Origin of the sequence: Pseudomonas sp. NFACC13-1 (genome assembly GCF_900104425.1) — a bacterium.
In the GTDB taxonomy this organism is placed as follows: Bacteria; Pseudomonadota; Gammaproteobacteria; order Pseudomonadales; family Pseudomonadaceae; genus Aquipseudomonas; species Aquipseudomonas fluorescens_AA.
In genome coordinates, this window is record NZ_FMXV01000012.1 from 1 (window position 1) to 57671 (window position 57671).

The 57671-nt window shown below is 62.2% G+C and carries 47 protein-coding genes (1 of these 47 running past the window's edge); 19 read left to right on the plus strand and 28 right to left on the minus strand.

Going from position 1 to position 57671, the window contains the following annotated elements; translation table 11 throughout:
- Nucleotides 1-474: 474 nt before the first annotated feature.
- The gene (locus tag BLQ55_RS15990; protein WP_092255087.1) at nt 475-1143 is read right to left on the minus strand and encodes a polysaccharide lyase family 7 protein; all 669 of its coding nucleotides are present in this window, start codon (nt 1141-1143) and stop codon (nt 475-477) included.
- Nucleotides 1144-1471: 328 nt separating this feature from the next.
- On the minus strand, nt 1472-2140 hold the full coding sequence (locus BLQ55_RS15995) for a polysaccharide lyase family 7 protein (protein ID WP_092202848.1): 669 nt from the start codon (nt 2138-2140) through the stop codon (nt 1472-1474).
- 322 nt (nt 2141-2462) lie between these two features.
- Here BLQ55_RS15995 and BLQ55_RS16000 point away from each other — a divergent pair, with 322 nt between their 5' ends.
- From BLQ55_RS16000 to BLQ55_RS16010, 3 genes are read left to right on the plus strand one after another with little or no spacing between them, the layout of a single operon-like run.
- The gene (locus tag BLQ55_RS16000) at nt 2463-4586 is read left to right on the plus strand and encodes a putative bifunctional diguanylate cyclase/phosphodiesterase (RefSeq protein ID WP_092255090.1); all 2124 of its coding nucleotides are present in this window, start codon (nt 2463-2465) and stop codon (nt 4584-4586) included.
- Between the two features lie 41 nt (nt 4587-4627).
- Nucleotides 4628-5131 (plus strand): M48 metallopeptidase family protein, encoded by a 504-nt coding sequence (locus tag BLQ55_RS16005; protein ID WP_092202844.1) that lies wholly within the window; start codon nt 4628-4630, stop codon nt 5129-5131.
- 4 nt (nt 5132-5135) lie between these two features.
- The gene (locus tag BLQ55_RS16010; RefSeq protein WP_092202842.1) at nt 5136-5432 is read left to right on the plus strand and encodes a winged helix-turn-helix domain-containing protein; all 297 of its coding nucleotides are present in this window, start codon (nt 5136-5138) and stop codon (nt 5430-5432) included.
- Nucleotides 5433-5537: 105 nt separating this feature from the next.
- Here the strand turns inward: BLQ55_RS16010 and BLQ55_RS16015 are convergent, their stop codons facing one another.
- Complete coding sequence (locus BLQ55_RS16015; protein ID WP_092255093.1) at nt 5538-5990, minus strand: GNAT family N-acetyltransferase; 453 nt, start codon at nt 5988-5990, stop codon at nt 5538-5540.
- Nucleotides 5991-6250: 260 nt separating this feature from the next.
- Between BLQ55_RS16015 and BLQ55_RS16020 the strand changes: the two genes are divergently transcribed.
- Complete coding sequence (locus BLQ55_RS16020; RefSeq protein ID WP_092202838.1) at nt 6251-6988, plus strand: substrate-binding periplasmic protein; 738 nt, start codon at nt 6251-6253, stop codon at nt 6986-6988.
- Nucleotides 6989-7136: 148 nt separating this feature from the next.
- Here the strand turns inward: BLQ55_RS16020 and yccS are convergent, their stop codons facing one another.
- The 12 genes from yccS to BLQ55_RS16085 form a co-directional block, all read right to left on the minus strand.
- Nucleotides 7137-9320 (minus strand): YccS family putative transporter, encoded by a 2184-nt coding sequence (gene yccS / locus BLQ55_RS16025; RefSeq protein ID WP_092255096.1) that lies wholly within the window; start codon nt 9318-9320, stop codon nt 7137-7139.
- 253 nt (nt 9321-9573) lie between these two features.
- A complete protein-coding gene (locus tag BLQ55_RS16035; protein ID WP_092202832.1) occupies nt 9574-10752 on the minus strand; it encodes a BaiN/RdsA family NAD(P)/FAD-dependent oxidoreductase in 1179 nt (392 codons plus the stop codon).
- Nucleotides 10753-10903: 151 nt separating this feature from the next.
- On the minus strand, nt 10904-12241 hold the full coding sequence (gene dbpA, locus BLQ55_RS16040; protein WP_237140825.1) for an ATP-dependent RNA helicase DbpA: 1338 nt from the start codon (nt 12239-12241) through the stop codon (nt 10904-10906).
- Nucleotides 12242-12431: 190 nt separating this feature from the next.
- The gene (gene mdtD, locus BLQ55_RS16045; protein WP_092202830.1) at nt 12432-13859 is read right to left on the minus strand and encodes a multidrug transporter subunit MdtD; all 1428 of its coding nucleotides are present in this window, start codon (nt 13857-13859) and stop codon (nt 12432-12434) included.
- 92 nt (nt 13860-13951) lie between these two features.
- Complete coding sequence (locus BLQ55_RS16050) at nt 13952-15289, minus strand: TldD/PmbA family protein (RefSeq protein WP_092255099.1); 1338 nt, start codon at nt 15287-15289, stop codon at nt 13952-13954.
- Nucleotides 15289-16731 carry a TldD/PmbA family protein gene (locus BLQ55_RS16055; RefSeq protein WP_092202826.1) on the minus strand — a complete coding sequence of 481 codons (1443 nt, stop codon included), beginning with the start codon at nt 16729-16731 and terminating at the stop codon, nt 15289-15291. The genes BLQ55_RS16050 and BLQ55_RS16055 overlap by 1 nt, the downstream gene beginning before the upstream one ends.
- A gap of 234 nt (nt 16732-16965) precedes the next feature.
- Nucleotides 16966-18669 carry a choline dehydrogenase gene (betA, locus tag BLQ55_RS16060; protein WP_092255102.1) on the minus strand — a complete coding sequence of 568 codons (1704 nt, stop codon included), beginning with the start codon at nt 18667-18669 and terminating at the stop codon, nt 16966-16968.
- A gap of 218 nt (nt 18670-18887) precedes the next feature.
- Entirely contained in the window at nt 18888-20360 is a 1473-nt protein-coding gene (gene betB, locus BLQ55_RS16065; protein WP_092175129.1) for a betaine-aldehyde dehydrogenase, read from the minus strand.
- Nucleotides 20361-20439: 79 nt separating this feature from the next.
- Nucleotides 20440-21060, minus strand: coding sequence for a transcriptional regulator BetI (betI, locus tag BLQ55_RS16070; protein ID WP_014340607.1), 621 nt, complete (start codon nt 21058-21060; stop codon nt 20440-20442).
- A 444-nt stretch (nt 21061-21504) separates the two neighbouring features.
- Complete coding sequence (choV, locus tag BLQ55_RS16075) at nt 21505-22683, minus strand: choline ABC transporter ATP-binding protein (RefSeq protein ID WP_060740268.1); 1179 nt, start codon at nt 22681-22683, stop codon at nt 21505-21507.
- Nucleotides 22680-23525 carry a choline ABC transporter permease subunit gene (choW, locus tag BLQ55_RS16080; RefSeq protein WP_092202822.1) on the minus strand — a complete coding sequence of 282 codons (846 nt, stop codon included), beginning with the start codon at nt 23523-23525 and terminating at the stop codon, nt 22680-22682. The genes choV and choW overlap by 4 nt, the downstream gene beginning before the upstream one ends.
- 71 nt (nt 23526-23596) lie before the next feature.
- The gene (locus BLQ55_RS16085; protein WP_092202820.1) at nt 23597-24544 is read right to left on the minus strand and encodes a choline ABC transporter substrate-binding protein; all 948 of its coding nucleotides are present in this window, start codon (nt 24542-24544) and stop codon (nt 23597-23599) included.
- A gap of 425 nt (nt 24545-24969) precedes the next feature.
- Between BLQ55_RS16085 and BLQ55_RS16090 the strand changes: the two genes are divergently transcribed.
- A complete protein-coding gene (locus tag BLQ55_RS16090) occupies nt 24970-26346 on the plus strand; it encodes an L-serine ammonia-lyase (protein ID WP_092255105.1) in 1377 nt (458 codons plus the stop codon).
- 566 nt (nt 26347-26912) lie between these two features.
- Nucleotides 26913-28016 carry a choline metabolism transcriptional regulator GbdR gene (locus BLQ55_RS16095; RefSeq protein ID WP_060740272.1) on the plus strand — a complete coding sequence of 368 codons (1104 nt, stop codon included), beginning with the start codon at nt 26913-26915 and terminating at the stop codon, nt 28014-28016.
- Nucleotides 28017-28159: 143 nt separating this feature from the next.
- On the opposite strand, the gene BLQ55_RS16100 is transcribed toward BLQ55_RS16095, so the two are convergent.
- The 6 genes from BLQ55_RS16100 to choX form a co-directional block, all read right to left on the minus strand.
- The gene (locus tag BLQ55_RS16100; RefSeq protein ID WP_092202816.1) at nt 28160-28420 is read right to left on the minus strand and encodes a hypothetical protein; all 261 of its coding nucleotides are present in this window, start codon (nt 28418-28420) and stop codon (nt 28160-28162) included.
- A 380-nt stretch (nt 28421-28800) separates the two neighbouring features.
- Nucleotides 28801-29964 carry a gamma-butyrobetaine dioxygenase gene (locus BLQ55_RS16105; RefSeq protein WP_092202814.1) on the minus strand — a complete coding sequence of 388 codons (1164 nt, stop codon included), beginning with the start codon at nt 29962-29964 and terminating at the stop codon, nt 28801-28803.
- Between the two features lie 19 nt (nt 29965-29983).
- On the minus strand, nt 29984-30460 hold the full coding sequence (locus BLQ55_RS16110; RefSeq protein ID WP_092202812.1) for a thioesterase family protein: 477 nt from the start codon (nt 30458-30460) through the stop codon (nt 29984-29986).
- A 161-nt stretch (nt 30461-30621) separates the two neighbouring features.
- Nucleotides 30622-31587 (minus strand): L-carnitine dehydrogenase, encoded by a 966-nt coding sequence (locus BLQ55_RS16115; protein ID WP_092202810.1) that lies wholly within the window; start codon nt 31585-31587, stop codon nt 30622-30624.
- Nucleotides 31588-31729: 142 nt separating this feature from the next.
- A complete protein-coding gene (locus tag BLQ55_RS16120) occupies nt 31730-32617 on the minus strand; it encodes a 3-dehydrocarnitine:acetyl-CoA trimethylamine transferase CdhC (RefSeq protein WP_060740277.1) in 888 nt (295 codons plus the stop codon).
- Nucleotides 32618-32688: 71 nt separating this feature from the next.
- Nucleotides 32689-33633 (minus strand): choline ABC transporter substrate-binding protein, encoded by a 945-nt coding sequence (gene choX / locus BLQ55_RS16125; RefSeq protein ID WP_092255107.1) that lies wholly within the window; start codon nt 33631-33633, stop codon nt 32689-32691.
- A gap of 193 nt (nt 33634-33826) precedes the next feature.
- Between choX and BLQ55_RS16130 the strand changes: the two genes are divergently transcribed.
- The gene (locus tag BLQ55_RS16130) at nt 33827-34786 is read left to right on the plus strand and encodes a GlxA family transcriptional regulator (RefSeq protein ID WP_060740279.1); all 960 of its coding nucleotides are present in this window, start codon (nt 33827-33829) and stop codon (nt 34784-34786) included.
- Between the two features lie 68 nt (nt 34787-34854).
- A complete protein-coding gene (locus BLQ55_RS16135) occupies nt 34855-36030 on the plus strand; it encodes an AAA family ATPase (RefSeq protein WP_092255110.1) in 1176 nt (391 codons plus the stop codon).
- Between the two features lie 204 nt (nt 36031-36234).
- Here BLQ55_RS16135 and BLQ55_RS16140 read toward each other — a convergent pair whose 3' ends face one another.
- The 4 genes from BLQ55_RS16140 to BLQ55_RS16155 all read right to left on the minus strand — a co-directional run bounded on the left by BLQ55_RS16140 (nt 36235) and on the right by BLQ55_RS16155 (nt 37748).
- Nucleotides 36235-36651 (minus strand): DUF3010 family protein, encoded by a 417-nt coding sequence (locus tag BLQ55_RS16140; RefSeq protein ID WP_092202804.1) that lies wholly within the window; start codon nt 36649-36651, stop codon nt 36235-36237.
- Between the two features lie 32 nt (nt 36652-36683).
- Nucleotides 36684-37007: a helix-turn-helix domain-containing protein gene (locus BLQ55_RS16145; RefSeq protein ID WP_092202802.1), complete on the minus strand. Its 324-nt coding sequence runs from the start codon at nt 37005-37007 to the stop codon at nt 36684-36686.
- Entirely contained in the window at nt 36991-37245 is a 255-nt protein-coding gene (locus BLQ55_RS16150; RefSeq protein WP_092255113.1) for a type II toxin-antitoxin system RelE family toxin, read from the minus strand. Before BLQ55_RS16150 ends, BLQ55_RS16145 begins: the two co-directional genes overlap by 17 nt.
- Before the next feature lie 101 nt (nt 37246-37346).
- Nucleotides 37347-37748 carry a lysozyme inhibitor LprI family protein gene (locus BLQ55_RS16155; RefSeq protein WP_092202800.1) on the minus strand — a complete coding sequence of 134 codons (402 nt, stop codon included), beginning with the start codon at nt 37746-37748 and terminating at the stop codon, nt 37347-37349.
- A gap of 235 nt (nt 37749-37983) precedes the next feature.
- Between BLQ55_RS16155 and BLQ55_RS16165 the strand changes: the two genes are divergently transcribed.
- The 8 genes from BLQ55_RS16165 to BLQ55_RS16200 all read left to right on the plus strand — a co-directional run bounded on the left by BLQ55_RS16165 (nt 37984) and on the right by BLQ55_RS16200 (nt 51236).
- Nucleotides 37984-38961, plus strand: coding sequence for a dipeptidase (locus tag BLQ55_RS16165; protein ID WP_030139307.1), 978 nt, complete (start codon nt 37984-37986; stop codon nt 38959-38961).
- Between the two features lie 79 nt (nt 38962-39040).
- Nucleotides 39041-39571, plus strand: coding sequence for a DUF5943 domain-containing protein (locus BLQ55_RS16170; protein ID WP_030139308.1), 531 nt, complete (start codon nt 39041-39043; stop codon nt 39569-39571).
- A gap of 15 nt (nt 39572-39586) precedes the next feature.
- Complete coding sequence (dgcA, locus tag BLQ55_RS16175; RefSeq protein WP_060740286.1) at nt 39587-41647, plus strand: dimethylglycine demethylation protein DgcA; 2061 nt, start codon at nt 39587-39589, stop codon at nt 41645-41647.
- A 169-nt stretch (nt 41648-41816) separates the two neighbouring features.
- On the plus strand, nt 41817-43766 hold the full coding sequence (gene dgcB, locus BLQ55_RS16180) for a dimethylglycine demethylation protein DgcB (protein WP_092202796.1): 1950 nt from the start codon (nt 41817-41819) through the stop codon (nt 43764-43766).
- Nucleotides 43766-44986 carry an electron transfer flavoprotein subunit alpha gene (locus BLQ55_RS16185; RefSeq protein ID WP_092255118.1) on the plus strand — a complete coding sequence of 407 codons (1221 nt, stop codon included), beginning with the start codon at nt 43766-43768 and terminating at the stop codon, nt 44984-44986. Before dgcB ends, BLQ55_RS16185 begins: the two co-directional genes overlap by 1 nt.
- A gap of 13 nt (nt 44987-44999) precedes the next feature.
- Nucleotides 45000-45770, plus strand: coding sequence for an electron transfer flavoprotein subunit beta (locus BLQ55_RS16190; RefSeq protein WP_092202792.1), 771 nt, complete (start codon nt 45000-45002; stop codon nt 45768-45770).
- 319 nt (nt 45771-46089) lie between these two features.
- Nucleotides 46090-46656, plus strand: a complete 567-nt coding sequence (locus BLQ55_RS16195; RefSeq protein WP_092202790.1) for a GNAT family N-acetyltransferase — start codon at nt 46090-46092, stop codon at nt 46654-46656.
- A 1127-nt stretch (nt 46657-47783) separates the two neighbouring features.
- Complete coding sequence (locus BLQ55_RS16200; RefSeq protein ID WP_092255121.1) at nt 47784-51236, plus strand: GMC oxidoreductase; 3453 nt, start codon at nt 47784-47786, stop codon at nt 51234-51236.
- 802 nt (nt 51237-52038) lie between these two features.
- Here the strand turns inward: BLQ55_RS16200 and BLQ55_RS32900 are convergent.
- Nucleotides 52039-53130 carry an effector-associated constant component EACC1 gene (locus BLQ55_RS32900; RefSeq protein ID WP_371128538.1) on the minus strand — a complete coding sequence of 364 codons (1092 nt, stop codon included), beginning with the start codon at nt 53128-53130 and terminating at the stop codon, nt 52039-52041.
- On the opposite strand from BLQ55_RS32900, the gene BLQ55_RS32905 reads away from it, so the two are divergent.
- On the plus strand, nt 53011-53268 hold the full coding sequence (locus BLQ55_RS32905) for a c-type cytochrome (protein ID WP_371128539.1): 258 nt from the start codon (nt 53011-53013) through the stop codon (nt 53266-53268). The genes BLQ55_RS32900 and BLQ55_RS32905 overlap by 120 nt on opposite strands.
- A 27-nt stretch (nt 53269-53295) precedes the next feature.
- The gene (locus BLQ55_RS16210; protein ID WP_092255127.1) at nt 53296-54540 is read left to right on the plus strand and encodes a metallophosphoesterase; all 1245 of its coding nucleotides are present in this window, start codon (nt 53296-53298) and stop codon (nt 54538-54540) included.
- Between the two features lie 102 nt (nt 54541-54642).
- On the opposite strand, the gene gbcA is transcribed toward BLQ55_RS16210, so the two are convergent.
- Nucleotides 54643-55935, minus strand: coding sequence for a glycine-betaine demethylase subunit GbcA (gbcA, locus tag BLQ55_RS16215; RefSeq protein ID WP_072405825.1), 1293 nt, complete (start codon nt 55933-55935; stop codon nt 54643-54645).
- Nucleotides 55936-56219: 284 nt separating this feature from the next.
- On the opposite strand from gbcA, the gene gbcB reads away from it, so the two are divergent.
- A complete protein-coding gene (gene gbcB, locus BLQ55_RS16225) occupies nt 56220-57320 on the plus strand; it encodes a glycine-betaine demethylase subunit GbcB (RefSeq protein WP_060743118.1) in 1101 nt (366 codons plus the stop codon).
- A 184-nt stretch (nt 57321-57504) separates the two neighbouring features.
- On the opposite strand, the gene BLQ55_RS16230 is transcribed toward gbcB, so the two are convergent.
- Nucleotides 57505-57671, minus strand: partial view of a threonine aldolase family protein gene (locus BLQ55_RS16230; protein WP_092255130.1) — the end only. 874 nt of this gene lie beyond the right edge of the window; the window shows 167 of its 1041 coding nt (coding positions 875-1041); its start codon lies off the right edge, out of view; its stop codon occupies nt 57505-57507.

Genomic DNA, 57671 nt, shown 5'->3' on the forward strand with positions numbered 1-57671 from the left:
CGCCTCGCGGTGGACGTTGATCTCCCACAGTTGGGGTCGGGTGCAACCGGTAGAGATTGGTCGGCTGTCAGGCCGCCATCGCGAGCAAGCTCGCTCCCACAATTGGATCGGAGTACGACCGTGGGAGCCAGGCCGGCTGGCAGGCCGCCTCGCGGTGGACGTTGATCTCGGCGCCCCGTTAACCACGCTGGCCGAACGCAGGCATTGTGGAGTGGGCATCCCGGCATGGATGCCGGGATAGCCGCGCTGGGCCATGGATGGCCCTTCGCGGCGGGCCCACGGAGCAATGCCGGAGTGAGGGCACACCGAGCCTAGGCGAGGTGCCGAGTGGTGGGGCATAAAGCGTTTTGGTTACTTTTGCGCTTCTCAAAAGTGACCCGCCGTAAGGGCGGAACCATAAGCCGCCGTGACCGCAGCAATGGATATGCACACGGCCCCTAGGTAAATCCCCACGAGATTTCCGAAAGCACCGGCTCAAGTGTTGTGATCGATATCCAACTTGCTGAACGTCACCTTCCCACCTTCGCTGGTATAGCCACTGTTATCCTGCACGTACACGCCAGCCTTGAAGTACAACGGCTTGACCTTCCATTTGGAACTGATGGTGGTGTACCAGCTACGACCCGCCGCAGTAATACCCAGGTCACCCGTACGATCGAGGTGGAGCCGATAACTGAAGGACTGAGCCAGCTTCACGCCGGTCGCGACGGTGATAACCCGACCCTCATCGTCATCGGGGCGCATGCGGACCTTGGCAACGATGTTGCCAGTCTTGCCGTCATCCTTGTACTGGTATTCCAGTTTCACCAAGGGCTTGCTGCTGTCCTTGGCATGAATCTGCCCGATCACGATCTTGCCGCTGCTGGGCACCTGGTTGACCACCAGGGTCGCGCTCAATTTATTGTCGGCGTCAGGGTAGACCCAGTTGCGCAAGGTGCCGTCCTTGTAGGTTTCCCGTAATTCACTGCGCGGGTAGATCGCGTTTTCGGTCTTGGTGCCGGTGACAGGCGACCAGAAGTACACCGTGCTGCCTTCTGAGTTGAAGTACTTATCCTTGAACCCATCCACCAGTCGAGGCGTTTCGATGGTTTTCGGTGGGCTGCCCTCGGGGATGCTCAAGTTCCAGGTTGCAAGATCGACCATGTTCGGATCCTTTCTGTGCAAGAAATGATTTACGCCACAGCCGGAGGCTCTAGGACGCGCTTTTTAAAGACGCCAGGCGTGAGCGCGGTAGAACGCTCGTGCGTTTTTCCGGCGGGGGGTTGGCGTCAACAGTCCGTCAGAGTTGCGTTTGCCGGTTTGGTGCCCGAAACAGATGACCGTTAGTCGGCTAATAGGAATTTTCCGGGAACATGGCGATATGGCATCTGTCTATGGCGCCCTGTTGTGGGGCGTCAAGTAGTGGATAGGGAGGTTTTTGTCGCACGAGGCAAGCAGCGTCCCTGCTGCTATGGCGCCACGAGAGGCGCAATCACAGGTTGTGATCGATATCCAGCATGCTGAAGGTCACTTTCCCGCCTTCGGTGACGTAGCCGGTGTTGTCTTGCACATACACACCGGCCTTGAAATAGAGCGGTTTGACTTTCCAGCTCGGATCAATGGTGGTCCGCCAGTTGTAACCGGCCGCAGTAATGCCCAACGCGCCCTTCGGGCTCAAGTGGATCATGTAGGAAAAGCTACGGTTAAGCGTGACACCCGTGGCGATGGTGATGACCTGGCCCGTTTCGTCGTCCGGACGCATGCGCACCTTGGCGACAATATTGCCGGTGGAACTGTAGGTTTTGTATTGGTATTCCAGTTTCACCATCGGGTTGGTGCTGTCTTTGGTGTGGATCTGGCCGATCACGATCTTGCCGGTGCTGGGCACCTGGTTGACGGTCACGGTAGCGCGCAAGGTGTTATCCGCCGCCGGGTAAAGCCAATTGCGCAGGGTGCCGTCGGGATAGGTTTCGCGCAGTTCGCTGCGCGGATAAATCGCGTTGGCCGTCTTGGTACCGGTCACGGGCGCCCAGAAGAACACGGTGCCGGTTTCGGCGTTGAAGTATTGGTCCTTGAAGCCTTGTACCAATCGAGGGGTTTCGATGGTCATTGCGGGGCTGCCCTCGGGAATGCTCAAGTTCCAGGTTGCGAGATCGATCATGTCCAGGTCCTGCGTGTCGAGATGTAAAGGTGGATGCCGTAGCGGGAGGCTTTAAACCGCCCTTTTGAAGCGTTTCGGAACGCTGGACTGGGCTTTTTTTTGTTGACCGTTCGGCAAATGTTTGACGTCAATTGTTCGTCGGTGAGGTCTTTGCAGGTTCTGTGCCTGAAGAGGGTGACCGTTAGTCGGCTATTTCGGGCTTTGTCTGGGTGATGGCGTGATGACACCTACTGCTTTTCAAAATCCCGGTCTAGAGTGAGGGGACAGTATTTGTCCGCTTTGCTACGTAAAAACGGACGTGGCGCCCGATAAGAGAAGCAGCATGGAATGCGCGCAACCAACGCCCGGCGAAGACACCTCTGTCCTTTTGATTGTTGATGATTACCCTGAAAACCTGCTCAGCATGAGTGCTCTGTTGCAGCGGCAGGATTGGCGGGTGATGACTGCGTCCTCGGGGGTCGAGGCGCTTAACCTGCTGCTCGAACACGACATCGATCTGGTTCTGCTGGATGTGCAGATGCCTGACATGAACGGTTTCGAAGTCGCGCGGCTGATGCGTGGCAGCCAGCGCACGCGGCTCACGCCGATCATTTTCCTGACCGCCAACGAGCAATCCCAGGACGCGGTCATCAAGGGCTACGCCAGTGGCGCGGTGGACTACCTGTTCAAGCCCTTCGATCCGCAAATCCTCAAGCCCAAGGTCCAGGCATTGCTCGAGCACCAGCGCAATCGCCGGGCCTTGCAGCGCCTGAGCCAGGATCTCGAAGCGGCCAGGGCCTTCAACGCCTCGGTGCTGGACAACGCCGCCGAAGGCATCCTGGTGGTGGATGAGAATGGGTGTATCCGCTTCGCCAACCCGTCGACCTGCCGTTTGCTCAATGCCACCGCCGACCAGTTGCAGGGGATGCCGTTCCTGGATTTCCTGCAGAAACCCCATATTCCCGAGTGGGCCGATTCCGATATCCATAACGCCTATCGGCGCGGTGAAACCTGGCGACTGCATGACGCGGTGCTGCGCACGGCGCCCGGCCAGCAGGTGTCGGTGGCCTTGTCCTGCGCGCCGCTGCCCGCGGAGCAGAAGGCGATGGTGGTGACGCTGCAGGACATGTCCGTGGTTCGCCACTTGCACCAGCAGCTCGAATACCAGGCCGTCACGGACCCGCTGACTGGCTTGCTCAACCGTCGGGGCTTCTACCAGACCGCGGAAAACCTGTTGATGCGCAGCGAGCGGCTGGAAAGCAACTGGGTGTTGCTGTACCTGGACCTCGACGGCTTCAAGCGGGTCAATGATTCGCTGGGGCACGACGCTGGTGACCGGGTCTTGCGCTGGGTGTCGGAGCAGTTGAAGGCATGCCTGCGCCCCTTCGATATCCTGGCGCGGCTGGGCGGTGACGAGTTCACGGCCTTGCTGGACCTGGAGTTTCCCGAACAGGCGGCCAAGATCGCGGAGAAACTCATCGAGCGTGTCGCGATCTGCCAGCAGATCGAAGGCATGGACGTGGCGCTCGGCGCCAGCATCGGCATCGCGACGTACCCGGACTGTGGCGCCAACCTCGATGGCTTGCTACGGGCCTCCGACATCGCCATGTACGAAGCCAAGCGTGCCGGTCGCCAGCAATACCGTTTTTACGACCATGAAATGAACGGTCGAGCCCGTTCACGGCTGATGCTGGAAGAGAGCGTGCGCTCGGCCATCGAGAACCGCGATTTCAATTTGGTCTACCAGCCGCAGGTGAGCATCGTCGACGGGCGGATCCGTGGGTTCGAGGCGCTGTTGCGCTGGCAGCATCCAAGTGTTGGCGATGTGCCGCCGGGCCTGTTCCTGCCGTTGCTGGAAGAGGCGCGATTGATCAGTCGGCTGGGCAGTTGGATTTATCATCGCAGCGCGGCCCAGCGCAAAGTCTGGGAGCGCTTGTTCGCTGACGACCTGGTGTTGGGGGTGAGCCTGAGCAGCACTCAGTTCGGCATGCCGAACCTGGTGACCGAGTTGCGCCAGGTCCTGGAACGCCACGCCTTGAAGCCTCGGCAGTTGGAGGTCGAGGTGACCGAGGATGCGTTGATGCGCAATCCCGATGAAACCCAAAAGCAATTGCGGCTGCTGCGCCAGCTCGGGGTGCGCGTGGCGTTGGATGACTTCGGTTCGGGCCCGTGTTCGCTGACGCATCTGCGTGACCTTGAACTCGATACCCTCAAGCTGGATCGACACTTGATCGCCCGTCTGCCAGGGTCGCCCCGGGACGCCGCGTTGGCCGCCTCGGTCATCGACCTGTGTACGCAGTTGGGCTTGCGGGTCATCGCCGAAGGGGTGGAAACCCGCGAGCAGTATTTGTGGCTACACGCCCACGGCTGTGAGTTCGTGCAGGGGTTCCTGGTGGCGCGTCCGCTGATGGCCGAAGACACCGCTACCTTCGCCACGCCCTTCGACTGGAGCGCAGTGCAGACCTGAATTCGCTACACTGGCGGCCTCTTGTGACTGTGTTGCCACCGATGACTGCACTCAAATACCTCCAGGCCTACCCCGCCGCCCTGCAAGCCCAAGTGCAGCAATTGATCGCCCAGGATCGCCTGGGCGATTACCTGCAACAGCGCTACCCGGGTCGGCATCCGATCCAGAGCGACAAGGCCCTGTACGGTTATGCGCTGGACCTCAAGCAGCAATACCTGCGTAACGCGCCGGCCATCGACAAGGTGTTGTTCGACAATCGCCTGGACCTGACCCACCGCGCCCTCGGCCTGCACACCGCGGTGTCGCGGGTGCAGGGCGGCAAGCTCAAGGCCAAGAAGGAAATCCGCATTGCGGCGCTGTTCAAGGACGCGGCGCCCGAGTTCCTGAAGATGATCGTGGTGCACGAGTTGGCCCACTTCAAGGAGTCGGACCACAACAAGGCCTTCTACCAACTCTGCGAACACATGCTGCCGGGCTATCACCAACTGGAATTCGACCTGCGGGTGTACCTGACCTGGCGTGACCTGCAACCTCACAAGGACTGACCGGATGGACGTGAGCAAGACCAAGACCAGTTTCTACCGTCGCCTGTACGTGGCCTACCTGATCGACAGCGGCGCGGCCAGCAACGTCCCGGCGCTCACTGACGTCACCGGCATGCCGCGACGCACTGCCCAGGACACGGTCGCGGCGCTGGCGGACCTGGATATCGTGTGTGAGTTCGAACAAGAGGAGGGCGCTCGCAACCACGCCGGGCGTTATCGGATTCGCGACTGGGGGGCGATTGACCGGGGGTGGATCGAGGCGAATCTGCCGCGGATCAAGGCAGTGTTGGAATACCCGTAGGCGCTGCGTAGGAGCTGTCGAGCGAAGCGAGGCTGCGATCTTGCCCCAGACAATTGAGTCCTGAGCGAAAGATCAAGATCAAAAGATCGCAGCCTTCGGCAGCTCCTACGGCCGATGCATACCGATGTGTGGAATCCCGTCCTCCAGGTATTCCACCCCCACCGCTTCGAACCCGTACCGCCCGTAGTACCCCTGCAAATGCGCCTGGGCCGACAATGAGATCGATGTGCCGGGCCAATGTTTCTCGGCCTGCTTGAGCGCTTGTTCCATCAGCGTGTGGCCCAGCCCCTGGCCGCGTGCCTGGGGGGCGATGATCACACGCCCGATCACTACGTCGCTGTTCTGCGAGTGCGGGTCGAGCAAGCGCAGGTAGGCCACCAGATGGTTGTCGTGCCAGGCCATCAGGTGGCAGGTGTCGCCCTCCAGGTCCAGTCCGTCGACGTCCGGGTAGGCGCAGTTCTGCTCGACGACGAACACGTCGGAGCGCAATTTGAGGATGGCATACAGCTGTTCCTTGCTCAGGTCACTGTGATGTTTGCAGACCCACTCGATAACCATTTTTTGAATTTCCTGAAGAACCTGCTGCCGATATTAAGCGTGGTTGGCTCGGAAGTCTCTTGCTCGCGCGACAGGAAAATCTGTGACAAAGACCAAAATGCCATCATTCCTTTGTCGCGGTGCTGTCGTCTTTGTGTAATCTTCGTGACAGCCCTGCGCTGCGGTTCCAATGAGCTAATGTTAGGACCGGGTGTCCGAGGATGCCTGTTGAGTTTCGGCTAAAAACAAACCGGGCTTTGAACCCGTCAAGGACGTTTGGCATGCCGCGATTGCATCGAACTCTTGCATTGATCGGGTTGCTGTTGCTGAGCTACGAGGCTTGTGCGCAGAAGTTGCGCCTGGTCGCCGATGCCTGGCCGCCCTTTACCGATTCCACCTTGATCAATGGCGGCCTGGCGACCGATATCGTTAGCACCGCCCTGGCGCGGGCCGGCTATGCCACGGACTTCGAACAGGTGCCCTGGGCCCGGGCGATGCTGGGCATCGGCGAGGGCCGCTATGACGTGCTGATCAACGCCTGGTACAGCGAGGAGCGTACCCATATAGGCCGGTTCTCGGCGGAATACCTGATCAACCGCGTGCTCTTCATCAAGCGCAAGGACGAGGCGATCCAGTTCGACAGCCTGCAACAGCTGCGTGCCTATCCCATCGCTGTCGTGCGCGGTTATGCCTATTCCAAAGACTTCGATGAAGACCCGCAAATGCAGAAAATCCCGGTGCATAACTTCGCCATGGCGGTGCGCATGCTGGCTGCCGACCGCGTGAAGTTGACCCTGGAAGACGAGTTCGTCGCCCGCTATTACCTGACCCGCGAATCGCCCAAGGTGCGCAGCGCCGTGGAGTTCCTGCCCAAGCCCTTGAGCGAAAACAGCCTGCACATCCTGGTCAGCCTGAAGAACCCGGAGCATGAGCAGATTGTGGCCGGGTTCGATCGGGAGATCGCGGCGATGAAGGCGGATGGGAGTTATGAGCGGTTATTGAAGGCGCATGGGATGTAAGGTGTCTGGGCTGGCCCCATCGCGAGCTCGCCCCCACATTTGGAATGCCTCCCCCTGTGGATAGACGACATCCCCCTGTGGGTGGACGACATTCCCCTGTGGGAGCCGAGCTTGCTCGCGATGGGGTCAGCCCAGACACCACAACCGCTCAAGCCTCGCCAGTGTCCTTGATCAAATGCGCCGCCAACGTGCGCAACGGCCCCAACTGTCGGCAGATCAACCCCAGTTGCGTCTGCACCAGACGCTGTCCTTCGTCGATTTCATCGGGCATCTGCTCAAGCTCGCTGGCCAAGGCTTCCTCTTCGTCGCTCTGGATCGCGATCGGCTGTTTACTCGCCAGGCCCTGGGCGATTTCGTCGATGCTCGCTGCCAGTTTCACCCCGGCACCGTCGATCAACTGTTCGCGCACTTGCGCCGGCAGTTCGGTGCCCCGGTGGGCGCCCAGGCCGGACAAGTAACTGAGCAGGGTGTGGGACAGCACCAGGAAGCGGAACCCCACATCGGCTTCCTTGCGGAAGTGCCCCGGCTCCATCAGCATGTTGGCCAGCGTGGTGGACAGCGCGGCATCGGCGTTGTGGGCGTTGCGCCGGGCCAGGCGGTAGGCCAGGTCGTCACTTTTGCCGGCGGCGTATTGCTGCATGATCTGGCGCAGGTAAATGCTGTTGCAGGTCAGCGTGTTGGCCAGCACTTTGTTCAGCCGCCGGCCTTGCCAGTCGGGCAGGAACAGGAACACCGCCAGCCCGGCGATCAGGCTGCCGAGCAAGGTGTCGAACAGCCGCGGCAGCAGCAAACCGTAACCGTCGCCCACCTGGTTGAAGCAGAACAGCACCATGACGGTGATCGCCGCCGTCGCCAGGGTGTAGCGGGTGGTGCGGTTGGTAAAGAACACCACCCCGGCGGCAATGGCGAAGCACGACTGCACCAGTGGATTGGGAAACAGGTCGAACAACGCCCAGGCCACCGTCAGGCCGATGGCGGTGCCGATGATCCGCTGGCCGAGCTTGCGCCGGGTGGCGCCGTAGCTGGGTTGGCACACGAACAGCGTGGTGAGGATGATCCAATAGCCCTGGGACGGGTGGATCATGTGCACCACGGCGTAACCCACGCTCAACGCCAGGGGCAGGCGCAGGGCATGGCGGAACAGCAGCGAAGTGGGCGTGAGCTGAGTGCGCAAGCGCAGCCAGACATCCTTGAGGTTGCGCGGCGAGCGGTCCAGCAGGCTGCTGTCGGTGGCGTCGGCCAGGGCGTCGGGGTTGCTCGCGTCGCTGAGCAGGCGGTCCATGGTGCCCAGGTTCGCCGCCAGCGCCCGTAACGAGCGCAGCAAGCCACGCCAGGCCGGGTTGCTCTGGATGCGCAAGTGCTCAAGGGACGCGTGCAGGTCGTTGAGGGCCTCGGCGAAGGTGTCGTCGTAGACGAACGGCTGGCGCAGTTGGATCGACTCGGCCAGTGCCTGGCAGGCCTTGCCTTGCTGGCGCAGCAGGCGCTGGCAGCGGAACAGCACGTCGCTGTGGAAGAAGGCCTCGGCCAGCGCGTTGTAGGGGTAGTGGGAGGAGCTGGCGCGTTCGTGGATGTCCTGGGCCAGGAAGTACAGCTTCAGGTAGCGACTGACCTTCGAGCCCGGCCGGCCGTTGCCCACGCGGTGCAGGATGATTTCCTTCGCGCTGTTGAGCGCGGCGACCACCCGGCCATTCTGCTGGGCCAGTTCCAGGCGACGGGCTTCGACGTCGAGTTGGCGGATCGGCTCCAGGAGCGACGATTTGAGTTTGAGGTAGCGTCCCAATTCGCGGAACAGCCGCGCCAGGCTTTGCTGCACCGGCTGGTTGGAAAACAGCGCGTGCCACAGCACCGAGAGCAGGCCGTACCACGCGGCGCCGGCTACCAACAGCAAGGGTTCGTGCCAGAAGTCCGTGACCGCGCCGCCGCGCTGGTCCACGCCGATCATGGTGTAGACCGAAAGGATCAGGGTGGCCGAGGCAATCGCGCCATAACGTTCACCCAGGGCCCCGAGCATGGTCAGGCCGAAGCTCGCCAGGGCCAGGGCGATGATGAACAGTACGGGATACGGGAACAGCAACTCCACCGACAACGCCGCAATGGTGAAGCACACCAGCGTTACGGCCAGCGCATTGAGGCGGCCCTGCCAACTGTCGTCGGTCTCGGCCAGGGCGCTGGAGATGATGCCCAGGAAGAGGGGAATCAGCAGCGCCATTTCGTCCAAGTACCAGCACAGCCCCATGCTGCCGGTCAGGGCGATGAACACCCGCACGCTATAACTGAACTTATCCAACGCCCAAAGGCGACGCAAAGACTGGCTAAACGAGTTCGATGACATGAAGTGCAAGGGCCTGACGGGCAATGACGCTAAATTGAGGCAGTAATGACGCCGACGCAATGGCGGCGATCACATCTGGCAGCAAAAAGTGTTCCGGCGCGTGTGAGTGCGATCCAGAAAACACCACTGGCCCCCTGTGGGAGCGAGCTTGCTCGCGATAGCGGCAGTCCTGTCACATTGATGTTGACTGAACCACCACAATCGCGAGCAAGCTCGCTCCCACAGGGTACTGCCACATTCAAATCGTGCCGGATCAGACGTACTGCGCCGCCGCATACCCCGAAGCCCACGCCCACTGGAAGTTGAACCCGCCCAGGTGCCCGGTGACGTCCAGCACTTCGCCGATGAAATACAGGCCGGGGCTTTTCAACGATTCCATGGTCTTGGACGAGACTTCCCGGGTGTCGACGCCGCCCAGGGTGACTTCGGCGGTGCGGTAGCCTTCGGTACCGGCGGGGACGACGTTCCAGCTCGCCAGTTTCTCGGCGATGTCCGCCAGCTCCCCGTGGGTGTACTGCTTCATGGGTTTGGACACGAACCAGGTGTCGGCCAGCAGGTTGGCCATCTTCTTGGTGAACAGCTCGCCCAACAGGGTCTTGAGTTCGCTGTTGGGGCGTTCGGCCTGTTGCTGTTGCAGCCATTGCGGCACGTCGTGATCGGGCAGCAGGTTGATCTGCACCGTGTCCCCCGGCTCCCAGAACGAGGAAATCTGCAGGATCGCCGGCCCGCTCAGGCCGCGATGGGTGAACAGGATGTTCTCGCGAAAACTCTGGTCGTTGCAGCTCACCAGGCAATCCACCGAGGTGCCCGACAGCTCGGTGCACAGCGCCTTGAGCTGATCGGTGATGGTGAACGGCACCAGCCCGGCACGGGTCGGCAGCAGTGCATGGCCAAACTGCTTCGCCACCTGATAACCGAAGCCGGTCGCCCCCAGGGTCGGGATCGACAGCCCGCCCGTGGCGATCACCAGGGATTGGCAGGCGAGGGCGCCGAGGGTGGTTTGCAGCAGGTAGCCGCCGTCGGTTTTTTCGATCTGGGTGATCGACGTGTCGAGGTGCAGGCTGACGCCGGCCTGGTCGCATTCATCCAGCAGCAGGCCGAGGATGTCGCTGGACTTGTTATCGCAGAACAACTGGCCGAGCTTTTTCTCGTGATAGGGCACGCCGTGCTTGGCCACCAGCGCGATGAAGTCCCACTGGGTGTAGCGGGCCAGGGCCGACTTGCAGAAGTGCGGGTTCTGCGACAGGAAGTTGCCCGGCTCGGTGTACATGTTGGTGAAATTGCAGCGCCCACCGCCGGACATGAGGATCTTCTTGCCGGCCTTGTTGGCGTGGTCCAGCAGCATCACCTGCCGTCCGCGCGCGGCCGCGGTCAACGCACACATCAACCCCGCGGCGCCAGCGCCAATGATCACGACTTCGGTAGAGCGCAAAACGGTGTCCTCTCGACTTTCTCGCATACTGAATGTGGGAGCGAGCTTGCTCGCGATGGCGGCGTGTCAGGCAGCATCAATGCCGCTGATCCACCGCTATCGCGAGCAAGCTCGCTCCCACAGTTTGATCTCTGTTGGGTTGCAGATCGCTTTACAGGATCCGCACCCGCAACGAGCGGCCCTTGATCTTGCCATCGTTCAGGCGTTGCAGCGCCTGTTTGGCGATGCCGCGTTCCACGGCCACATAGGCCTGGAAATCGAAGATCGCGATCTTGCCGACCTGGGCGCCGGGGATGCCGGCCTCGCCGGTCAGGGCACCGAGGATGTCGCCAGGGCGGACCTTGTCCTTGCGCCCGGCGCCGATGCACAGGGTGCTCATGGCCGGTAGCAGCGGGCCGCCACCCTGGGGCTTGAGGTTGTCCAGTTGATCCCAGCTCAGGGGCGACTTCTGCAGTTGCTCGATGGCCTGGGCGCGGTGGGCTTCGGACGGCGCCACCAGGCTGATGGCGATGCCTTTCTCACCGGCGCGACCGGTGCGGCCGACGCGGTGGATATGAATTTCCGAGTCCCGGGCCAGTTCGACGTTGATCACCATGTCCAGGGCATCGATGTCCAGGCCGCGGGCCGCCACGTCAGTCGCCACCAGCACCGAGGTGCTGCGGTTGGCGAACATCGCCAGCACCTGGTCGCGGTCGCGCTGTTCCAGGTCGCCGTGCAGGCCAACGGCGGAAATGCCCTTGGCGCTCAGGTGGTCGACGGTTTCCTGGACCTGCTGCTTGGTGAAGCAGAACGCCACGCACGAGGCCGGGCGGAAATGCGCCAGCACCTTGACCACCGCGTCCATGCGCTCCTCGGGGGAGATTTCATAGAAGCGCTGCTCGATCTGCGCGTCGGAGTGAAACGCCTCGGCTTTCACTTGCTGGGGGTTGCGCATGAACTTGGACGACAGTTGCTTGATGCCCACCGGGTAGGTGGCGGAGAACAGCAGCGTCTGGCGGCGTTCCGGGGTCTGCTGGATGATGTCTTCGATGGCGTCGTAGAAGCCCATGTCGAGCATGCGGTCGGCTTCGTCGAGGATCAGCGTGTTGAGCCCGTCGAGCACCAGCGAACCCTTGCGCAGGTGCTGTTGGATGCGTCCCGGCGTGCCGACGATGATGTGGGCGCCGTGTTCGAGGGAAGCGATCTGCGGGCCGAAGGACACGCCGCCGCACAGGGTCAGGACCTTGATGTTGTCTTCGGCGCGGGCCAGGCGACGGATTTCCTTGGCGACCTGGTCAGCCAGCTCGCGGGTCGGGCACATCACCAGCGCCTGGCAGCCGAAGAAACGTGGGTTGATCGGGTTCAGCAGACCGATGCCGAAGGCGGCGGTCTTGCCGCTGCCAGTCTTGGCCTGGGCGATCAGGTCCATGCCCTTGAGGATCACCGGCAAGCTTTGCGCCTGGATCGGCGTCATCTGGGCATAACCGAGTGATTCGAGGTTAGCCAGCATGGCGGCGGACAGCGGCAAAGTATTAAAAGCGGTGGCAATGGTGGTCACGGGACTGGCCTGCAAAACAAAATGTCGCGCAGTGTAGCAGCCTCGTGCCACTTTCTTCGAAAGTTCTGGACGAGCGTGGTGTGGTCCCTCGCCACAAAAGCCAACATGTCCCCCGGTTCAGACAGCGCTCCAAGCGCCTGGGTTAATGCTCGATATGCTCATCGGGACGCTTCTGCCGCCGGCCATCCTGCTTGGACAACTGGGAAAAAATCGTCGCCGCCAGCATCGCCATGATCCCCACCGTCACGAATGTCAGCTGGAACGCGCCCAGCACCGTCTCCACCCCGTCGTTGCCCACCTGGGCGGTAAAGCCGCCGAGCAGGGCGCCGGCGCAGGCCACGCCGAGGCTCAGGGACAGTTGCGCCACCACCGACAACAGGCTGTTGCCGCTGCTGGCGCTGGCGTCGTCCAAGTCGATCAGGGTCACGGTGTTCATCGCAGTGAATTGCAGCGAGTTGATCGCCCCCAGCACCGCCAGTTGCGCCAGCAGCAGCCAGTACGGCGTCTGTTCGCTGACCAGGCCCATGCTCGCCAGCATCACGCCCAAGGCCACGGTGTTGCCGGTCAGGACGATGCGATAGCCCAGGCGTTCGATCAGCGGTCGGGCCACGGACTTGGCGACCATGGCTGCCGCCGCCAGGGGCAGCATGCTCATGCCGGCCTGGGACGGTGAATAGCCGAGGGCGACTTGCAGCAGCAACGGCACCAGGAACGGCAAGGCGCCGCTGCCCAGGCGCGCGAACAGGTTGCCGAGGATGCCCACCGCGAAGGTGCGGGTCTTGAACAACGACGGCGGGAACAGCGCGTTCTCGACATGCCCGGCCCGCAGCCAGTAGGCCGCCAGGCAGGCCATGCCGCCGAACAGCAGCAACATCACCCGCAGGTGCGGCAGGTGCAGCTCACCCAGGCCTTCCATGGCAATGGTGATCAGCACCATCGCCGCGCCGAACAGCAGGAACCCCAGGCCATCGAACCGGGTGCGCTCGCTGCCACGCAGGTCGGGAATGAACTTCCACACGGCATAACAACCGATCACGCCCACCGGCAGGTTGATGATGAAGATCCAGTGCCACGTCAGGTACTCGACCATCCAGCCGCCCATGGTCGGCCCGATCAGTGGGCCGAGCAGGCCGGGAATGGTGATGAAGCCCATGATCCGCACCAGTTCCGAGCGCGGATACGCCCGCAGCACCACCAGCCTGCCCACCGGCAGCATCAGCGCACCGCCCAGGCCCTGGATGACCCGGGCGCCGATCAGCATGCTCAATGAATTGGACAGGGCGCACAGCAGCGAGCCGAAGCTGAACAGCAGGATCGCCCCGAAGAAGATCTTCTTGGTGCCGAAACGGTCGGCGATCCAGCCTGAGGCCGGGATCAGCAACGCCACGGTGAGCATGTAGGCAATGATCACGCCCTGCATGCGCAGCGGGTTTTCCGCCAGGTCGCTGGCCATGGCGGGCAGGGCGGTGTTGAGGATGGTCCCGTCCAGGGATTGCATGAAGAAGGCAATCGCCACCACCCATGGAAGCCAGCGGGCGGTGACGGCGTCGAGCGGTGCGCGGTTGGGCATGGGACCTCTTGTATGGCGTGTTGATCAGGAACAGGTGCCGCTGTTGTGGCGAAGGGATTTATCCCCTCGCCACAGGTCCTGTGTTTGGTTGGTTACAGCGTCAAGGTCAACCGCTTGACCAGCGCCCCCGGCAACAACATCGAGGCCGTGGCCCGCTGGCTGTAGGTGCTGGCCGAGAGCAGAAGTTCCCGCTCTCGGGTCAGGCCTTCGAGTTGCGAGCCGAGCAGGCTGTAGACGCTGTCGTCGAAACGCATGGTACTGACCGGCGCCACGATCTGGCCGTTCTCGACCCAGAAGGTGGCGAAGCGGGTCATGCCGGTCAGGCGCGCCGCCGGTTGGTCCGAGTAGTTCAGGTACCAGAGGTTGCTGATGTACAGCCCGGTGCCGAGTGCTTCGAGGATGTGCCTTTGCTCCAGTTGTCCGCCCCGCATGTCCAGCGCCGTAGGGTATTCGTAGCTGCTGGCGCCGTTGGCCGCGAGGCCATATTCGGCGGCGCTGCGGGAGTTGACCAGTCGCGCGTTGGCCGTGCCCTTGGCGATCAGGCCCATGTCATCGCGAGGATAACCTTCGTCGGAAAACGCCGGGCTCAAGGAGCCGCTGACCTGCTCCGCCAGCCACACGTTGGGGCTGAAGTGGGCTTCGCCAGCGTAGAACTTCTGCAGCGGGCTTTGCTTGCTGGCGATTGCACGGGCCGAGAACCCGCCCCAACTGAGCATGCCCATGATCTCTTCCAGAGCGGCCGGTGCCAGGTAGGCGCGATATTCGCCGGGCGGTAACGTGCGCAGCGGGCGGCCGAGGAATGCCAGTTGCTCGCGGGCCTGTTCGAAGCGCCGGGCAAATCCGTCACTGCTCCATTCATGCCCGGCGTAGCTGGCTTTCACCGCCTGGCCATTGTCATGGAACAGGCTGAAATCGAAGTTGAAGCTGTTGGCCTGATGCCAGCCGAACGCCCCCGAAGAACTGGCGAAACCACGGCTGATGGGCCCGGCGGCGTAGAACCCCACCAGGTCCAGGCCTTCGGCGGCGCGGGTGATTTCGGTAATGGCCTGTTCCGTCTCGGGCAATGGATGGGCCTGCACATTGTTGCTCTGCCAGTGGCCGGGATTGAGCAGCAGGTAGGGATCGCGGGGCAGCAACGGCAAGGTTTCGCGCAGTTGTCGCAGGCCTTCGGCCAGGCGTTGCAAGTCGGTCTCGGGGTCGCCGGACAAGGTGATCTGCAAATCGGCGTGGCGTCCGTCGTCGATCAGTTTGAAACTGACATTGGCTTGCTGCACCTGGCCGGCCTGACGGACCTTGCCATGGTTGAAACGGACGAAGGCCGAAGACTCGGCGGCGTAGCCGAGGGTGAACTGTTCAGGCGTATGCAGGGCATCGCGCAGCCAGTCGACCAACGCCTTGAATGCCCCGGCCTGATTATTGACGGTGCTCATCAGGCATCTCCCCCGAACACATCGACGTTAGTGAACACGCAGGCTGGCGACGCATGGCCGACGCGGATGACCTGGTTCGGTTCGCCCTTGCCACAGTTCGGCGTGCCCAGGACCTGGAAGGTACTCGCATCGCCCACCGCGCGCAGGCTCTTCCAGAATTGCGCGGAAATGCCCCGGTAGTTGGGGTTCTTCACCACGCCCTTGAGCTCGCCGTTCTCGATCAACTGGCCCCACTCGCAGCCGAACTGGAATTTGTTGCGGGCGTCGTCGATGGACCAGGAGCGGTTGGTGCGCATCAGCACGCCATGTTCGGTGCCCTGGATCAGTTGCGCCAGGGACTGGTCGCCGGGTTCGATATTCAGGTTCGCCATGCGGTCGATGGGTGGCCGATTCCAGCCGCAGGCGCGGCTGTTGGCGACACCGTCGAGGCCGGCGCGGAACTGCGACAGCGCGCCGCCCAGTGGACGCAGCAACAGGCCTTCGCGAATCAGGAATTGTTTGCTGGCGGCGCTGCCGTCGTCGTCGTGGCTGTAGCTGGCCAGTTCTTCGGGAATGTTCGGGTCGAAGGTCACGTTCAACAGGCGGGAGCCGTATTGCAGATGGCCGAAATCGCTGGTCTTGACGAAGCTGGTGCCGGCGTAATTGCGCTCGTCTCCCAGGATGCGGTCCAGTTCCAGCGGATGGCCGATGGACTCGTGGATCTGCAGCATCATCTGGTCGGGCATCAGCAGCAGGTCGCGGGGGCCTTGCGGGGTGTTCGGCGCCATCAGCAACTGCAGGGCCTGGTCGGCGATTTTCGGCCCGGCCCCGATCAGGCCGCAGCGGCTGATCACATCGAAGCCGCCCTGCTGGCCGAAGTTTTCCCGGCCCAGGGTGCGGGTCTGGCTGTCGTGGCCGTCGAAGGCGGTGACTTCCAGGGCCGGGTAGATGAAGCGTTGGGCCTGGCGCAGTTCAGCGCCGGCACTGTTGAGGTAGATCTGTTCGACCTGGGTCAGGCCGATACTGGCCTGCCAGTTCACCAGGCGCTCGTCCTGGGGCACCGCAGCCGATTCGTCGCCGAGCACCTGGTAGCAATCGCTCAGGGAGGGGAAAGCCTGGTCGAAATGCGGCGAGAAGTAATCGGCGCGGTCACTGGATACGGCTTGTCCGCGCAGGTCGAGCAAGGCATGGGGCTTGAGCTGGCGAGCATGCTGTTCGGCGCGTTCCAGTGCCGCTTGCAGACCGGCCTGGGACAGGTCGTTGGTGGCGGCATACGCCTCGACACCGTTGACCCGCGCGGTGAGCATCGCACCTTCATCACGGTTCAGGCTGGGCGGTTCGGCGACATTCTTGCGCACCGACAAATGCTGGCCGGATTCGCGCACGTAACGCAGGGAAAAGAATTCAGCGCCCGTGCGCAAGGCAGCGAAACGCTGCTTGAGCTGGGGGTGGAAGTCGAACATGGAACCTCCTTGTCTGGAGCGAGGGTGCGGCGCATTGCGGTGATTTGACGCGGCGGCTCTAGATTAGGCCTGGGGTGGGGGTGGGATCAAGGTAGATGGGAATACTGATGTGTCAGGGCGGATGCTATCGCGAGCAAGCTCGCTCCCACAGGGGGGATCTTCAATGGTCACAAAAGGTGTGTCCGCTGCGGATCCCTGTGGGAGCGAGCTTGCTCGCGATGGCGGTCCTGAGTCTTACTGAGCCATTGGCCCCACTTCGCGCAGGGGCTTGCCGCGCACCGGCGCGTCGCCAGCCACGTAGTACGGGGCGGTGCTGCGTGGCAGGGGCTTGCGACCACGGATCTTGTCGGCGATTTTCTCGGCGATCATGATCGTCGGCGCGTTCAGGTTGCCGGTGGTGATGATCGGCATGATCGAGGCATCCACCACGCGCAGCCCTTGCATGCCATGCACGCGACCTTCGCCGTCCACCACGGCCATGTCGTCGGTGCCCATCTTGCACGAGCAGGACGGGTGGAACGCGGTTTCGGCGTGTTCGCGGATGAACTGGTCCAGTTGCGCGTCCGTCTGCACCTCGATGCCCGGACTGATCTCGCGACCCCGGAACGGATCGAGTGCCGGTTGCTGCATGATCTCGCGGGTCAGGCGGATGCCGTCGCGAAACTCCTGCCAGTCCTGCTCGGTCGCCATGTAGTTGAACAGAATGCTCGGGTGCTGGCGCGGGTCCTTGGACTTGGCCTGGATCCGGCCGCGGCTCGGCGAGCGCATGGAGCCCATGTGCGCCTGGAAGCCGTGTTCCTTCACCCCGTTGCTGCCGTTGTAGTTAATCGCCACCGGCAGGAAGTGGTACTGGATGTTGGGCCAATCGAATTCCGGGCGGGTGCGGATGAAGCCGCCGGCCTCGAACTGGTTGCTGGCGCCGATACCGGTGCCGTTGAACAGCCATTCGGCACCGATGGCCGGCTGGTTGTACCAGAGCAGCGACGGGTACAGCGAGACCGGTTGAGTGCAGGCGTATTGCAGGTACAGCTCCAGGTGATCCTGCAGGTTCTCACCGACCCCCGGCAGGTCATGCACCACCGGAATGTCGAGGCTTTCCAGCAATTGCGCCGGGCCGACGCCGGAGCGTTGCAGGATCTGTGGCGAGGCGATGGCGCCGGAGCACAGCAGCACTTCCTTGCGTGCCCGGGCTTCGACACGCTCTTCAGCGGCGCCCACCAGGTAACGCACGCCGACCGCACGCTTGCCTTCGAAGATGATCTTGTCGGTCAGGGCGTGGGTGACGATGGTCAGGGTCGAGCGCTTCTTGGCGATGTCCAGGTAGCCGCGCGCGGTGCTGGCCCGACGGCCGTTGGGCGTGACGGTACGGTCCATCGGGCCGAAACCTTCCTGCTGGTAGCCGTTGAGGTCTTCGGTACGCGGGTAACCGGCCTGCACGCCGGCTTCGACCATGGCGTGGAACAACGGGTTGTTGCCGGCCTTGGGCGTGGTCACGCTGACCGGCCCGTCGCCGCCGTGGTAGTCGTTCGGGCCGATGTCCCGGGTCTCGGCTTTTCTGAAGTAGGGCAGGCAGTCCAGGTACGTCCAGTCCTCGAGGCCAGGCAGTTTTGCCCAGTTGTCATAGTCCAGGGCGTTGCCGCGGATGTAGCACATGCCGTTGATCAGCGAAGAACCGCCCAGGCCCTTGCCGCGACCGCATTCCATGCGGCGGCCGTTCATGTGCGGCTCCGGGTCGGTCTCGTAGGCCCAGTTGTAGCGCCGGCCTTGCAGCGGGAATGCCAGGGCGGCAGGCATTTGCGTGCGAAAGTCCAGGCGATAGTCCGGGCCGCCGGCTTCGAGCAGCAGGACGGTGACGCCCTCGTCTTCGGTCAGGCGGGTGGCCAGGGTGTTACCGGCCGAGCCGGCACCGATGATGATGTAATCGAATTCTTGGGACATGAAATGCACCCTCTTTTTGAATTGGGTTCAGGTCGCGGTTGCCTTGACGCCGCAGAACCTGTGGCGAGGGGATTTATCCCCGTTCGGCTGCGCAGCAGTCGTAAATCAGCGACTGGGTTTGTCTGAAGAATGGGGGGCCTTGGGGAGGGGCTGCTACGCAGCCCCACGGGGATAAATCCCCTCGCCACAACAGCGTTCACTCAAGGCCTCATGTCCAATCAGAACACCGACGCGTAATCGCCCAGTTCGACCTGTACCGATTTGATGCGGGTGAAGTTGTTCAGCGAACTGATGCCGTTCTCACGGCCCACGCCCGATTGCTTGTAGCCGCCCACCGGCATTTCAGCCGCCGATTCGCCCCAGGCGTTGATCCAGCAGATGCCGGCTTCGAGCTGGTGGATCACGCGGTGGGCGCGGTTCAGGTCGCGGGTCACGACGCCGGCGGCCAGGCCGAAATCGGTGTCGTTGGCGCGGCGGATCACTTCTTCTTCGGTGTCATAGGTGAGGATGCTCATCACCGGGCCGAAGATTTCCTCGCGCACGATGGTCATCTCATCGGTGCAGTCGGTGAACACGGTCGGGGCGACGAACGCGCCCTTGGCGAATTCGCCTTCAGTCAGGCGACCGCCGCCGCATAGCAGGCGCGCGCCTTCGGCTTTGCCTTTCTCGATGTAGCCCAGCACGCTTTCCATGTGGGCGAAGCTCACCAGCGGGCCGAAATTGGTGTTTTCATCCTCTGGGTTGCCAACGCGGATGCGCGCCACACGCTCGGCGATCTTGGCTTCGAAGGCGGCCTTGAGGTGGCTCGGTACGAACACGCGAGTGCCGTTGGTGCAGACCTGGCCGGAGCTGTAGAAGTTGGCCATCATCGCGGTGTCGGCGGCGCGATCCAGGTCAGCGTCGTCGAAGATGATCAGCGGCGACTTGCCGCCCAGTTCCATGGTCACGTCCTTGAGCGAAGAACTCGAGGCGCTGGCCATGACTTTCTTGCCGGTGTCGGTGCCGCCGGTGAAGGAGATTTTCTCGATGCGCGGGTGCTCGGTCAGCCAGGTGCCGACTTCACGGCCGCTGCCGGTCAAGACGTTGAACACACCCGCTGGAACGCCGGCTTCGGTGTAGATCTCGGCCAGTTTCAGGGTGGTGAGCGAGGTGACTTCGCTCGGCTTGAAGATCATTGCGTTGCCAGCCGCCAGGGCCGGGGCGGATTTCCACAGGGCGATCTGGATCGGGTAGTTCCACGCGCCGATACCGGCCACCACGCCCAGGGGCTCGCGACGGGTGTAGACGAATGAAGTGGTGCGCAGCGGAACCTGCTCGCCTTCGATGGCAGGCACCAGGCCAGCGTAGTATTCCAGCACGTCGGCGCCGGTGACGATGTCGACGTAGCGGGTTTCGGAGTAGGCCTTGCCGGTGTCCAGGGTTTCCAGGGCGGCCAGTTCATCGTTGCGCTCGCGCAGGATGTCCACGGCGCGGCGCAGGATGCGCGAACGCTGCATGGCGGTCATGGCCGCCCAGACTTTCTGGCCCTTTTCGGCGCTGACCACGGCGCGCTCCACGTCCTCGAACGTTGCGCGCTGCACCAGGGCGAGTACTTCACCGTTGGCCGGGTTGATGGCTTCGAAAGTGGCGTCGCCGCTGGCATCGCTGTACGCGCCATCGATGTAAAGTTTTTGCAGTTCGAAACGGGCCATAAAGTCCTCGCAAGTGCATGAGTGGTTGGCTGGCCACCGAGCGTGTCGTTCATAGCTGACTACGCGCTGCGGTGACGGTTCAGGAGTCGAGCGGTTCTGTGTGCTCTGGCGCCCCCGCCTTGGCCAGTTGGAAATCCATGTATTCGTAAGCGATCTGGTGCGCCTGGGCGGTATCGAACGCGTCTCCCGACAGCGCTCCGCGCAGCCACAAACCGTCAATCAACGCGGCCAGGCCCCGTGCCGCGCTGCGCGCCTGATCGACGGGCAACACGCGGCGGAACTGGCAGCACAGGTTGGAATACAGACGGTGATCGTTGATCCGCTGCAACCTGTGCAAAGACGGGTGGTGCATGCTGGTGGCCCAGAAGGCCAGCCAGGTTTTCATTGCCGGGCCATTGACCTGGCTGGCGTCGAAGTTGCCTTCGATGATCACCTTGAGGTGAGCCCGCGGGCTGGTGTCCTCCAGTGCCTGGCGGCGTGCGGTGACGTTTTCGCTCAGGACAGTCATCAGGTACTGGGCCGTGGCCGCGATCAGGCCGTTCTTGTCCTGAAAGTAGTGACTGATGATGCCGTTGGAGACACCAGCCAGACGGGCGATCAGCGCAATGCTGGCGTCCCCCATCCCGACCTGATCGACCGCTTGCAACGTGGCTTCGATCAATTGTTGGCGGCGGATGGGTTGCATACCGACCTTGGGCATCTAGCACATCTCCTTAGGCCTGCAGGCGGACGAATGCAGTCCGTCATGGCGAGGGCCAGTCTATTTTGTTTTTATTGAACGTTCAATCAACAAAAACAAAGTTCTATGACAAGTCGTCGCTGTTTGTCGGATTTCCACGTGTAAAGGGCGCTTGAAGGCACATGGAAAACCGCCGCGCAGGGGCGAGGACTTTTTCGGGATGTCTTTATAACACTCGTCGGTCGGTTGCCGAGCAAACGGCTGTGTCGCTGGGCTGCGGTGTAGGAGCTGTCGAGTGCAACGAGGCTGCGATCTTTCCCCAGACACTTGAATCTCAAGCGAAAGATCAAAAGATCGCAGCCTTCGGCAGCTCCTACACGGCAACCCGGCGGGAGCAAGAGGCAGGCTGAATCTCTGCACAAACAAAAACGCCGCGATCATCTCGCGGCGTTTGTGTGCGTGGGCTCAGCCCAGGTTCTTGCCGAGCAGTGCGTGGTACAGCTCGCTGTCGCCCAGGATCCCGACGACTTTCTGGTTATCGTGGAGCACCAGTTTGTTGCCGGTCTGGTAGCGGATCTGCAACGCGTCGCGCATGCCGATGTTGGAATCCACCAGGGTCGGACGCCGGCCCAGCTCTTCCACCGACTGGCCCGGTGCCCAGTTTTGCAGGTCCAGGACCGCGCCGTTCTGCCGGGCGCCCTTGATGGTGTTGCCTTCGGCCAGGTCGAGCCAGGAGTCGCCGCCCGGATCCAGGCAGACCGAACCGTTGATGCGTTTGCAGTTGTCCAGGGTGCGCATCAGGCTGCGACCGCACAGGACGTTGAGCGGGTTGGTGTGGGCGACGAACGTACGCACATAGTCGTCCGCCGGGTTGAGCACGATCTCTTCGGGCTTGCTGTACTGGATGATCTTGCCGTCTTTCATGATGGCGATCCGCGTGCCCAGCTTCAGGGCTTCGTCCAGGTCATGGCTGACGAACACGATGGTCTTTTGCAGTTTGCGCTGCAGTTCCAGCAGTTCGTCCTGCAGGCCTTGGCGGATCAGCGGGTCGAGGGCCGAAAACGGTTCGTCCATCAGCAGGATGTCGGCGTCCATCGCCAGGGCGCGGGCCAGGCCGACCCGTTGCTGCATGCCGCCGGACAGCTCGTCGGGTTTCTTGTTGCGCCACTGGGTCAGGCCCACCAGCTCGAGTTTTTCATCCACCAGCTTGCGCCGTTCCTTCTCGGGACGGCCCTGCATTTCCAGGCCGAAGCTGATGTTCTCGCGCACCGTCAGCCAGGGCATCAGGGCGAACTTCTGGAACACCATGGCGATGCGCTTGGTGCGCATCATCTTCAGTTCGGCGGGGGAGCAGGAGGCGATGTCGATCTGCCGTCCTTCATGCTCGACGAACAACTTGCCACGACTGACGGTGTTCAAGCCGTTGATGCAGCGCAGCAGGCTGGATTTGCCTGAGCCGGAAAGGCCCATCAAGACGCAGATCTCCCCCTTCTCGATGGACAGGCTGGCTTTTTCCACGCCGACGATCAGGCCGGTCTGCTGCAGGATCTCGGGGCGCGAAAAACCCTTGTCCAGCAGGTCCAGCGCGGCCTTGGGGCGGTTGGAGAAAATAACATCGACGTCTTCGAAACGAATGATGCTCATGCGTCACCCCCTACTTTAGCGTCGGGTTGTTTGCAGATTCGGTCGAGCATGATCGCCAGCAATACGATCGCCAGGCCGGCTTCGAAGCCCAGGGCGATATCGGCGGTGTTCAGTGCGTTGACCACGGGTTTGCCCAGGCCATCGGCACCCACCAGCGCGGCGATCACCACCATCGACAACGACAGCATGATGCACTGGGTGATACCGGCCGCGATGCTTGGCATCGCATGGGGCAGTTCGATACGCGACAGGAGTTGGCGGCGGGAGCAGCCGAAGGCTTTGCCGGCGTCCATCAGTTCGTCCGGAACGTCGCGGATGCCCAGGTAGGTCAGGCGGATGGGCGCGGCAATCGCGAACACCACCGTGGAGATCAGGCCCGGGACCACACCCAGACCGAAAAGGGTCAGGGTAGGAATGAGGTAGACGAAGGTCGGTACGGTCTGCATCAGATCGAGTACCGGCCGCATCAGGGTATAGAACATCGGCTTGTGCGCGGCAACAATGCCCAGCGGCACACCGATCAGCACACAGACCAGGGTCGCGAACAGCACCTGGGCCAGGGTTTCCATGGTCTCTTGCCAGTAACCCAGGTTGAGAATCAGCAGGAAGGACGCGATGACGAATACGGTCAGGCCCCATTTGCGCTGGATGAAGTGCGCCAATAGCGCGATGAGGCCGATCAGGGCCAGGGGGTTGAACCAGGTCAGCGCAAACGTCACGCCGTGAATCATCGTTTCCAGAAACAGCGCGATTGCGTCGAATGTGCTGGCGCCGTTTTGCGTCAACCATTCGACAAAGCCCGCGATGTACTGGCCCAAAGGTATTTTCTGATCAATAAGCATGGTAGTGAACGTCCGCATGCAAGGGAATAAACAGCCCGGGCGAGCGAACTCGCCCGGCATAACATAGGCAGTTATTGCACAAGCTTGGCTTTCACGGCTTCCAGGCCAGGTTTACCGTCAATGGTGGTCACGCCAGCGAGCCAGGTATCGAGTACCTGTGGGTTTTTCTTCAGCCAGGCCTTGGCCGCGGCCTCAGGTTTCATCTTGTCGTCGAGCACGTTGCCCATCAGCTGGCTTTCCATGTCGACGGTGAACTCCAGGTTTTTCAACAGTTGTCCAACGTTGCTGCATTCCTGGCTGTAGCCCTTGCGGGTGTTGGTCGCCACGGTAGCGGCACCGAAGTCGGGGCCGAAGAAGTCGTCGCCGCCGGTCAGGTACTGGATCTTGAAACGCGTGTTCATCGGGTGTGGCGCCCAGCCGAGGAACACCACGTCGGTGCCACGCTTGGAGGCGCGGTCGACCTGCGAGAGCATGCCCGCTTCACTCGACTCGACGACTTTGAAGCCGGCGTCCTTCAGGCCGAAGGCGTTCTTTTCGATCATGCTCTGGATCAGGCGGTTGCCGTCGTTGCCCGGCTCGATGCCGTAGATCTTGCCGTCCAGCTCTTTCTTGAATTTGGGAATGTCGGCGAAGTCATGCAGACCTTTGTCATACAGGGCCTGGGGTACGGCGAGGGTGTATTTGGCGCCCTTGAGGTTGGTGCGCACGGTTTCCACGGTGCCGGCTTCGCGGTAGGCCTTGATGTCGTTTTCCATGGTCGGCATCCAGTTGCCGAGGAATACATCCATGTTCTTGCCATCGGCCAGGGACTTGTAGGTCACCGGCACGGAAATCATGGTGGTCTTGGTCTTGTAGCCCAGCGCGTCCAGCACCACGCTGGTGGTCGCCGTGGTCACGGTAATGTCGGTCCAGCCGACATCGGAGAAGTTGACGGTGCTGCACTTTTCGGGTTCTGCAGCGTTGGCCAGCATCGGAAGACTCAGCATGGCGGCCAACAACAACGGCTTGGAACCTTTCATGGGTGGACTCCTGGTGTTTTATCGGCGGTGTCCGGTCAGGACAACCACGCTTAATTGGATGTTGCGGTTGGTGGCGCGTGGGCACTCTCTGACACGCGGCCTTGCAAACGAGCCGTAACCGATCATGTACCAGTGCAAATCTGACGCCTACAGGGTGAGTCGTATCCAGTACAGGGATGGTCGCATCCAGTGTCGGTGACGTCGTTTACAGATTTTTTCCGCCCCTGACGGGCCTCTGACACGCAGAAAAACGCCGCAGAACCGGGGTCAGGGACGGGCGGCGCTGGTGGGCATGATTGCGTCGGTGTCAGACGTCGGGCGCCAAGGCAAAAACCGGATGATGCGGCCATCCCGGCGTTGAGCGTAGCAGCTCCGTCACCGGACGCTCCTGCGCCCGGATGTGCCTGTTCTGGAGGTTATCGGCAATGGCAATCAGCGTTTTCGACTTGTTCAAAATCGGTATCGGCCCGTCCAGTTCCCACACCGTGGGCCCCATGCGTGCCGCGGCGCTGTTCGTTGAAGCGCTCAAGGCAAAGGCCCTGCTCAATGATGTGCGCCGGGTCGAGGTGCAATTGTTTGGTTCGCTGTCGGCCACCGGCATCGGCCACGGCAGCGACAACGCCGTGATCATGGGCCTGATGGGGGAGTGGCCGGACGCAATCGACCCGTCGCAGATCGGCCCGCGCATCGAGCTGCTGCGTGAAACCCAGACCCTGCTGCTCGACGGTCGCCTGCCGGTGCCGTTCGTATGGTCCCGGGACATGCGCCTGATCGACGAGAACCTGCCGTTCCATCCCAATGCGATGACGCTGGTGGCCGAGGGCGCCGACGGTGAGCTGCACCGTGACACTTATTACTCGGTCGGCGGTGGCTTTGTCGTCGATCAGGCCCAGGCCTCCAGTGGTGTGGTGGATCTGGACAGCACTGAGCTGCCTTACGATTTCTCCAGCGCCGAAGAATTGCTTGAGCTGTGCCGTACCCACAACTTGCGGGTAGCCGAGTTGATGCTGGCCAACGAAAAGGTCTGGCGGTCCGAAGACGAGATCCGCAGTGGCCTGATGAAACTGTGGCGGGCCATGCAGGATTGCGTCGAGCAGGGCCTCAAGCACGAAGGCATCCTGCCGGGCGGTTTGAATGTGCGCCGGCGGGCGGCCAAGTTGCACCGCAGCCTGCAAGAGCTGAACAAGCCCAATGTCATCGGCTCGACCCTCAGCGCCATGGAGTGGGTCAACCTGTTCGCCCTGGCGGTCAACGAGGAGAACGCGGCCGGCGGCCGCATGGTCACGGCGCCGACCAACGGTGCGGCGGGAATCATCCCGGCGGTGCTGCACTACTTCATGAAATTCAGCGAAGCGGTCACCGACGCCAACGTCGTGGATTATTTCCTAGCCGCGGCGGCCATCGGGATCCTGTGCAAAAAGAACGCATCGATCTCCGGCGCCGAAGTCGGTTGCCAGGGCGAGGTAGGATCGGCCTGCGCCATGGCGGCGGCGGGCCTGGCGGAAATCCTCGGGGCCACGCCGGAGCAACTGTGCAACGCGGCGGAAATCGGCCTGGAACACAACCTCGGCCTGACCTGCGACCCGGTGGGCGGCCTGGTGCAGGTGCCGTGCATCGAGCGCAACGCGATCGCCGCAGTCAAGGCCATCAATGCCGCACAAATGGCCCTGCGCGGGGATGGCCAGCATTTCATCTCCCTGGACCGGGTGATCCGCACCATGCGTGATACCGGTGCCGACATGCATGACAAGTATAAAGAGACCTCGCGCGGTGGTTTGGCGGTCAGTGCGGTGGAGTGCTGACCTGAGGTTGCAGATTTATTGTGGCGAGGGGATTTATCCCCGCTGGGCCGCGCAGCGGCCCCCTACGTTCTTTCTGATACACCGAGGTGTTTGAGGTTAGGGCTGCTTCGCAGCCCAGCGGGATAAATCCCCTCGCCACAAGGACCTCAAGTTGCTCACAAAATGCACACCCATCCTGAAACACGCCACCTTTTAGCGCGTCGCAAACAGACAAGGCGCCTGTTGCCGGGCCAACCGCTGAATCGCGCTCGACCGTCCGTCACCCGCACCTGTGGTGCTACTCCTTGCGCAAGCCGCGCAGCCCAGTTCCCACAAGTGCTACCGAACTGCTCACAGCCTTCTGTAAGCGGTACCTGCAGCCATTGACGGCACCTAAAACCCGGACGCGATGCACGCCTTATATAGACGGGCCGCGATGTCGTTTTCAGGATTTATTGAACACACATTCAATTTTAGGCATGGCAATTGCTCTATCCCGATAAAGCCCTGTCTCGCGCAAGAGAACGTGGCAATAACAAGAGCCTCCGCCTGAGGCCATCACCCGCTTTGTGTGAGGAGATACCGCGATGACGACGTCCAACTCCGGGGCCCAACCCCAGAACCGTGCGCCTCAATCCATCGGCTTTTTGCTGCTGGACAATTTCACGCTGATTTCCCTGGCGTCCGCGGTGGAACCGCTACGCATGGCCAACCAGCTATCCGGTCGCGAGCTGTATCGCTGGACCACCCTCACGGTCGATGGCGGCCAGGTCTGGGCCAGCGACGGTTTGCAGATCACCCCCGACGCCTCCATGCACAAGGCGCCGCCCCTGGACACCGTCATTGTCTGTGGTGGCATTGGCATCCAGCGCACCGTGACCCGTGAACACGTGTCGTGGTTGCAGAGCCAGGCCCGCCAGTCCCGTCGCCTCGGCGCGGTCTGCACCGGCAGTTGGGCCCTGGCCTGCGCCGGCCTGTTGGACGGTTTCGATTGCAGCGTGCACTGGGAATGCCTGGCGGCGATGCAGGAAGCGTTCCCGCGGGTATCGATGAGCACCCGCCTGTTCACCCTCGACCGCAACCGCTTCACCAGCTCCGGTGGCACCGCGCCGCTGGACATGATGTTGCACCTGATCAGTCGCGATCACGGTCGTGAGCTGTCGGCGGCGATCTCTGAAATGTTTGTCTACGAGCGTATCCGCAACGAGCAGGATCACCAGCGTGTGCCGCTCAAGCACATGCTTGGCACCAACCAGCCGAAGTTGCAGGAAATCGTGGCGTTGATGGAAGCCAACCTCGAAGAGCCGATCGACCTGGACGAACTGGCGGTGTACGTCGCCGTGTCCCGGCGTCAGCTGGAGCGGTTGTTCCAGAAATACCTGCACTGCTCACCGTCGCGCTACTACCTCAAGCTGCGGCTCATTCGTGCGCGGCAACTGCTCAAGCAGACGCCGATGTCGATCATCGAGGTGGCCTCGGTGTGCGGCTTCGTTTCCACCCCGCACTTCTCCAAGTGCTACCGCGAATACTTCGGCATTCCGCCGCGGGACGAGCGCGTTGGTTCCAATACCACGCAACAGGTGGCGATGATGCCGCTGCCGCAGGCGCTGGTGCTGTCGCCACTGTCCGGGCCGCTGTCGGCGCTGAGCCAGGCGCGTAATGAATCGACGTTTGCCAGCGTGAGGCTCTAGAAGGGAGCTTGCCCCCGCTGGGCCTGCTGGCGCTGTGTAGGAGCTGCCGAGCGAAGCGAGGCTGCGATCTTTCTCCAGACATTTGAGTCCCAAGTGAAAGATTAGAAGATCGCAGGCTTCGCCAGCTCCTACAGGGACCAGGATCAGCTGTGGTTTTGCTGGTAATCCGTCAGCGCCGGCAACAGCTGCTTGTCGATTGCCTGGCGCACGGCCGGCAGGATGGTGGCGCTGCTGGTGTACATGTCCTTGACCATCCGCCGCAGTTCATTGGCGCGGGCCCTGTCCAGCCCCCGCACTGCGCACTCGCATGCCTGCTCGGCAGTGGAGCCACTGGGTATCTGCAGTCCCAGGGCCTTGAGATGGCCCAGCAGGTCTTCCTGGTCGATCAAATCGGCGTGCATCATGACGCTTTTCCTTGTTCAGGGATTGGGGTCGTGTCTCGATTCTGGTAGCCACCCGAAGCGGCGGCAAGGGCAAATGGTCGCAATGTCATGAATGACTATGGAGGCGTCGTTTTCGGTTAACTTGCCCAGGCCTGGACTGGGCACACTGGCCCCAAGCTGAATCACGATGGTTTGGTCACCCTCGCGCGACAGCTCCTCCAGTAACGCAACCTGCCCCGATCCTGTCACGGCTTGATCGGGGATTTTTTTGTCTGTGACAATCAGGGAGTGATGGGTTGTTCGTCAGGGCGCTATCGCGAGCAAGCTCGCTCCCACAGGGGTTGTGTCGTTCACAGATCTGATGTGGGAGCGAGCTTGCTCGCGATGAACGATGACGCGGTCTACCTCTGCAACACCAGAATCCGCGACAACAACTCATCCCGATCCACATAACACCCCTGGAAATGCCGTGCCCCGGAGGCCGGGTCGAAGGCATTGCGGGCGTGAAGGGTGCGGCGGTTGTCGAAGCACCAGAGCTGGCCCGGTTCGAGACGCTGCACCACGCGAAAGCGTGGCTCGCGGGTCAGGGCGATGAAGCGGCGGTAGGCACGGTAGAGTTTGGGCATCTGCTCGGCCGAGGTGTCGAACGGCCCACGCAGGAAGTTCGCCATGCGGATTTCCGAGACCTGTCCGAGGGCGTCCAGGGCGATGATCGGCGCCAGGCAGCGGTAGTCGCTGCGGCGGTCCTTGTTGCGAAACTCCACCGGAATCCGGCACAGGGCGTCGAAGGCCTCGGGGTCTTCCTGGCGCAGGGTTTCGGCAATGGCGAAACCGTCGACAAAAATGCTCTCGCCACCGTCGGCGTCATTCACCAGGCAATGCAAGAACTGCAGCCCCGGCTGCAGCTCCCGGGTCGGCAGGTCGGTGTGCAGCGGCAGGTTGAAAGCGGTGTAGGCGTTGCTGTCGGCATCGGCCTTGGACTGCACGTTGAACAGCACGCCGAAGTTGCTCTCGCGGATGAAGGCGATGCGTTGGGCTACCCGTTTCAGCGAACCGGGTTCGGTGGGCACGCCGCGCACTTGGGTCAGGCCGATGTCGCGCAGCGCCAGCAACCATTGCAGCAATGCGTCGGTATCGTCCATCAGCGCCGGGTAATCGAACACCGGCAGTGGCAGGTCGTGCCGCCACAGCTGGCGCCGGGGCTTGTTCGCCAGGCGCTCGGCCCGGGATTGATCATCGTAGGCATGGGCGCGCAACCAGCCCGGGTCAAAACGGCTCTGATGGCCGTCCTGCCAGTCCACGCATAGGCAGCCTTCGTCGTCGATGCGAATCGCGCCGGGGGCCATGTCCTCAGCGACATCGACGATTTCCAGCACCTGCTCGCGGGTGACGCTGTAGACGCATTGGGGGCAAGGGCAGTTGTCCCGTAACCATGGGTGATGAAAGGGGCTGGTCCGGCCATCGGCCCATGTGACTTGCACCCGATCGGCCAAGGGGGTGGCGGCGGTCAACGCAAAGATCAGGGGATAACGGCGGAAGTCGGCAAAAGCGGCGGCGGTGTTCATGCGATCTCCTGTGCGAAGCTTACCGGGCGGGGGGCAGGGCGATGACCCGACCGATATAGGTCGGGGTCGGCAGGTCGGATTGCTCATCAAGCAGGGCGTCGAGCCGGGCCAGGGTCTGCTCCGTGAAGGGCGCCGAGCGCGGGCCCGCCAGATCGACGTGCAACAGCATCTGTTCATTGCCGGCCAGTTCTTTATCACCACCCACCAGGTGCAGGCTGTGATAGAGGTGCAGGCGTTTGGCGTCGTGGCCGATGATCTGCGTGTGCACTTGCACCTCGGCCCCGAGTTTCACTTCGTGCAGGTAGTTGAGGTGCAGTTCGAGGGTGAACAGCGAGTGACCGCTGGCTTCGCGGTTCTGGCTGTCCAGGCCGAGCCGGTCCATCAGCGCGTCGGTGGCGTAGCTGAAGATCAGCAAGTAGAAAGCATCGCGTAGATGGCCGTTGTAATCGACCCATTCGGGGAGGATGCGGGTCTGGTAGGTGGTGAGGGTGGGCATGATTCAGGTCCGACAATTGGGGTGACTGGGCTGGCGCTATCGCGAGCAAGCTCGCTCCCACAGGGATCTCCGGGGGAGATAAAGAGCGTTCACACCGCGAAATCCTTGTGGGAGCGAGCTTGCTCGCGATGGGGCCAGACCTGCTGGCCCTAAAACAGGGTTTACTCTTCGAAAGCCATGCCATGCTTGGCCTTGGTGGTCTTCACCGCCTCCAGCACCGCCAGCAAACAGTCATCACGATAGCGCTCCAGGGCCGAGATGCTGTGGCTGCCCAATTGCTCGCTCGTGCCGTCCACCACATCGTCGATCAGCTTTTCGGTCAGCTCCGGCGCTGGCAGGTAGGTCCAGGGCAGTTGCAGTGCCGGGCCGAACTGGGCCATGAAGTGCCGCATGCCGGCATCGCCACCGGCCAGGGTGTAGGTCAGGAACGTGCCCATGAATGACCAGCGCAGGCCGGCGCCAAAACGAATGGCATCGTCGATTTCCCCCGTGGTGGCGACACCGTCGTTGACCAGGTGCAGGGCTTCGCGCCACAGCGCTTCGAGCAGTCGGTCGGCGATGAAGCCGGGCACTTCCTTGCGTACGTGCAGCGGCCGCATGCCGAGGGATTCATACACCTGCATGGCCGCTTGCACGGCTTCGGGCGCGGTGTGCTTGCCACCGACCACTTCCACCAGCGGCAACAGGTAGACCGGGTTGAACGGATGTCCGACCACGCAGCGTTCCGGGTGGGTCGCACCTTCGTAGAATTCGCTGGGCAACAGCCCCGACGTGCTGGAGCCGATCAATGCATTCGGCTTGGCGGCTGCGCTGATCTGGCCGTGCAATTCGAGCTTCAGTTCCAGGCGCTCGGGGGCGCTTTCCTGGATGAAGTCGGCGTCGCGCACGCATTCTTCGATGGTCGCGACAAAGCGCAGCCGATCCTGCGAGGCACCAGGGGCCAGGCCCTGTTTCTCCAGCGCGCCCCAAGCGTTGGCGACGCGTTTGCGCAATGCCGCCTCGGCACCTGGTGCCGGGTCCCAGGCGACAACGTCGAGGCCATGGGCCAGGGCCCGGCTGACCCAGCCGCTGCCGATTACACCACTGCCCAGGGCGGCGAAGGTCTTGATGTCGGTGATAAAGCTCATGGTGATGTCCTGAAAAGAGTGAAGATCACCTGTGGGAGCGAGCTTGCTCGCGATGGCGGCGGTACATCCAACGCCTCTTCGAAGGCAGGAATATCGCTATCGCGAGCGAGCTCGCTCCCACAGGGTTATGCGCAGGTTCGGCTCAGCCGCGCTGGGCCAGGCCCATTTTCTTGCGACCTTCAGCCGGCGTGAGCACACGCGCCCCGAGGCGGCTGAGGATTTCGCCAGCGCGCTCCACCAGTTGGCCGTTGGTGGCGAGCACGCCTTTATCCAGCCAGAGGTTGTCTTCCAGCCCGACCCGCACGTTGCCCCCCAGCAGCACTGCCTGGGCGGCCATCGGCATTTGCATGCGGCCGATGCCGAAGCCGGCCCATACCGCGTCGGCCGGCAGGTTGTCGACCATGGCTTTCATGGTGGTGGTGTCGGCCGGCGCGCCCCATGGGATGCCCAGGCAGAGCTGGAACAGCGGGTTGTCCAGCAGGCCTTCCTTGATCAATTGCTTGGCGAACCACAGGTGCCCGGTGTCGAAGATTTCCAACTCGGCCTTGACTCCCAGCTCGGTGATCCGCTTGGCCCCGGCCCGCAGTTGCGCCGGGGTGGAGACGTAAATGGTGTCGCCGTCGCCGAAGTTCAGGGTGCCGCAATCCAGCGTGCAGATTTCCGGCAGCAGCTCTTCGACGTGGGCCAGGCGGGTCAGCGGACCCACCAGGTCGGTGTTGGGGCCGAACTCCATCGGCCGTTCGCCCGCACCGATTTCCAAGTCACCGCCCATGCCGGCGGTGAGGTTGACGATGATGTCCACGTCCGCCTCACGGATGCGCTCCATCACTTCGCGGTACAGCGCCACATCGCGGCTGAACTTGCCGGTCTGCGGGTCGCGGACGTGGCAGTGGACCACGGTGGCACCGGCCTTGGCGGCTTCGACGGCAGCGGCGGCGATCTGTTTCGGGGTGACCGGCACGTGGGGGCTCTTGGCGGTCGTGTCGCCAGCACCGGTGAGTGCGCAGGTGATGATGACGTCGTGGTTCATGGTGCGGATTCCTTCAGGCGTGGTGAGTCACCGCGCAGCCGTTGGGTGCTGCGCAGAGGGAGAACGGTTGGTCAGTTACTGGTGAGTTTCAGGTTGTCGGCGGCCGGCTTGCCGTCGAAGGTGGTCACGCCGTCGAGCCAGCGCTGCTTGTCTTGCGGATGATCCTTGAGCCATTGCCGGGCCGATTCGAGTGGATCCTTGTGATCGAGCAGCGGCTGCATCATCCGGCTCTCGTCTTCGGCGGTGAAGGTCAGGTTGCTCAGCAAGCGACCGACGTTCGGGCATTGCTCGGCGTAGTTCGGCGCGGTGACGGTCCAGACGGTGGCCATGCCTTCGTTCGGGCCGAGGGCGTCTTCGCTGCCGGTGAGGTAGGTCATTTGCACGTTGACGTTCATCGGATGCGGTGCCCAGCCAAAGAACACCACGGCTTCCTTGCGCCGTACGGCGCGGTCCACGGCGGCGAGCATGCCGGCTTCGCTGGACTCCACCAGTTGGAATTTGCCCAGGCCGAACTGGTTCTTGGCGATCATCGCCTTGATCTGGGTGTTGGCGCCGGAGCCGGGTTCGATGCCGTAGATCTTGCCACCCAACTCTTTTTCGAATTTGGCGATGTCGGCGAAGCTCTTCAAGCCCTTGTCGGCCAGGTAGGTCGGCACGGCCAGGGTGGCGCGGGCGTCCTTGAGGCTGGGTTGTTCCAGGACCTTGACCTGCTTGGCTTCGACGAATGGAGTGATGGTCTGGGTCATCAGCGGGTTCCAGTAGCCCAGGAACAGGTCCAGGCGTTGGTCACGAATGCCGGCGAAGATGATTTGCTGGGAGGCGCTGGTCTGCTTGGTCGTGTAGCCGAGGCCGTCGAGCATCACTTGGGTCAGGGCGCTGGTGGCGATGACGTCGGTCCAGTTGACCACGCCCAGACGCACGTTCTGGCACGCGGCGGGTTCAGCGGCCATGGCGGCGCCGTTCATCAAGGTGGTAGCGCTGAGTGCAAGAACGCAGGAGCTGATCAGTCGTTTCATGTCGGGTTCCTCGGCAGCTTATTGTTATGGGGCCCCGGTGTCTGTGCGCCGGTGATGCCAAGTTACGCAGCCCGAAGCGTGGCAAAACGCACAGCGGCGACGTGCTCTTGCACTGCAGCGACCTGCACCCTTGAACGACGCTTGCAACTGGCGTATCAAGGTCCGCACGCTACCCGTCGACCGAGTGCGCTCCATGTCCCAGGATTTTTACTTCTTGTTGATGCCGGGCTTTTCAGCCATCGGTTTCATCTCGGCCATCGAGCCGTTGCGGGTCGCCAATCGTTTTCGTGGCGAGCTGTATCGCTGGCATGTGTTGAGCGTCGATGGCGGGGCGGTGCTGGCGAGCAATGGCATGTCGGTCAACGCCGATGCCGCGCTGGAGCCATTGAAGAAGGGCGCGACCCTTTGGGTGGTGGCGGGATTCGAACCACTGAAGTTCGCCACCCCGGCCCTGGAGCGCTGGTTGCATCGGTTGGACAACGAAGGCGTGATCCTGGGCGGCATCGACACCGGCAGCGTGGTCCTGGCCGAGGCGGGGCTGCTGGAAGGGCATCGCGTGACCTTGCACTGGGAAGCGATCGAGGCGTTCAAGGAGTCTTATCCGCAGCTTGGCGTGACCCAGGAGCTGTTTGAAATCGACCGTCGCCGCATCACTTGCGCCGGTGGCACCGCGTCCATCGACCTGATGCTCGACCTGATCGGCCAGGCCCACGGTTCGGAGCTGGCGATCCAGGTCAGCGAACAGTTCGTGCTCGGCCGCATCCGTCCGCGCAAAGACCACCAGCGCATGGAAATCGCCAACCGCTATGGTATTCGCAACAAGAAGCTGGTGCACGTCATCGGCGAGATGGAAACCCACAGCGAACCGCCCCTGAGCACCTTGGCCCTGGCCGAGTCGATCAACGTCACCCGCCGCCAGCTCGAACGCCTGTTCCGCCTGCACCTGAACGACACCCCGAGCAACTTCTACCTGCGCCTGCGCCTGGAGAAGGCCCGGCAACTGCTGCGCCAGACCGACATGAGCGTGCTGGAAGTGAGCATCGCCTGTGGCTTTGAGTCACCGTCGTACTTCACCCGCAGTTACCGGGCACGGTTCGCGCGTTGTCCACGGGAGGATCGGCGGCGGCAGGGGGATGGGCGGGAGGTGGTTTGACAGGCTTTTATACTTAATTATACTCGTGACTATAAATTATACCTGTCGCCATAATTGAGTATAAAACCATGTCCAAGCACCCCGGTTTTGTATTCCGGCGCCCTGATCTGGCCCGCAATATTGTCGATGGGCTGGTCGGCGCCGGGATCCAGGATTACACCTCAGGCCTGTTCCTGGCCGCGCCGAGACGTACCGGAAAAAGTACGTTCCTGCGTGAAGACTTGATTCCCGAGTGCGAAACCCGCGGCTGGCTCGCGGTCTATGTCGACCTGTGGGCCAACAAGGAGAAAGACCCTGCCGACCTGATCGCTTCGGCAATCGCCGGGGCATTGGTGCCTTATGAAAAGGGGATCCGCAAGCTGGCCAAATCCATGGGCATCGACAAACTCAGCTTCTTGCGCACGTTGTCCTGGGATTTCAGCCTGCCGCAACTGCCCGAAGGGGCGACGCTGACCCAGGCGCTGGAGTTGTTGCACAGTGCGGCCGGTAAAACCGTGGTGCTGGTGATCGACGAAGCCCAGCATGCGTTGACCTCCGAGGCCGGGGTCAACGCCATGTTCGCCCTCAAGGCTGCCCGCGACCAACTCAACCAAGGGCGCGAGGGTGATACCAGCGGCCTGCGCCTGGTGTTCACCGGCTCCAATCGCGACAAACTCGCGCACTTGGTACTCAGCCGTAACCAACCGTTCTACGGATCCAGCATCACCGCGTTCCCATTGCTGGGTAAAGAGTTCACCAAAGCCTACGCTGCCCATTTGAACGCGCATCTGGCCCAAACCAATCAGTTCAATGCCGATGACTTGGACCAGGCCTTCGAGTTGGTAGGGCGCCGCCCTGAAATGCTGCGCAGCATCATCGGCGAAATTGCCTTGGAACTGGGTGAGGCGAGCCACTTGGGCGAATTGCTGCGCAACAGCGCGCAAATGCTCCGTGCTGGCGTCTGGACCGAGTTTGAAAGCGCCTGGAACGCTTTGACGGTGCCGCAACGGGCAGTGCTGCAGGTCATGGCCGAGCGCTCGCAAAACAACGAACCCTTTGCGCCCTTCACCGATTCAACGCTGGACGCCGTGGGCAAGGTGCTCAGGAGCATGGGCAGCGAAGTCGTGCCTGGCACCCAGACCATCCAATCCTGCATCGACGCGCTGCGTGACAAGGAACTGGTGTGGAAGTCCAATCGCGGTGGTTACGCCTTGGAGGACAAAGCGTTTGCGGATTGGTTGAAGGGGTATCGCCAGCAACATTGAATTTTGAAAATATCCCGTGGCGAGGGAGCTTGCTCCCGCTGGGTGCGGCCTGTAGGAGCTGCCGAGTGCAACGAGGCTGCGATCTTTCCCCAGACACTTGAATCCCAAGCGAAAGATCAAAAGATCGCAGGCTTCGCCAGCTCCTACAGAGCCGAGCGGGAGCAAGCTCCCTCGCCACAGGTATTGTGTTCGGCTGGAAAAGGTCTATTTCTTCATCAATGCCGAGCACGCCGCCTTGTACGCCTCGTGCTGATACTTGTTCAGCGTCGCCGGCAAGGCGAAGTCGTGTTTCTTGTGCTGTGCGTTGAGGGTCTGCGGTGACAGCAGTGTCACCTCGCAGCCTTCCAGCAACTGGAAAACCCCTTCAATCTTGAACGTGGTCGGTCCGCCGGCGAACTCGCCTTTCTTGCTGCGCTTCTTGATGGCGATGCGTTCGATGCCATTCTCGACCACGAACGCCCGTACCTGAGCGGCAAACGCCTTGACGTTGGCGGCTTCGTCATCGTCGTCCAGGGCGATTTTCTTGGTATTCAGGGCGATGTGGGTCAGCGTCTGCTGATCCAGCGAGGCAACGGCGATGATCGCTTCGCTGCCTTTGATTTCGATGCCGCAGGTTTTCATGGGAGTCTCTTTGCTCGGTGATGACGTACAGCTTACAGCTCTAACTGATCAGCATGGATACCAAAGGCAGCGGCAATTTTCTCTCGAGTAGCCCGGCGAGGCTTTGCGACCGATTCCTGCTGGGCAAACGCCGGTTGAGAAATACCCAGTCGCCTGGCGACTTCATCCTGAGTCAGCTTCAAGTGTTCGCGCCAGGCGCGGATAGGCGTAGCGCCGTCGACGATACGGCTGACCACTTCGTGAGGGATCAGATCGGGTTCCAGTTTTTGTGCAACGTATTGTGCGTACGGAATGACCACAAATGCCGGGTTTCCGTCTGCATCGTTGATGATCTGAATATCAGTAGGTGCGTTCATCGCGTTTCTTGACCTCTTGAATGCTGACGACCTTGATCGCCCCGTCCCAATCGAACATGACTCGGTAGTTGCCTACCCGCAGGCGGTACGCATAGTCATGACCGACAAGCGCTTTGACGTTGACCACATCAGGCATCTGGGCGAGCGACGTAACGGCATCCCGAACTTGGGCCTGATGGGCTGAGTGCAATTTCAGAAGCTGCTTAACGGCTTTTCTGGTCCAGTGGATAGTGTTCATGGAAAGAATATAAGTCTTTTATAAGATTTGCGAATCCTGACTTATATTCTTTCCAGGGCCAACGCATGAAAGGTGTCTGGATATTGCTCTGTGGATAACCTTCAATCCTGCCCAATCGACTCCAAAAACTCCGACCGATCATCGCTCACCTGGGCCATGCAGTCGTTTTCGGCGATTTTGTAGGCTTCGCTGCCGGGTTTGGCCGGGAAGGCGGCGATGGCGCAATCGGCGTCGCGTTGTTTGAGCCACAGTTGTTGGGCGGCCTTGACCTTGGCGGTGATGTCGTTGAGCTGGGCCTTGTCGCTGGCGTAGCGGGTTTGCAGGCGCTCAAAGAGGCTCTGCAGGTTTTCGTTGAGCAGTTGTTCGGCGGCGGTCTTGCCGTAGGCCGAGCAGGCCAGGGTCTGGACGTCGTTTTCAACTTCGTCGCAGGGATTGGGCTCGGTGTCTTCGGTTGCATGTGCCAGGGTGCTGATCAGTGCCAAAGCCAGGAAGATTGATTTCATCGCGTTGCCGCTCAAGTCCAGTGAAAACCAGTGATGCGACGGATTCTGGCGCAACCGTCGGGTAAAGAACAGACGGGCAGGGCGGGCCTGTCGTAGCCCATTGTCGTGGATTGACGCTTTCGGCAATTCCCCTGTCGTTTTTGCACCGGGTCGCGACGGCCCTCAGGCATATGCTGGCCCCAAAGCGCCGGCACACGATTCGGCGCATGAATCGCTGACAAAAGGGGACTGCCTGATGAGCCCAGCCGAATTGCACGCCGACAGCATCGTTATCGACGGGCTGATCATTGCCAAGTGGAACCGCGACCTGTTCGAAGACATGCGCAAGGGCGGCCTGACCGCGGCCAACTGCACCGTGTCGGTGTGGGAAGGTTTCCAGGCCACCATCAACAACATCGTCGCCAGCCAGAAGCTGATCCGCGAGAACAGCGACCTGGTGATTCCGGTGAAAACCACCGCCGACATCCGTCGCGCCAAGGAACAGGGCAAGACCGGCATCATCTTCGGCTTCCAGAACGCCCACGCCTTCGAAGACCAGCTCGGCTACGTCGAGATCTTCAAGCAGCTGGGCGTCGGTGTGGTGCAGATGTGCTACAACACCCAGAACCTGGTCGGCACCGGTTGCTACGAGCGTGACGGCGGCCTGTCGGGCTTCGGTCGCGAGATCGTCGCCGAGATGAACCGTGTCGGCATCATGTGCGACCTGTCCCACGTCGGTTCCAAGACTTCCGAAGAAGTCATCCTCGAATCGAAGAAGCCGGTGTGCTATTCCCACTGCCTGCCGTCCGGCCTGAAAGAGCACCCGCGCAACAAATCCGATGAAGAGCTGAAGTTCATCGCCGACCACGGCGGTTTCGTCGGCGTGACCATGTTCGCGCCGTTTTTGGCCAAGGGCATCGATTCGACCATCGACGACTACGCCGAAGCCATTGAATACACCATGAACATCGTCGGTGAGGACGCCATCGGCATCGGTACCGACTTCACCCAGGGCCACGGCCAGGATTTCTTCGAAATGCTGACCCACGACAAGGGCTACGCCCGTCGTCTGACCAGCTTCGGCAAGATCATCAACCCCCTGGGCATCCGCACCGTGGGCGAGTTCCCGAACCTCACCGAGACGCTGCTCAAGCGCGGCCATCCTGAGCGGGTGGTGCGCAAGATCATGGGTGAAAACTGGGTCAACGTGCTGAAAGACGTCTGGGGCGAATAATCGCCGCCGCATCGCTAATCCTCTACCTGCGGCCCTCTGCGCCGCAGGCAATACCACGAATTTCCGGAGTCAAGTTTTCATGGCCAAGATCGCCCCGCAACTGCCTATCGAAGTCGACAGCGAAACCGGTGTCTGGACGTCCGACGCCCTGCCGATGCTGTACGTACCGCGTCACTTCTTCGTCAACAACCACATGGGCATCGAAGAAGTGCTGGGCGCCGACGCCTACGCCGAGATTCTCTACAAGGCCGGCTACAAATCCGCCTGGCACTGGTGTGAAAAAGAAGCCGAATGCCACGGCCTGGAAGGCGTCGCGGTGTTCGAGCACTACATGAAGCGCCTGTCCCAGCGTGGCTGGGGCCTGTTCAAGATCCAGGACATCGACCTGGATAAAGGCACCGCCAGCGTCAAGCTCGAACACTCGGCGTTCGTCTATGTGTATGGCAAGGTCGGGCGCAAGGTCGACTACATGTTCACCGGCTGGTTCGCCGGCGCCATGGACCAGATCCTCGCCGCTCGTGGCAGTTCGATCCGCACCGTGGCCGAGCAGGTCTACGGCGGTTCCGAAGAAGGCCACGACGACGGCCTGTTCATCGTCAAGCCGTTGTAAGTCGAGGATCGCGCCATGGCTTTTGAAGCAATGTTCCAGCCGATCCAGATCGGCAAGCTGACCATCCGCAACCGCGTGCTCAGCACCGCGCACGCCGAGGTCTACGCCACCGACGGCGGCATGACCACCGACCGGTACGTCAAGTATTACGAAGAAAAGGCCAAGGGCGGCATCGGCCTGGCCATCTGTGGTGGCTCGTCGGTGGTTGCCATCGACAGCCCGCAGGAATGGTGGAGCTCGGTGAACCTGTCCACCGACCGCATCATCCCGCACTTCCAGAACCTGGCCGACGCCATGCACAAGCATGGCGCCAAGATCATGATCCAGATTACCCACATGGGCCGTCGCTCGCGTTGGGACGGCTTCAACTGGCCGACCCTGATGTCGCCGTCCGGCGTGCGTGAGCCGGTGCACCGTGCCACGTGCAAGACCATCGAGCCGGAAGAAATCTGGCGGGTGATCGGCAACTACGCCCAGGCGGCACGGCGTGCCAAGGCCGGTGGCCTGGACGGCGTCGAGCTGTCCGCCGTGCACCAGCACATGATCGACCAGTTCTGGAGCCCGCGGGTCAACAAGCGTACCGACGAATGGGGCGGCAGCTTCGAAGGCCGCATGAAGTTCGGCCTGGAAGTGCTGAAGGCCGTGCGCGCCGAAGTGGGCGACGATTTCTGCGTGGGCATGCGCCTGTGCGGCGACGAGTTCCACCCGGACGGCTTGTCCCACGAGGACATGAAGCAGATCGCCAAGTACTACGACGACACCGGCATGCTGGATTTCATCGGCGTGGTGGGCTCGGGTTGCGACACCCACAACACCCTGGCCAACGTCATCCCGAACATGAGTTATCCACCGGAGCCGTTCCTGCACCTGGCCGCCGGTATCAAGGAAGTGGTCAAGGTCCCTGTGCTGCACGCGCAGAACATCAAGGACCCGAACCAGGCCACGCGGATCCTGGAAGGTGGATACGTCGACATGGTCGGCATGACCCGTGCCCACATCGCCGACCCGCACCTGATCGCCAAGATCAAGATGGGCCAGATCGACCAGATCAAGCAGTGCGTGGGCGCCAACTACTGCATCGACCGCCAATACCAAGGCCTGGACGTGCTGTGCATCCAGAACGCCGCGACGTCCCGTGAATACATGGGCGTGCCGCACATCATCGAGAAGTCCACCGGGCCCAAGCGCAAAGTGGTGGTGGTCGGTGCCGGCCCGGCCGGGATGGAAGCGGCGCGTGTCGCTGCCGAACGTGGGCACGACGTGACCCTGTTCGAGAAGAAGGAATTCATCGGCGGGCAGATCACTACCGCCTCGAAAGCCCCGCAACGGGACCAGATCGCGGGTATCACTCGCTGGTTCCAACTGGAACTGGCGCGGCTGAAAGTCGACCTGCGCCTGGGCGTGGCGGCTGACGCGGCGACGATCATGGACCTGCGTCCGGACGTGGTGGTGCTCGCCGTCGGCGGCCATCCGTTCCTGGAGCAGAACGAACACTGGGGCGCCGCCGAAGGGCTGGTGGTCAGCAGCTGGGACGTGCTCGACGGCAAGGTCGCGCCGGGCAAGAACGTGCTGGTCTACGACACCATTTGCGAGTTCACCGGCATGTCGGTGGCCGACTTCCTCGCCGACAAAGGCAGCCAGGTCGAGATCGTCACCGACGATATCAAGCCGGGCGTGGCCATTGGCGGGACTTCGTTCCCCACGTACTACCGCAGCATGTACCCCAAGGAAGTGATCATGACCGGGGACATGATGCTGGAGAAGGTCTACCGCGAAGGCGACAAGCTGGTGGCGGTGCTGGAGAACGAATACACCGGCGCCAAGGAAGAACGCGTGGTGGACCAGGTGGTGGTGGAAAACGGCGTGCGGCCGGACGAAGAAATCTACTACGCGCTCAAGGAAGGTTCGCGCAACAAGGGCCAGATCGACGTCGAAGCCTTGTTCGCGATCAAGCCCCAACCGTGCCTGGAGCAGAGCGGCGATGGCTACCTGCTGTTCCGCATCGGTGACTGCGTGGCCCAGCGTAATACCCACGCGGCCATCTACGACGCCCTGCGGTTGTGCAAGGATTTCTAACGGCTTGTGGATAACCCTGTGGGAGCAAGGCTTGCCCGCGATAAATGCGACATGGCGCATCTGACTGACCGAGTCGATCGCATCGCGGGCAAGCCTCGCTCCCACAGGGATCGAGCAAGACATCCAGGTTTCTGTGCCTGCAAGACCTGAGGTCTTTGGGAGCTTCACCATGCTGAACACCCTTCTTCCAATCCTGCTGTTCGCAGCCCTGGGCCTCGCGGTCCTCGGCGCCTTGCGGCGGGTGAACATGTGGCGCCGGGGACGACCGGCCAAGGTCGACCTGATCGGCGGTCTCTTTGCCATGCCCAAGCGCTACATGGTGGATTTGCACCACGTAGTGGCGCGGGACAAATACATTGCCAATACCCACGTGGCCACGGCCGGTGGTGCGGTGGCGTCGGTGGTGCTGGCGATCCTGGTCCACGGGTTTGGCCTGCATAACCGCTTCCTCGGCTATGCGTTGCTGTTGATGTCGGCCGTGATGTTCGTCGGTGCTATCTTCGTCTACCTGCGTCGGCGCAATCCGCCCGCCCGTTTGTCCAAGGGCCCCTGGATGCGCCTGCCGAAAAGCCTGCTGGCGTTTTCGGCGTCGTTCTTCCTGGTGACCCTGCCGGTGGCGGGCATCCTGCCGGAGAACTTCGGCGGTTGGCTGGTGGCGGCGGTCCTGGGTGTCGGTGTGCTGTGGGGCGTGTCGGAATTGTTCTTCGGCATGACCTGGGGCGGGCCGATGAAGCACGCCTTCGCCGGTGCCCTGCACCTGGCCTGGCACCGCCGTGCCGAGCGCTTTGGCGGCGGCCGTTCCACCGGTCTCAAGCCGCTGGACCTGAACGATCCCGCCGCGCCACTGGGCGTGGAGAAACCCAAGGACTTCACCTGGAACCAACTGCTGGGCTTCGACGCCTGCGTGCAGTGCGGCAAGTGTGAGGCTGCCTGCCCGGCGTTCGCGGCCGGCCAGCCGCTGAACCCGAAAAAGCTCATCCAGGACATGGTCGTCGGCCTGGCCGGCGGCACCGATGCGAAATTCGCGGGTAGCCCATACCCGGGCAAACCTGTGGGCGAGCATGCGGGCAATCCCCATCAGCCGATCGTCAACGGCCTGGTGGACGCCGAGACCCTGTGGTCCTGCACCACCTGCCGCGCGTGCGTCGAGGAGTGCCCGATGATGATCGAGCACGTCGATGCCATCGTCGACATGCGTCGCCACCTGACCCTGGAAAAAGGCGCCACGCCGAACAAGGGCGCCGAGGTGCTGGAAAACCTCATCGCCACCGACAACCCTGGCGGCTTTGCCCCGGGCGGGCGGATGAACTGGGCGGCGGACCTGAACCTGGACCTGCTCAGCGAGAAGAAATCCACCGACGTACTGTTCTGGGTCGGCGACGGTGCCTTCGACATGCGCAACCAGCGCACCCTGCGCGCCTTCGTCAAAGTGCTGAAGGCGGCGAAAATCGATTTTGCCGTGCTCGGCCTCGAAGAACGCGACAGTGGCGACGTGGCCCGGCGCCTGGGTGACGAAGCGACGTTCCAGCTGTTGGCCAAGCGCAACATCCAGACCCTGGCCAAATACAGCTTCAACCGCATCGTCACCTGCGACCCCCACAGCTTCCACGTGCTGAAAAACGAATACGGCGCCTTCAATGGCAACTACCGTGTGCAGCACCACAGCACCTACCTGGCGGAAATCATCGACGCCGGCGCCCTGAACCTAGGCCAGCACAAGGGCGACAGCGTGACCTATCACGATCCGTGCTACTTGGGCCGCTACAACGGCGAATACGAGGCGCCGCGCCAGGTGCTGCGTGCGCTGGGTATCGAGGTCAAGGAGATGCAGCGTTCCGGTTTCCGCTCGCGTTGCTGCGGCGGCGGTGGCGGCGCGCCGATCACCGACATCCCAGGCAAGCAGCGGATTCCTGACATGCGCATGGACGACATTCGCGAAACCGGCGCTGAGTTGGTGGCGGTGGGTTGTCCACAGTGCACCGCGATGCTCGAAGGCGTGGTCGAACCGCGGCCAATGATCAAGGACATTGCCGAACTGGTGGCTGACGCACTGCTGGAAGACGCAGCCCCGAGCAAGCCCGTGGCCCCAGCCAAACGTGAACCTGCGGAGGTGCATTAATGAGCGACATCATCCGCCGCGACCCTCGCGCCGAGTGGATCGCCCGCAACCGCCTGCACCCGCTGCACGCGGCCATGCAACCGGTCCAGCACAGCTGGATGGGCCCCAACGGTGTCATCCGCAAGAACGTCCATGGCATCGGTTTCATCGGCCCCAACGGCATCAAGCGTATCGACCGCAGCGGCGCCCAGCAGGGTGGCGCGACCAAGCGTACCGCCGCGACCGAAGTGCAATTGCCGCTGCATCAAGTAGCGCAACCGGCGTTCTACATCAGTGTGGTGCCGGACATGGTCGGTGGTCGCCTCAGCAGCCACGACCGCGATCTGCTGGGCCTGGCCCATCAGCTTGCGGGGACGGACGGCGCGGTGCTGGCCGTGGTCTTCGGCGAGCACAAGGAAAACGCCTTCGCCACGGCCGGTGTCGACCGCTTGCTGGTACTGGAAGGTGAGGCCTTCAGCGGTTATGCACCGGAACAACGGGTCCAGGGTCTGCGGGCTGTGGATAACCAATTCAACCCACGCCATTGGCTGCTGCCCGACAGCCGCACCGGTGGCGGTGAACTGGGCCGGCGTTTTGCCGCAGCCCTGGGCGAGCGTCCGGCCACACGGGTCTGGCAGGTCAAGGGCGAGGAGTGCATTGGCCGCGCCGGTGCGGGCCTGCAAGACTTGGCCCGGCCGTTGGCGCGCTTGATCCTGGCTGCGGCCGAATGCGCCGAACCGGTCAGCGAAACCCGCCACGAAGCCTTGCCGGTGGAGTTATCCACAAGCGTGGCCCGCAGCTTGTCGCGTATCGAAGATCTGGGTGCGGTGGCGGTGGACCCGGGCGCGATCCCGATGGCCGAGGCCGAATTCATTTTCTCTGGCGGCAACGGGGTCAAGGACTGGGCGCTGTTCCACCAGACCGCCGCGGCCCTGGGCGCCACCGAAGGCGCTTCGCGGGTGGCGGTGGACGACGGCTTCATGGCCCGGGATCGCCAGGTCGGCGCGTCGGGGACCTGGGTCACGGCACGGGTCTACGTGGCCGTGGGGATTTCCGGGGCGATCCAGCACCTGCAGGGCATTGGCGCCTGCGACAAGGTGGTGGCGATCAACCTCGACCCGGGCTGCGACATGATCAAACGGGCAGACCTGTCGGTGATCGGAGACAGCGCGGCGATTCTCCAGGCCTTGATCGCGGCGGTAGAGGCTTACCGCAACGAAGCCAAGCGCGATGCGGCTTAAGAAGGATAAGTTGATGAGTACCCAAGTGATCAGCCTCGTGTCCATCGGCGCCCACCCCACTTCCGGTCGGCCCCGGCGCGCCGAACAGGACGCCCGGGCCGTGGAGCTCGGCCTGCAACTGGCCGGCAACGACCTGCAAGTGCTGCACGCCGGTGACGTGGCCGAACCGGCCCTGCGCGCCTACCTGGGCATGGGCCTGGATGAACTCCACGTCCTGGAAAATCCCGACGGGGGCGACGCCCTGCCGGCCCTGACCGACTATCTGCGTGACGCTGGTGCCCAAGTGGTGCTCACCGGCAGCCAGGCGGAAACCGGTGAAGGCTCGGGCATGCTTCCCTTTCTGCTGGCGGAAAACCTCGGTTGGCCGTTGGTGGTGGGACTGGCCCAGGTCGAGTCCATCGACAGCGGCGTGGCGCTGGTGCTGCAAGCCTTGCCCCGCGGCCAACGACGCCGTCTCAAAGTGCGCCTGCCATTCCTGGCCACTGTGGATAACGCCGCGCCAAAACCTCGGCAAAGCGCCTACGGCCCGGCCCGGCGTGGGGCATTGCATGCCGAGGAAGTCGAAGTGATCGACGACACCTTGCTGGCGGTGGCGACCCTGCAACCGGCCAAGCCACGCCCCAAGCGCTTGAAAGTGATCAAGGCCAAGAGCGGCGCCGACCGCATGAAAGCCGCCACGGCCAAGGCCAGCGGCGGAGGCGGGCAAGTGCTCAAGGGCGTGAGCCCGGAGGCCGGGGCCGAGGCCATTCTCAAGTTGTTGATTGAGGAAGGGGTTGTTCGCTAAACCCAGGAATACCTGAATCCTTTGTGGGAGCGAGCTTGCTCGCGATGGCGGTATGTCAGGTTGCATCTTCTGCGCTGACACGCGCTATCGCGAGCAAGCTCGCTCCCACAGGAGGGCAGTGTTTGCCCACCATTGCTGTGTGTGCCTCTGTGGATAACCTGCTTGGCCCCCGCCGTAAACCAGGCCATCCAGGCCTGCGCTCAAAAACACCCACCTGACCTACTGCAACATCCGGTCATAAAACCGCTGGCCTGGCGGGTTGCCGCGTCTCAAGCCTGTGGGTGAAAAAGGTCGTTTCATCGCCAATGGAGTCCTATCAATGGAAGTAGCAATTCGTCCGGCCTTGCCCACGGATACACGGGAGATCGCTCGTTTGTTCCGGATCTCCTCGGAGGGTGCGTCGGATTACATCTGGAGCCAGCTGGCAGAGCCCGGCCAGGATCTCCTTGACGTGGGCGCTGCGCGTTATGCCCGGGAAGGTGTCGATTTTTCCTACCAGAACTGCCTTGTCGCCCAGGCCAACGGACAGGTCATCGGCATGATGCACGCTTATGTCACGCGCCATGATCCACAGGCGGCCCCAGTCACAGACCCGATCCTGGCGCCCTACGCCGACATGGAAGTGCCCGACACCCTCTATATTTCAAGCTTGGCCCTGCATGAAGGCTGGCGTAACAAGGGGCTGGGCGTTCGCTTCCTCGAACTGGCGCAACAGCGTGCCGATCAACTGGCACTCAAGGGCCTGAGCCTGATCGACTACGCCGCGAATACCGGCGCCCGGCGTTTTTATGAGCGCCATGGCTTTGGCATCGTCAAAACCTGTCAGGTCGTCCCGCATCCGATGATTCGGGTGACGGGGGCAGCCTACCTCATGCATCGGCCTTAGCCGGCACAGCGGCAACCCTGGCGCGGGGCACAGGTTGGCCCAAATCCCTGTGGGAGCGAGCTTGCTCGCGATATCGGTAGATCAGTGGCATCGATGTTGACTGACGCACCGCCATCGCGAGCAAGCTCGCTCCCACAGGGACATGTGTTTACCCACAATCCCTGTGCGCGCCTCTGTGGATAACCTGTTCGCCCCTTGCTGCACCCCATGCAAATCGGGCCCTACCAGCCTGCGATCAAAAAGTAGCCAGTCTAACCCACGGTTTTTATTGGCTTTTTGTTGTGAATAACGACTCCTCTCAGGCGAAACTTGCCCCCAATCTCTGTTGGCGCTTCTGTGGATAAGATGTTCGCTCAACGCTGCAAGCCATATGGGACGGGGCGTTCAGTGGGTTGATCATAAAATGATCGATTGGCGGTTTTTATCGGTAAAACTTCCCGAAAACCGCGATTTACAAGCCTCCCAAAGGGTTTTCCACAGAATCGTCAAAATTACCCCCAAACACTGTTGGCGCTTCTGTGGATAAGGTGTTTGCTCACCGCCACAGCCCATGCTTGGCGGGGCTTACGGGGATTTGGTCAAAAAACAACCGATGCCCCCGGAAAACCGTGATTGTCCATAAGTCACGGTTTTTATTCACTTTGCCACCGAGAAAATGCCCAACATACGCACACTTGTCCCCATTTGCTGTGGGCGGCCATGTGGATAACTTGTTCGCCAAACGCTGCAGGCCACGGCCCGCATAGCGCCAATCGCGATAGATCAAATTTCATACAGTTCTAAGGCCTAGCCTTGACGCAGGTCTGTCGGCTGTCTTCACTTCCATGGCACAAGGACATCGCACTTTATCCACATCAGGTTCAGGGAGAACACATGATGGATGGCAAGCACCCCCGCTCGCACCCGCTCCCCCTGCTGATCTGCGTCCCGGCACCGCCCGCTTCGCTGCATAAACGCATCCACCGTCGCGCCGCCAATCAGCGTGCACGTCTATAGCGTCCGGTTTTTCCCCCTGTAGCACCGCTGACTGCCGCTGGACCCTGCATGGGACAGTGGCCAGGCGTTCGTGCGCCTGTCGATTTGCAGGCAACCGCAGAGTTGCCCCTTCTGCCTGAGAGGACTTGAACATGACACGGATCTCAACCCCCATCAGTGATATCCAGGAGCACTACGACGTGATCGTCATCGGTTCCGGCTACGGTGGCGGCATTGCTGCCTCGCGCCTGTCCCGGGCCGGACGCAAGGTGTGCCTGCTGGAGCGTGGCCGGGAGATCCAGCCCGGCGAATACCCAAACACCCTGCTCGCGGCCACCGAGGAACTGCAGGTCCATGACCCCGACGGTCACATCGGCTCGCGCACCGGGCTGTTCGACCTGCACGTCAACGCCCAGCAGAACGTGGTGGTCGGCTGCGGCCTGGGCGGCACGTCGCTGATCAATGCCAACGTTGCGCTGGAGCCTGAGCCTGGTGTATTCGACGACCCGCGCTGGCCCCTGGCGGTACGGGAGCACCGCGACACGCTGCTCAAGGACGGCTACGCCCGGGCCCGGGAAATGCTCAAGCCCAACCCTTACCCGGCTTCGGAACCGAACCTGCCCAAGCTCGATGCCCACAAGAAGTCGGCCGATTACCTCAAGCAAGGTGCGCATTTCTACAAGCCGCCGATCAACGTGACCTTCGACAAGCTGCCCAACAACCTCAACCACGTCGGCGTCGAGCAGTTGCCCTGCAATGGCTGTGGCGATTGCGTCTCGGGCTGTAACAACAAGGCCAAGAACACCACGCTGATGAATTACCTGCCGGATGCCTGGAACCACGGCGCGGAGATTTTCTGCCAGGCCGAGGTGCGGCACCTGGAGCGCGACGGCGACGGCTGGATCGTGCACTTCCAATACCTGGACAGCGGCCGCGAGCTGTTCTCGGCACCCACGTTGTTCGTGCGGGCCGATGTCGTGGTGGTGTCCGCCGGCACCCTGGGCTCCACCGAAATCATGTTGCGCTCGCGGGACAAGGGCCTGGCCATGTCCAGCCAACTGGGCGAGCACATGAGCGGCAACGGCGACATCCTCGGGTTCGGCCACAACTGCGACCAGGTCATCAACGGCATCGGTTTCGGCGCCCATCCGGCCAAGGAACTGGAACCGGTGGGGCCATGCATCACCTCAGTCATCGACATGCGCACCGAAGGCGACTGGCGCAGCCGCATGGTCATCGAGGAGGGTTCGATTCCCGGCGCCCTCGGCCGGGCCATGGTGCCGAGCATGGCGGCGTTTGCCGAAATGATCGGCGTGCCCACCGACACCGGTTTCGGTGCCAGCCTCAAGTACAAGGGCCGGGAGGCCGAGAGCTTCCTGCGCGGGCCTTATTACGGCGCGCTGCACAACATGCAGACCTACTTGATCATGAGCCATGACAACGCCAAGGGCCGCATGCTGCTCGACAACAAGGACCAGTTGCGCATCGACTGGCCCGGCGTCGGCGAACAGGAGAACGTCACCCTCGGCAACGAACGGCTGCACCAGAGCACCAAGGCCCTGGGCGGGATATGGGTCGAGAACCCGATCTGGACCAAGCTGCTCAAGCACAGCATCGTTTCGGTCCACCCCCTGGGCGGTTGCGTGATGGGTGAGGACGCCACGCAAGGGGTGGTCAACCACAAGGGCCAGGTGTTCAGTGGCGCCAGCGGCACCGATGTCTACCCGGGCCTGTACGTGACTGACGGTGCGGTGATCCCCACGTCCCTGGCGGTCAACCCGCTGCTGACCATCTCGGCGGTAAGCGAGCGCAACATGGGGCTGCTGGCGGCCGACCGTGGCTGGATCATCGACTACACGCTACCCTCGGCCCCGCGCAAAGCGGTGGCGCCGCCGACCCTCGGCGTGCAATTCACCGAAACCATGAAAGGCTACTTCTCCACGGCCTTCACCCAGGCCCAGGGCACCGATCTGAGCCTGTACGCAGCGGCGGCCAAGCGCGGCAAGGCCGACAACTCGCCCATCGAATTCACCCTGACCATCACCGCCGCCGACCTCAACCGTCTGATCAAGGAGCCGGAACACGCCGCAACCCTGGTGGGCGCCCTCGATGCGCCGCTGCTCTCACCGCAACCGCTGGTGGCCAGCAATGGGGTGTTCAACCTGTTCGAGCAGTACCAGGAACAGGTCGGCGTACGGCACATGAACTACGACATGAAGCTGACCGCCGAGGACGGCAACGACTACTACTTCAGCGCCTTCAAGACCGTGCCCGAGGACAACGGCGTGCTGAACATCTGGCACGACACCAGCACACTCTATGTCACGCTCTATCGCGGGCCGGACAAGACCGGCGCAGTGATTGGCTGCGGCGTGATGCACATCCTGCCGGCCGACTTCGCCAAGCAGATGACCACCATGAAAGTGCTCAACGCGCGCAACGAGCGCGAGCGCGTGGAGGCATTGGCGCGATTCGGCAAGTTCTTTGCCGGGATCCTGTGGGAGAGCTACGGCGGTGTCTTCGCCGGCGACGTCTATTTCAACCCGGACGCGCCGCCCCGGTTGAAACGGCCATTGGATGCGCCGGCGCCGGTCGTGCATTTCTTCCAGACCGAAGACAACGTCGAGCTGCGCCTGACCCGGTACGAGGCCGGCACCAAAGGCCCGGTGATGTTGGTCCATGGCTTGGGCGTGGGCTCGAACATCTTCTCCACCGACACCATCCACACCAACTTGCTGGAGTATCTGTGCAAGCACGAGTACGACGTCTGGCTCCTGGACTTGCGGGTGAGCATCCTGCTGCCGGCCAGCAAGCACGAATGGAACGGCGACCAGGTGGCCCAGTACGATTTCAAGGCCGCCATTGAGCAGATCCAGCAAGCGACCCTGGCCCGTGACGTGCAGTGCGTGGTGCATTGCTACGGCGCGACGACGTTCTTCATGTCGATGCTGGCGGGGCTGCAGGGCGTGCGCTCGGTGGTCTGCTCGCAGATCGCCGCCGACACGGTGGTTGCCACCGCCACCGGTCTGAAGGCCGGTTTGCACTTGCCGGGGATGCTCGATGCCATCGGCATCAAGTCCCTCACGGCCTACGCCGACACCAAGGAAAGCTGGTTCAACAAACTCTACGACAAGGCCCTCAACGGTTATGCCCGGATCGAGGCCCAGGGCTATTGCACCAACCCGGTCTGCCATCGCATCACGTTCATGTATGCATCGCTGTACCGCCACGACACCCTCAACGAAACCCTGCACGACAACCTGCATGAGTTGTTCGGCGAGTCGAACATCCAGACCTTCGAGCACCTGGCGCTGATCGTGCGCAAGGGGCACCTGGTGGACTTCAAGGGCAACGACGTCTACATGCCGCATTTCGATCGGTTGAAGTTGCCGATCTGCTTCATCAGCGGCGCCGACAACCAGTGCTACCTGCCGCAAAGCACCCTCAAGACCTACGAGCGACTGTGCGAGATGCATGGCCCGCAGTTGTTCAGCCGCTACGAAGTGCCGGGGTACGGTCACATCGACTGCATGTTCGGCAAGGATGCGGTGGTGGATGTGTATCCGATCATTCTTGGGCACTTGGAGAAGACTGCCCTCGGTTGACGCAAGACCGAGTGGTCTGCATCGCGAGCAAGCTCGCTCCCACAGGGGCCATGTGCCGCCGATTTTGTGCACGCCACACATCCAGTGTGGGAGCGAGCTTGCTCGCGATGGCGATCGTCAGAGCGCCGCATATCGTGAGTCAAGAATAAGGAAAAGGATGCCTATGAACACTTACATCCGCTGGTTCCAACGCATCATCTGGGTCGGGATCGTCATGAACATGGTGTTCGCGATTCCGGCACTGTTCGCGCCGGCATTGCTGACGTCCATGATCGGCCTGCCACCGGTATTGTCCGATCCCTGGCTGGAGAACGCCGGCATGTTGCTGGTGGGGATCAGCCTGTTCTACGTGCCCTCGGGGTTCAACGCGCCGCGTTTCGTGGTGCATTCGTGGTTGTGCGTGTTGTCGCGGCTGGTGGCGGTGGTGTTCTGGGTCTACCTGATCAACACCAATAACCAGGGCCAATTGTTTGTGCCGATGTTGATGGGCGACCTGAGCATGTTCCTGATCCTGGGCGTGCTGCTGTACCTGGGCAGCCCGGTGGCCAATCGTCCGCTGGCCTTGCTCTGCGCCGGTTGGCGGGAGTGGCGCGCCGGCTGGGCGCTGCGCTGGCAGAGCCACGGGTTCAAGGTCGGCATGTTGGTGGTGGTCGTGTTGCTGGGGTTCATTGGCTACCAGACCTGGTACCAAATGATCCGGGAAGTGCCGCAACCGGACTTCGCCTCCGACGAAGACCATTACAAATACGCCGCCATCGGCCTGGGCATCGAGGCGCGGATTCCCTACTACCTGTTCGCCGTGCTACCGCAAATGTGCCCGGAAAAACTGCCCAAGCCCGGCGGCTACGAAGTGTTCGGTTTTCTCTATGAAAACGGCAAAGACCTGCCCATCGGCATGGCCAAGCGGCAACTCGGTTACCCCACGGTCGAGCCCAATTGCGCCCTGTGCCACACCGGTTCCTACCGGGCCAATGCCACTGACGTGGCAGTGCCGGTCGCCGCCGCGCCGGCCAATACCCTGCAACTGCAAGCCTTCCAGTGGTTCGCCTACGATTGCGCCAGCGACCCGAAATTCACCCCCGAGGCGGTGATGGCGGCGATCAATGGCAAGTTCCAGTTGGGTTTTTTCGAAAAACTGTACAACCGTTACTTGATCATCCCGATGGCCAAGAGTGCGCTGCTCAAGCAGAAGCAGGCCTATGCCTGGCAGAAGCTGCGTCCGGCCCAGGGACCTGGGCGGACCGACACCTTCAACCCGACCAAAATGGTGGTGTTCGGCTTCCCGGATGACTCCACCATCGGCACCGTGGATCTGCCACAGGTCTGGAACCAGAAACCCCGGGAGTCCATGTACCTGCATTGGGACGGCAATAACAACCAGATCCACGAGCGCAACTACGCAGCGGCCATGGCCGTGGGCGCGACGCCGGAATCGGTGCTGCCGCCGAGTTTCAACCGGGTGACCAACTGGCTGCTGGGCCACAAGGCACCGGCCTGGCCGTTCGCCCTGGACCAGGAGAAAGTCGCCCAGGGCAAACCGATCTGGGAGAAAAACTGCGCCGGTTGTCACGACTTCGGCCGCAGCGACACCGGCCAGGTCACCACCCACATCGACCAGTTGGGCACTGACCCCCACCGGCTGAACTCGTTCACCACCGGCCTGGTGACGGCGTTCCACGGCTTCAAGAAACCGCCGTTCGACTTTGGCGCCTACCGCAAGACCCAGAGCTACAGCAACACCCCCACCGACGGCATCTGGCTGCGGGCGCCGTACCTGCACAACGGCTCGGTGCCGACCCTGTGGGACTTGCTGCAACCACCGGAACAGCGTCCGCAGGTGTTCTACACCGGCTCCGACATCTACGACCAGGAGAAGGTCGGCTTCGTCACCCACGGCGCACAGATGAAAGCATCGGTGGATTTCAAATACGACACCCGCCTGGAAGGCAACCACAACGGCGGCCACCTGTATGGCACGCAGCTGTCGGACGTCGACAAACGGGCCCTGATCGAATTCATGAAGACCCTGTAGCCCAGGGCATTGCGAAGGAGCGTCCACATGTCATTACTGCACCATTGGGAACATGAGTTCGACAAGGTCAAGGTCCGCCTGCACGGGTTGGTCACACGGCTGGAGATGTCCTGGAAGAAACTCGTCAACGACCTGGAGCCTGAGGAGTTCCAGGCCATCGTCAAACTGCTGCAGCGCGGGCACGACCAGGCGCGGCACGTCATCGAGCATGGCGACCTCCCGGATGACGAGCCGGCCGTGCCCTGGGAGCTGGCCCACGGCCTGTCGATCCTGAAGATCGGCAACCCCACGCCGTTGCCGCAAAGCGAAGACGAACTGCCGACCCGGGTGCTCAAGGACGGCACCTTGCTCGGTTGTCGCAAATGGGAGTTGCTGGATCTGTTGTGGAGCGAGGCGCTGCTCAAGTGGATCGAGAACCTGCGCCACCATGCGCCGTTCGCCACCAACCCGGCGCTGGTGAAAATGGACAGCGACGTAGTGCTGGCCATCGCCGGCGACTGGGGCACCGGGCCGTTCGACAGCCATGCACCGGCGGTGGCCGTGGCCAACCAGATGCAACTGGCCCAGGCTGACTTCACCATCCATCTGGGTGATGTGTATTACGCCGGTACCCATTCCCAGGAAGACGTCGACATGGTCGGCTGGCCCCAGGGCAAGCACGGCTCGTTCACCCTCAACTCCAACCACGAGATGTACAGCGGCGCCCACGGCTATTTCAAGGAGCTGGCCAAGCGTTTTCCGGTGCAACAGGGCACCAGTTACTTTGCCTTGTACAACGACGACTGGCTGGTGGTTGGCCTGGACAGTGCCTACGCCTCGGACGCGATGAACCTGTACATGGACGGCACCCTCAACACCCCGCAGATCGAGTGGATGAAAACCCTGCCCAAGCGCAAGAAGTTGATGGTGCTCAGTCATCACCAGGGCTTCGATATTTCCGGGCACAACAAGACTGCCCTCTACCAACCGGTGTGCGATGCCCTGGGGCGTGAGCCGGACTACTGGTATTGGGGGCATTTGCACAACGGCATCTGCTACGCCACCCAGGGCGGGCTGCATGCACGCTGCGCCGGGCATGGGGCGATTCCCTACGGCACCACCAGCGAGCTGAACGGGCATGCCCGGGTGCTGTGGTCGGAGACTCAATTGGCGGGGGACGAGGTGTATCCGGAGCGGGTATTGAACGGGTATGTGAAGGTGCGGTTGGTGGGGGAAAACATCGAGGAGACGTTTTATGGGGAGGACGGCAGTGTGCGGTGGTCTTCCAAGTAGACGGTGAGTGTCAGGCCGCTATCGCGAGCAAGCTCGCTCCCACAGGGGTTCTGTGTCGTTCACAAAACCTGTGGGAGCGAGCTTGCTCGCGATGCTTCTGACTTAACCCTGGACCGGAACGCCCTTGAGGTAAGGCGCTGGCTCGGCCCCGAGGTTGTTGAGCATGCGCTCGCTGTACCAGTCCACGAAGTTCACCACGCCGAACTCGTAGGTCTTGGAGTACGGGCCAGGCTGGTAGGCGGTGGAGTTGATGCCGCGCTGGTTTTCTTCAGCCAGGCGACGGTCCTGGTCGTTGGTGGCGTCCCAGACTTCACGCATGCGCGCCACGTCGTAGTCCACGCCTTCGACGGCGTCCTTGTGCACCAGCCACTTGGTGGTGACCATGGTTTCCTGGGCGCTGATCGGCCACACGGTGAACACGATGATGTGGTCGCCCATGCAGTGGTTCCACGAGTGCGGCAGGTGCAGGATGCGCATCGAGCCCAGGTCCGGGTTCTTGATGCGGCCCATCAGCTTGGCGCAGCCTTGCTTGCCGTCCATGGTCATCGACACGGTGCCCTTGAGCAGCGGCATGCGCACGATACGGTTACGCAGGCCGAAGCTGGCGTGGGCGTAAGGGATCTTCTCGGCGTCCCAGGCGGCGGCGGAGGCGGCCACGTGGTCTTTGAACGCCTGGTCGGCCCGCGGGTCGGTGACGTCGTCCCATTCCAGCAGGGTCTTGAGCAATTCCGGGTGCGAACCGCCGCAGTGGTAGCACTCGCGGTTGTTTTCCAGGACCAGCTTCCAGTTGGCCTTTTCCATCAAGGTGGTTTGCACCGCCACCTTGGTGTTTTCCATGTCGTACGGTTCCATGTAATGGTTCAGCGTCGACAGGAAATCATCGATGGCCGGCGGATTCTCGGCCAGGCTGATGAAGATGTAGCCGCCTGCGGTCTTCACGTTCACAGGCTTGAGGCCGTACTGCTTCATGTCGAAGTCGGCGCCCATCTCGGTGCCGGCGAACAGCAGGCGACCGTCCAGCTCGTAGGTCCACTGGTGGTAGTGGCAGACCAGTTTGGCGACTTTGCCCTTTTCGCTGGTGCACAGCCGCGAACCGCGGTGGCGGCAGACGTTGTGGAAAGCGTGGACCACACCATCGGCGCCGCGGATCACGATGATCGGGTTCTTGCCCACTTGCAGGGTCAGGTAGTTGCCCTTGGCCGGGATCTCGCAGGTCATGCCGGCGATCAACCATTCCTTCTGGAAGATTTCCTGCATATCGATATCGAACAGGCGCTCATCGCTGTAGAACGGTTGTGGCAGCGAGAAGGTGCGCTCGCGCTCTTGCAGCATTTGCGCGGTGGCCTTGCGTGCGGGTTCCAGCGGATCGCCCAGGCTCAGGGTAGTGGTGTCCATCGTTTTATCCTCGTGGCCCTCTAAGCGGAGCCGGTGAAAATGACTAATCGGTTGTGCTACGCAAGGCAGAAAACTTTGTTTATCTGTTGGGGCGAGTGTGGGGCCGCGAAGGGGCCGAACCTTATCCATGGGCGACATGGCCCAATCTGTTCCCGACGCGCAAGCCCCGGTAGTTAAGGGCTGGTCGCGATAAGTATGTGAATGTCGCAGATAGGTAAATGGTCACCCAGGCGCCTGCGCACAATCGCCATCATGAAGGCCGACAGTCGGCCGTGGAGATCAGCATGTCCAATAACTTCCTGAACCCGGTCACCACCCAGACCTGGGCCAATGGCCGACATATCGTACGTTGCGTCAAAGTCATCCAGGAAACCTGGGATGTGCGCACCTTCTGCTTCATGGCCGATCAGCCGATCATGTTCTTTTTCAAGCCGGGGCAATTCGTCACCCTGGAGCTGGAAATCGAAGGCCAGCCGATCATGCGCTCCTACACCATCTCCAGCTCGCCGTCGGTGCCCTACAGCTTCTCGGTCACCATCAAGCGCGTGCCGGGGGGCAAGGTGTCCAACTGGCTGCACGATACGTTGCATGAAGGCCAGGAGCTGGCGGTGCACGGGCCGGTGGGGTTGTTCAACGCCATCGATTTCCCGAGCCCGAAAGTCCTGTACCTGAGCGGTGGCGTGGGAATCACGCCGTGCATGTCCATGGCCCGCTGGTTCTACGACACCAACGCCAATGTCGACATGACCTTCATCCACAGCGCCCGGTCGCCCAAGGACATCATCTACCACCGCGAGCTGGAACACATGGCGTCGCGGATCGACAACTTCAGCCTGCACCTGATCTGTGAAAAGCATGGCTTGGGCGAGCCTTGGGCCGGGTATCGCGGTTACCTGAACCACAAGATGCTGGAATTGATGGTACCCGACTTCCTCGAGCGCGAAGTGTTCTGTTGCGGTCCGACCCCGTACATGACCGCGGTCAAGCGCCTGCTGGAAGCCGCTGGCTACGACATGAAGCGTTACCACGAAGAATCCTTCGGCGCCACGCCGCCGGAAGCCCGCGCCGACGCCGTGGAACAGGCCGAACAGGCGGCCGACGCGCCGGAAGTCGATGCGGCGGACCTGCACCTGGTGGAATTCACCTCCTCTGGCAAGAGCATCCGCGTGGGCCCGGGCGAAACCGTCCACGCCGCCGCCGCCAAGCTCGGCATGATGATCCCCAAGGCCTGCGGCATGGGCATCTGCGGCACCTGCAAGGTACTGAAGCTGGGCGGGGAGGTGGAGATGGATCACAACGGCGGCATCACCGAGGACGATGAGGCCGAGGGCTACATCCTGTCGTGCTGCAGCGTGCCGAAGGGGGATGTGCGGATCGAGTTCTGATGCCGCAGTGAGCCCCCTGTGGCGAGGGAGCTTGCTCCCGCTGGGCCCTGTAGGAGCTGCCGAAGGCTGCGATCTTTTGATCTTTCGCTTGAGATTCAAGTGCCTGGGGAAAGATCGCAGCCTCGTTGCACTCGACAGCTCCTACGCAGCCCCGCGGGAGTAAGCCCTGTCGCCACGCTGCAGGTCAGGCGCTCATCACTTCCCGAATATCCGCCGCCAGTTCCCGCACCCGCGCTTCTTCGGTGTCCCACGAGCACATGAACCGTGCGCCGCCCTTGCCGATGAAGGTGTAGAAGCGCCAGCCCTTGGCGGTCAGTGCGGCGATGGCCGGTTCCGACAGTTGCAGGAAAA

Excerpts from the sequence above, each read along its gene's own strand:
- BLQ55_RS16135 (WP_092255110.1), top strand. The coding sequence starts at position 34,855 with ATGTCCAAGCACCCCGGTTTTGTATTCCGGCGCCCTGATCTGGCCCGC.
- BLQ55_RS16185 (WP_092255118.1), top strand. The coding sequence starts at position 43,766 with ATGAGCGACATCATCCGCCGCGACCCTCGCGCCGAGTGGATCGCCCGC.
- BLQ55_RS16005 (WP_092202844.1), top strand. The coding sequence starts at position 4,628 with ATGACTGCACTCAAATACCTCCAGGCCTACCCCGCCGCCCTGCAAGCC.
- BLQ55_RS16100 (WP_092202816.1), bottom strand. The coding sequence starts at position 28,420 with ATGATGCACGCCGATTTGATCGACCAGGAAGACCTGCTGGGCCATCTC.
- BLQ55_RS16110 (WP_092202812.1), bottom strand. The coding sequence starts at position 30,460 with ATGCCCACCCTCACCACCTACCAGACCCGCATCCTCCCCGAATGGGTC.
- BLQ55_RS16145 (WP_092202802.1), bottom strand. The coding sequence starts at position 37,007 with ATGAACGCACCTACTGATATTCAGATCATCAACGATGCAGACGGAAAC.
- BLQ55_RS16105 (WP_092202814.1), bottom strand. The coding sequence starts at position 29,964 with ATGAACACCGCCGCCGCTTTTGCCGACTTCCGCCGTTATCCCCTGATC.
- yccS (WP_092255096.1), bottom strand. The coding sequence starts at position 9,320 with ATGTCATCGAACTCGTTTAGCCAGTCTTTGCGTCGCCTTTGGGCGTTG.
- dgcA (WP_060740286.1), top strand. The coding sequence starts at position 39,587 with ATGGCTTTTGAAGCAATGTTCCAGCCGATCCAGATCGGCAAGCTGACC.
- choW (WP_092202822.1), bottom strand. The coding sequence starts at position 23,525 with ATGCTTATTGATCAGAAAATACCTTTGGGCCAGTACATCGCGGGCTTT.
- betA (WP_092255102.1), bottom strand. The coding sequence starts at position 18,669 with ATGTCCCAAGAATTCGATTACATCATCATCGGTGCCGGCTCGGCCGGT.
- BLQ55_RS16170 (WP_030139308.1), top strand. The coding sequence starts at position 39,041 with ATGGCCAAGATCGCCCCGCAACTGCCTATCGAAGTCGACAGCGAAACC.
- BLQ55_RS15995 (WP_092202848.1), bottom strand. The coding sequence starts at position 2,140 with ATGATCGATCTCGCAACCTGGAACTTGAGCATTCCCGAGGGCAGCCCC.
- BLQ55_RS16200 (WP_092255121.1), top strand. The coding sequence starts at position 47,784 with ATGACACGGATCTCAACCCCCATCAGTGATATCCAGGAGCACTACGAC.
- BLQ55_RS16140 (WP_092202804.1), bottom strand. The coding sequence starts at position 36,651 with ATGAAAACCTGCGGCATCGAAATCAAAGGCAGCGAAGCGATCATCGCC.
- BLQ55_RS16020 (WP_092202838.1), top strand. The coding sequence starts at position 6,251 with ATGCCGCGATTGCATCGAACTCTTGCATTGATCGGGTTGCTGTTGCTG.
- BLQ55_RS16090 (WP_092255105.1), top strand. The coding sequence starts at position 24,970 with ATGGCAATCAGCGTTTTCGACTTGTTCAAAATCGGTATCGGCCCGTCC.
- gbcA (WP_072405825.1), bottom strand. The coding sequence starts at position 55,935 with ATGGACACCACTACCCTGAGCCTGGGCGATCCGCTGGAACCCGCACGC.
- BLQ55_RS16210 (WP_092255127.1), top strand. The coding sequence starts at position 53,296 with ATGTCATTACTGCACCATTGGGAACATGAGTTCGACAAGGTCAAGGTC.
- dbpA (WP_237140825.1), bottom strand. The coding sequence starts at position 12,241 with ATGCTGGCTAACCTCGAATCACTCGGTTATGCCCAGATGACGCCGATC.
- choV (WP_060740268.1), bottom strand. The coding sequence starts at position 22,683 with ATGAGCATCATTCGTTTCGAAGACGTCGATGTTATTTTCTCCAACCGC.
- choX (WP_092255107.1), bottom strand. The coding sequence starts at position 33,633 with ATGAAACGACTGATCAGCTCCTGCGTTCTTGCACTCAGCGCTACCACC.
- BLQ55_RS16000 (WP_092255090.1), top strand. The coding sequence starts at position 2,463 with ATGGAATGCGCGCAACCAACGCCCGGCGAAGACACCTCTGTCCTTTTG.
- BLQ55_RS16165 (WP_030139307.1), top strand. The coding sequence starts at position 37,984 with ATGAGCCCAGCCGAATTGCACGCCGACAGCATCGTTATCGACGGGCTG.
- BLQ55_RS16195 (WP_092202790.1), top strand. The coding sequence starts at position 46,090 with ATGGAAGTAGCAATTCGTCCGGCCTTGCCCACGGATACACGGGAGATC.
- BLQ55_RS16015 (WP_092255093.1), bottom strand. The coding sequence starts at position 5,990 with ATGGTTATCGAGTGGGTCTGCAAACATCACAGTGACCTGAGCAAGGAA.
- BLQ55_RS16115 (WP_092202810.1), bottom strand. The coding sequence starts at position 31,587 with ATGAGCTTTATCACCGACATCAAGACCTTCGCCGCCCTGGGCAGTGGT.
- BLQ55_RS16150 (WP_092255113.1), bottom strand. The coding sequence starts at position 37,245 with ATGAACACTATCCACTGGACCAGAAAAGCCGTTAAGCAGCTTCTGAAA.
- BLQ55_RS16155 (WP_092202800.1), bottom strand. The coding sequence starts at position 37,748 with ATGAAATCAATCTTCCTGGCTTTGGCACTGATCAGCACCCTGGCACAT.
- BLQ55_RS16055 (WP_092202826.1), bottom strand. The coding sequence starts at position 16,731 with ATGTTCGACTTCCACCCCCAGCTCAAGCAGCGTTTCGCTGCCTTGCGC.
- BLQ55_RS16010 (WP_092202842.1), top strand. The coding sequence starts at position 5,136 with ATGGACGTGAGCAAGACCAAGACCAGTTTCTACCGTCGCCTGTACGTG.
- BLQ55_RS16095 (WP_060740272.1), top strand. The coding sequence starts at position 26,913 with ATGACGACGTCCAACTCCGGGGCCCAACCCCAGAACCGTGCGCCTCAA.
- BLQ55_RS16130 (WP_060740279.1), top strand. The coding sequence starts at position 33,827 with ATGTCCCAGGATTTTTACTTCTTGTTGATGCCGGGCTTTTCAGCCATC.
- betI (WP_014340607.1), bottom strand. The coding sequence starts at position 21,060 with ATGCCCAAGGTCGGTATGCAACCCATCCGCCGCCAACAATTGATCGAA.
- BLQ55_RS15990 (WP_092255087.1), bottom strand. The coding sequence starts at position 1,143 with ATGGTCGATCTTGCAACCTGGAACTTGAGCATCCCCGAGGGCAGCCCA.
- betB (WP_092175129.1), bottom strand. The coding sequence starts at position 20,360 with ATGGCCCGTTTCGAACTGCAAAAACTTTACATCGATGGCGCGTACAGC.
- BLQ55_RS16085 (WP_092202820.1), bottom strand. The coding sequence starts at position 24,544 with ATGAAAGGTTCCAAGCCGTTGTTGTTGGCCGCCATGCTGAGTCTTCCG.
- BLQ55_RS16120 (WP_060740277.1), bottom strand. The coding sequence starts at position 32,617 with ATGAACCACGACGTCATCATCACCTGCGCACTCACCGGTGCTGGCGAC.
- dgcB (WP_092202796.1), top strand. The coding sequence starts at position 41,817 with ATGCTGAACACCCTTCTTCCAATCCTGCTGTTCGCAGCCCTGGGCCTC.
- gbcB (WP_060743118.1), top strand. The coding sequence starts at position 56,220 with ATGTCCAATAACTTCCTGAACCCGGTCACCACCCAGACCTGGGCCAAT.
- mdtD (WP_092202830.1), bottom strand. The coding sequence starts at position 13,859 with ATGCCCAACCGCGCACCGCTCGACGCCGTCACCGCCCGCTGGCTTCCA.
- BLQ55_RS16050 (WP_092255099.1), bottom strand. The coding sequence starts at position 15,289 with ATGAGCACCGTCAATAATCAGGCCGGGGCATTCAAGGCGTTGGTCGAC.
- BLQ55_RS16190 (WP_092202792.1), top strand. The coding sequence starts at position 45,000 with ATGAGTACCCAAGTGATCAGCCTCGTGTCCATCGGCGCCCACCCCACT.